This is a genomic window from Pseudomonas sp. IT-P253, from assembly GCF_949768125.1.
GTDB lineage: Bacteria > Pseudomonadota > Gammaproteobacteria > Pseudomonadales > Pseudomonadaceae > Aquipseudomonas.
This window is the reverse complement of sequence record NZ_CATKPT010000011.1, coordinates 399,962-457,632: the sequence shown is the minus strand read 5'-3', so window position 1 is coordinate 457,632 and position 57,671 is coordinate 399,962. Positions and strand designations below refer to the sequence as shown.

The following is a 57,671-nucleotide window of genomic DNA, read 5'->3' as shown; positions in this document are numbered from 1 at the left end:
GACGCCAAAGGATGAAGTGGTGCTGCGTCTGGAAAGCGGCGGCGGCATGGTTCACAGCTACGGCCTGGCGTCGTCGCAATTGGCGCGTATTCGTGACGCTGGCGTGCCATTGACTGTATGCATCGACAAGGTAGCAGCCAGCGGCGGCTATATGATGGCCTGCATCGGCGAGAAGATCATCAGCGCACCGTTCGCGATCCTCGGCTCGATCGGCGTGGTGGCGCAGTTGCCCAACGTCAATCGCCTGCTGAAGAAACACGACATCGATTTCGAAGTCCTGACCGCCGGTGAATACAAACGCACCTTGACGGTGTTTGGCGAAAACACCGAGAAGGGCCGGGAGAAGTTTCAGGAAGACCTGGACATCACCCATCAGTTGTTCAAGAACTTTGTCTCGCGCTACCGGCCGCAACTGGCCATCGACGAAGTGGCCACGGGTGAGATCTGGCTCGGCGTCGCGGCGCTGGAAAAACAGTTGGTGGACGAGCTCAAGACCAGCGATGAGTACCTCGCCGAGCGGGCCAAGAAGTCCGAGCTCTATCACCTGCATTACACCGAACGTAAAAGTCTGCAGGAACGCATCGGCATGGCGGCCAGCAGTTCGGTGGATCGCGTGCTGTTGAGTTGGTGGAGTCGCCTGACTCAGCAACGCTTCTGGTAAGTCTCAAGGCAATATCGTTATAAAAAATGAAACCGCGGTTAATCCCGCGGTTTCATTTTTTTTGCCCTTCAGAGCGGTCTGCGTTCCTTCCGAAAGTGGCGAACTTTCCTAAGGTCACTGTCAATTGCTCCCACGTTGGAGGGGGCTCAAGCTGGGTATGGTGATGCTCTTGAAATGACTGCAATGGAATGCACTATGAATGATAAATCTCGCGACACTACTGCCGGCCCTGATCCTGCTTCGTCTCTGCGAACGCGCGATGAACTGAAAGCCGCCGTAGCTATCGCGCTCCCGCAATCCCCTGGCCAATTTGCCGAACGCTTGATCAAGGAAAAATGGGGGCAGGGCATAGATCCGACCACAGCGCAGTTGGTAACGCTCGATTACGACTACAAGGGGCGCCCTGCACAAAATGGCATCCATCAGGGGCGGGTGGCGAGTTCGATGTCTCTGGTGCAGGCGTTGCTGTCCAACTACCAGACCGTGGGTGACGGGCGCTTCGGTGAAACGGTGTTTGGCATGTACACGCCACCTGACGTCGGGCCGTCCATTCATATTGTGGAGCACGTCGATGATTTGACTGAGCCCGGCAACGACTATCACTACGCCTATGAAGGCATTTATCGCCGGACCGTCCCTCAACGTTACAGGCCAGCCACCCAGATCGCCGTGAGGCCCGCCGATTTCAGGAAGTGGATCTGGGAACTGGACCTTCAAGGCCGGTATCAATCCTATCTCGATCAAGCCTGGCCAGCCGATGAAGTGATCGTCGCAGCCAGTCCCCACGCACTTAAAACGTCGGCCAAGGCAGCCTTTGTCATGGCGGCTTTCTTGCAACGACACGAAAACAGCTTGTCCTCAAAGGGTCTTGAGCTCGCATTGCAAGCGGCAGGACTGCCGGCAGATCAGGCATGGGCAACGCTGACGATCAAACAATTACAGGCGCCTTTGAGGCTACCATCGAAGCTGAAGACGGGACGTCTGAAGCTGTATCGTTACACCTCGAAGGATATCTGGGGCTGGCGTGGTCCTGATGGCGGGATGGTGTTGTACATCCCCGGCAACTCTTCGCCACTGCACGTATTCAGCGATGGCAGGCAACAGCATCAATGGGTGGTGGAACAGGGCAGAAGTGAGGCGTCGAAACAGGCCTTGGCCACCCATTTTGCCGAGGATGATCGCAAGGATGGCACCTTCCATGCCGGTGTGCTGACAGCGTTGGATGGCATCTCGGTTTACCCGAAAGAGCACTGGTTGGCCCCAGAAGCGGGCTTTTTCAACAATGACGGTTTTTGGGACCCCGCCCAATACATCGATTTTGATGACTCGCCGTTGGGCATTGATCCGTTTGCCCAACTGGTACTGACCATGAAGGAGGCTTCGCGGGCCAGTGTCAAAACCATTCGTGACGATGCCCAGGTCAACCGCGATAACTTGAGTGCAGTCGTCGAGCCGGTCGTGCAGTGGATCAACCGTTTCGGTCCATTGGCGTTGTTCGTGCCCGGTGGCGAAGGGTTGTTGGCGCTGGCAGGCATCATCGACGCTGGTTATGGGGTTGATCAGGCCATCAACGGCGAGACCTCGAACGATCGTTCCGCGGGTGTGACACGTACGGTGTTTGGCTTTCTCAATGCGCTGCCACTGGTCGGCGGGGGAGCGGTGGTCAGGGGGGATTCTTTCGAGGTCGCCGCCGTTGCAGAGCGCGTCCGCGAGCCCGACGCCATTCCCGAGGGGGAGGTTGTCAGGCCGGTGCGGAATCAGGGCGTTGCCCCTTTAGCGCCGTTGAGCCGCCTGGAACTTATCCGCGGAATCGGTCCGTCGGTGGCATCGTTCAGCGATGACCTATTGGCGCAGATCGGCAAAGTCAGCGCGATTGATGACGACATGCTGCGCCTGATGCAAACCGGACGCCCACCAACGCCGTTGCTGGCCGATACGATCAGTCGCTTCAAGCTCGATCAGGAACTGGGGCAGGCCGGGCAACCTGAATTGTTCAGCAGCCGTTACGCAGCGTTGCAGGAGTCCGAACACGAATGGGTCCGGCTGTTCCAGCACCAGTATCCGGGACTTCCCAAAAGCGCCATTGAACAAATGCTCGATCGCTACGGCATGGACATCCGCACGACGCCTGACGTTGCCGAAGTGAGGCAAGCGTTCAAACATCTGGACAGCAAGGCTCGTCAGTACCAACAGCAAGTGCGGCTCAATCGTGCCTACGAAGGTTTTTACCTAAGATCGATCGACAATGTCGAGACGGACACGCTGGCCCTGCACGCCCTCAAGACTTTGCCTGGGTGGCCCAAAGACCTTCGAATAGATGTTCTTGACCATTCGCCTGCCGGGCGGGTTCTGGACCGTTGCGGCGTGCTCGATGCCGCTCACTCTCGAAGCATAATCAGGGCAGGCAACCGCTATCAGCAGCAGGGCTTGCAAACGGATTTCTTCGAAGCTGTCCTCGGCATCCTGTCAGAGGAAGAAAGGTCGGCATTACACTTGATGTCTCCTGATCCGGCCAACGAATTGCGGCTCAAGATCGGCGATCTGGCACTGCCACGTTCGCAAACCCTGCTCGGGTTGCAGAGGATGGATAGCGGGCTGACTTTCGAACGTCAGGGCTTGCGCGGTGGAGGTTATCCGTCGACTCCTCAAGGCGAAGCCATGACCCACGAGATGATGAGATTGCAGCTCAAGGATATTTATCCCGACTTCACCGATGCGCAAGCCGATGAAGCACTGCAACGTGTGGGCATTAACGCGCAGGTCTATATCGATGGGTTGAACCAGCAGCGACAGCAACTCACCACCGATTTGAGCAATTGGATGGATCAAGTTGCCGATGATGTCGAGGGCATGGGCCTTCCTTTTCTGGCCGTTGGCGATGCAGCGGCGGCAAATTTTAGCCCGGCAGAAATCGCGGCCCATAACATCCAGCTTCTGATGGATGAAAGGGGGGACGAGCTAGCCTTGAGGACGGAGCTCGCTGAAGAACTGGTCGCCATCTGGCAAAAGCGCGAAGGCTCTCCTCGTACCACGCTGGATATGAATTTTGAGAACTACCATCGATTGCCCACGTTGAATGTCAGGTTCGACGATGTGACCGAGCTATTGATGGGAGGCTTCCATCTGACCGAGCAGGACAGTTTGAACGGGTTTCTCGAGAGCTTTCCAAACCTCGAGATTTTGAATCTGCACAATGTGGATTTACGTCATTTTTTCGTGGGTGGCGACACAGGTCGCTCTTTGCCGCCGGCCATCGGTCAATTGACCCACCTTCGCTCACTGAACCTGCGAGCCACAGAGCTGGTATTCAGTGAAAGCGCTGCTTCACAATTGCGTGACCTGACCCGTTTACAATCGCTGGACTTGAGTGACAATCCGCTGGGAGTGCCGCCGCTGGTGTTGGGCATGAACGATTTGCGTCAGCTCAACCTGAGGAATACACGGATCAGCCGATGCCCAATCGGTATCAGGGAGGAGCCCTATCTCACCACTCTGGATTTACGCGATAACCAGATAACGCGGGTTCCGCCAGCGGTCATCAATCAGGCTGTCGCTGACGACCGCGTGCTGCTATTGGGGAATCCCCTGACGGATGAAGACACGTTACGCCGGCTGGTCACACATCGAGAACAAACGGGTATCAATTTATGGCTTGCGGCGCCCGGCGCGGACTATGGTTCGCCGATGGTCTGGTTAAAAGACTGCGACGCAGTGTTACAACAATCCCGGCAAGCCCTCTGGCAGCGACTGGCAGGCAAACCTTCCGGTACGCGGTTTTTAGCTGTAATAAGCAGGCTGAGTCTGACGGCCGATTTTCAGGTTGGTTATCTGTCGCTTCAGGCGCGAGTCTGGCGACTATTGCACGAGGCCGATGTTTCGGAGGAAATGTGGAGTCGATTGAGTCGCAGCAGTGGGCGATTTGATCATCCGGTGGCAGCGTTTGGGGCGCTGGAGGATCGTGCCAATCTTTAAACCAGGAAGGAAGTAGCCTTGAGCCCGGAAAACCGGGCTCAAGGCTGGACGATCAGCGGCGCCGGAACAGCGGCAGCGGTTCGTCGGTTGCAGCCTGATACGTCACCGAGAAGTCCTTGAGACCTTCCAGGGCTTCGTATGGGTCTTTATCGGCGCGAATGGCAAAAGCGTCGAAACCGCAACGATGCAGGTAGAACAGTTGGTCGCGCAATACATCGCCAATCGCCCGCAGTTCGCCTTTGAAACCATAACGGTCGCGCAGCAGGCGGGCGTTGGAGTAGTTGCGACCGTCGGTGAAGGCCGGGAAGTTCAGGGCAATCACCTTGAACTGATCGACGTCATCACCGATTTCTTCCGCTTCTTCATCGGCGTCCAGCCACACGCCCAAGCCGCCATCGCGGGCCTTGAGCATACGGCTGTGTTCGCGCCACAGCTGCAGCGGGACGATGTAGTCGTCGCAGTTGCTGATCTCGTCGATGTTGAAATCCTTGGGCAACAAGTGCCAGGTTTCATCGACCACTTCGTTGTTCTTAATTATTCGCTGCATAGACGCGCTCCTTGAAGAGGTCGATGCCAATACGCTGATAAGTGTCGATGAAGCGCTCGTCTTCGGTACGTTGTTCGATGTACACGTCGATCAGCTTTTCGATCACGTCAGGCATGGCGTCCTGGGCGAAGGACGGGCCGAGGATTTTGCCCAGGCTGGCGTCGCGACTGGCGCTGCCACCCAGGGAAACCTGGTAGAACTCTTCGCCTTTCTTGTCCACCCCGAGGATGCCGATATGACCGACGTGGTGGTGACCACAGGCGTTCATGCAGCCGGAGATGTTCAGGTCCAGTTCGCCGATGTCGAACAGGTAGTCCAGGTCGTCGAAGCGGCGCTGGATCGATTCGGCGATCGGGATCGACTTGGCGTTGGCCAGGGAGCAGAAATCGCCGCCCGGGCAGCAGATGATGTCGGTCAGCAAGCCAACGTTCGGCGTGGCGAAGCCTTGCTCGCGCAACTCGCCCCACATGGCGAACAATTGGCTCTGCTCAACGTCAGCCAGAATGATGTTCTGCTCGTGAGAGGTGCGCAGCTGACCGAAGCTGTAACGATCGGCCAGGTCGGCAACGGCGTCGAGCTGCTTGTCGGTGATGTCGCCCGGTGCAACACCGGTCGGCTTCAGGGACAGGGTCACGGCCACATAACCCGGCTTTTTGTGGGCCAGGGTATTGCGAGTGCGCCAGCGGGCGAAGCCCGGGTGTTGCTTGTCGAGTTCGGCGAGTTCGGCGGTCTGGTTGTCCAGCGCCTTGTAGTCCGGGTCGACGAAGTGCTTGGCGACACGGTGCACTTCGGCGTCGGTCAGCGTGGTCTGGCCACCGCGAAGGTGTTCCATTTCCGCGTCGACTTTTTGCGCGAAGACTTCAGGCGTCAGGGCTTTGACCAGAATCTTGATCCGCGCCTTGTACTTGTTGTCACGACGGCCATAGCGGTTGTAAACACGCAGGATGGCGTCGAGGTAGCTCAACAGGTCTTGCCACGGCAGGAATTCATTGATGAACGCGCCCACTACCGGCGTACGGCCCAGGCCACCACCCACCAGCACACGGAAACCCAGTTCGCCGGCGGCGTTGTGCACTGGCTCAAGGCCAATGTCATGGACTTCAATGGCGGCACGGTCGGAGGTCGAACCGTTGATGGCGATCTTGAACTTGCGCGGCAGGTAGGCGAATTCCGGGTGGAACGTCGTCCACTGGCGGACAATCTCGCACCATGGGCGCGGATCGACCAGCTCGTCGGCGGCGACGCCGGCAAACTGGTCGGTGGTGACGTTGCGCAGGCAGTTGCCACTGGTCTGGATCGCGTGCATCTGCACGGTGGCCAGTTCAGCGAGAATGTCCGGGATGTCTTCCAGCGCCGGCCAGTTGAACTGGACGTTCTGCCGGGTGCTGATGTGGGCATAACCCTTGTCATAGTCGCGGGCAATCTTGGCCATCATTCGCGCCTGGCGCGAAGTCAGTTGGCCATAAGGCACCGCTACCCGCAACATCGGCGCAAAGCGTTGGATGTAAAGCCCGTTTTGCAGACGCAGGGGGCGGAATTCTTCTTCGCTCAGCTCGCCTGCCAGATAGCGTCGGGTTTGATCACGGAACTGCTTGACGCGGTCCTCGATGATCCGCTGATCGTACTCGTCATATACGTACATATAAGTCCTGTTCTCAGGCTTGGGCCGGTCGGATCCAGCTGCGTTTTTGCCTTGCTGAAGTCTCGATACTGCCTCGGCAATTCTGCGCGCACGGCCGCGCACTCCCAACGGAGCCGGGGCAAGATACCAGTTTGGAGTTATGCGCAAAAGTGATGTTTGAGTATATGCAAAGAACCAAAAAGACTATCGACAACCATTAGTGCTAAACCCTTATTTGTGGTGCGGGCAATCATCGTCTTAACTGTGGTCGAGTCTTTATGCAATCACCGATAAAACCGACAAGAGGCGATGCAATGAGCAATCCATCCAAAGCAACAAAACCCGATAGCACAGTCGATGCTTGGGCGATTCTGTTTCTGATCATTCTGGTCGTGGGGACAGCAGTATTTTGGGTCAGCCATCAATAACCGACCTCGCCCGGGCCCGGTGCCGACGATTGTCGGACAAAAACCGGAATAAACGCCGATTTTCCGGACTTCGCTGGCTATAATGCGCGGCGAACTTTCGGGGGCCTCGGGCAATCAATGTTGAAGTTTTTCTACGGTGTATTACTGGCCCTGGGTATGGTCGTAGGACCTAGTGCCCAAGCAGCGTCGGTGTTGTTCCTGAGTCCGGGAAGCACCAAGGAAACGTTTTGGGTCAGCTATTCCCAGTTCATGCAGGCTGCCGCGAAGAACCTGGGCATGGAGCTGAACATTCAGTATTCCGACCGGGTCCCTGAAACGACCATCAAGCAGGCCCGCGCAGCCCTGCAAGGGCCAAACCGGCCCGATTATCTGGTGTTCGTCAACGAGCAATACATAGCTCCCGAAATTCTGCGCCTGGCCAAAGGCAGCGGTGTGAAGCTGTTCATCGTCAACAACGCCCTGACCCCGGACCAGATGAAGCTGCTGGGTGCACGGCCGGACAAATATCCCGATTGGGTGGGTAGCCTGGTGCCCAATGACGAGGAGGGCGGCTATTTGATGCTCAAGGAGTTGATCCGCCAGCACGGACCGGTGCCCTCCGGTCAGACAATTGAACTGCTGGCTTTTTCCGGTTTGAAAATCACACCGTCCGCGCAGTTGCGTGAGAAGGGCTTGAGGCGGGCCTTGGCCGAGCACCCCGAAGTGCACCTGCGTCAGTTGGTGTACGGCGGCTGGAACCGCCAGCGGGCCTATGAGCAGGCCAAACTGTTGTTCAAGCGCTACCCTCAGACCTCGCTGATCTGGACGGCCAATGACGAAATGGGCTTTGGTGCGATGCAGGCCTTTGTCGAAACAGGTGGCGTACCCGGCAAGGACGCACTGTTTGGCACGATCAATACCTCTCCGGCGGCATTGCAGGCATTGCTGGACCATCGGCTGAGCGTGCTGCTGGGCGGGCATTTCAGTTTGGGTGGTTGGGCGCTGGTGCAGTTGCATGACTACGATCAAGGCGTGGATGTCAGCCAGTACGGCGGCCGGGACCGGCAGGTCCCGTTATTGCGGTTGATTGATCGCGAGCAAGCAAAGCGGTTGCTGGCGATGGGCGCAGCGCAGGATTTTGGCGTGGATTTCCACTCGCTATCGGCCAAGGGCAAGCCCGCGTCGTATCGCTACCCGTTCAGCCTGCAAACGTTGATGCACTGAGTTGCCGTCAAACCCCGGCCAGGTGCAGCACCAGTTTCACGATGCCAAACAGCGTCAGGGCGAACACCGCCGTAAACAGAATCCCCAGAATCACGAAATGACTGGGCTTGCCGTGTGTAAAGTCCCGGGCCCGATTCTTTCCGCTTTGCACGCCAAACGCCGCCGCCATGACACTCTGCAGCATCTGCCAGAAGCTGGGTGGCTTGTTGTCGACCGGGTCGTCCATACATCCCTCGTCACCAATGTGTGAGCTATAAGCATAGACACTCACGCGAAACCCGTGGGAGCGAGCTTGCTCGCGAAGAGGCCCCGCTAGTCAACATGTCAGTCCGCCTTCGCGAGCAAGCTCGCTGCCACAGGGGATCAGGTTGAACCAGGCATGTGTGACCGGTCACAAATCAAATGTGGGAGCGAGCTTGCTCGCGATGAGGCCCTACCAGTCAGCATCAGCTTCGACGGTCAGTCCGCCTTCGCGAGCAAGCTCGCTCCCACAGGGGATCAGGTTGAACCAGGCATGTGTGGCCGGCCACAAATCAAATGTGGGAGCGAGCTTGCTCGCGATGAGGCCCTACCAGTCAACATCAGTTTCGACGGTCAGTCCGCCTTCGCGAGCAGGCTCGCTCCCACAGGGGATCAGGTTGAACCAGGCATGTGTGGCCGGCCACAAATCAAATGTGGGAGCGAGCTTGCTCGCGAAGAGGCCCTACCAGTCGACATCAGCTTCGACTGTGAGTCTGCTATCGCGAGCAAGCTCGCTCCTACAGGGGATCAGGTTGAACCAGGCATGTGTGACCGGCCACAAATCAAATGTGGGAGCGAGCTTGCTCGCGATGAGGCCCTACCAGTCAACATCAGTTTCGACTGTGAGTCCGCTATCGCGAGCAAGCTCGCTCCCACAGGGGATTGCTGTTGGCCACAGCATGGTGGCCAGGAGAGCAACTTAGTTGTCGTAACCCAGGTTCGGCGCCAGCCAGCGCTCGGTCACGCTCAACTCCTGTCCTTTACGCGACGTATAGCTCTGCACCTGATCCTTATCGATCTTGCCCACGGCAAAGTACTGCGCCTGTGGGTGAGCGAAGTACCAGCCGCTGACTGCTGCCGCCGGGAACATCGCGTAGTGCTCGGTAAGGAATACACCGCTGCGCCCGGCGTGCATTTCGCTGGCTTCAGGGTCGAGCAAGGCAAACAGCGTGCCTTTCTCGGTGTGGTCCGGGCACGCCGGGTAACCCGGAGCAGGGCGGATGCCGGTGTATTGCTCTTTGATCAATGCGTCGTTGTCGAGTGTCTCGTCCTTGGCGTAACCCCAGTAGTCTTTACGCACCTGCTGGTGCAGCCACTCGGCGCAGGCCTCGGCCAGACGGTCGGCAAGTGCCTTGACCATGATCGAGTTGTAATCGTCTCCGGCGTCCTGATAGGCCTTGGCCACCTCTTCGGCGCCGATCCCTGCGGTGGTGATGAAACCACCCACGTAGTCGGTCACTTCGCTGTCCTTCGGCGCAACGAAGTCGGCCAGGGAGAAATTCGGTTTGCCGTCGGTCTTGATGATTTGCTGACGCAGGTGATGAAGCTTGGCCAAGGGCTTGCCGTCATCGCCGTAGACTTCAATGTCATCGTCGCGCACCTGATTGGCCGGCCAGAAGCCGAACACGGCACGGGCGCTGATCAGCTTCTCGTCGATCAGCTTGGCGAGCATTTCCTGAGCGTCGGCGTACAACGCGGTAGCGGCTTCACCGACCACTTCATCTTCGAGGATGCGCGGGAACTTGCCGGCAAGGTCCCAGGAGATGAAGAACGGCGTCCAGTCGATGTACTCGGCCAGCACTTTCAGGTCAATGTTATCCAGCACTTTGGAACCGGTGAACGTCGGCTTGACCGGCTCATAGGTGCTCCAGTCGAACTGCGGCTTCTTGGCGATCGCAGCCGGATAGCTCAGGCGTTCGGTGCGGGCGCTACGGTTGGCGGTGCGCTCGCGGACCTCGATGTACTCCAGGCGAGTCTTCTCGACGAACGCCGGTTTCAATTCCTTGGACAGCAACTGGGTCGCCACACCGACAGCGCGGGAGGCGTCGGTCACGTAGATCACCGCGTCATTGCTGTACTTCGGCTCGATCTTCACCGCCGTGTGCGCCTTGGACGTGGTCGCGCCACCGATCATCAACGGCAGGTGGAAATCCTGGCGCTGCATCTCGCGGGCCACGTGGACCATTTCGTCCAGCGACGGTGTGATCAAACCGGACAGGCCGATGATGTCGCACTTCTGCTCTTTGGCCACTTGCAGGATTTTCTCGGCCGGCACCATCACACCGAGGTCAACGATGTCGTAGCCGTTACAGCCGAGCACCACGCCGACGATGTTTTTGCCGATGTCGTGCACGTCACCTTTTACCGTCGCCATGAGGATCTTGCCCTTGGCTTGCGGTTTGTCACCTTTTTCCAGTTCGATGAACGGGATCAAATGGGCCACCGCCTGCTTCATTACGCGGGCGGATTTCACCACTTGCGGCAGGAACATTTTGCCGGCGCCGAACAGGTCGCCAACGATGTTCATGCCGGACATCAGCGGGCCTTCGATCACTTCGATCGGGCGCGCGAACGACTGACGGGATTCTTCAGTGTCTTCCACGATGTGAGTGGTGATGCCTTTGACCAGCGCATGCTCCAGACGCTTGTTGACGTCCCAGTTGCGCCACTCTTCAGTCTCGGCTTCCTTGACGCTGCCATCGCCCTTGTATTTGTCGGCAATGGCGAGGAGGGCATCAGTACCGTGCGGAGTGCGGTTGAGCACCACGTCTTCGACCGCGTCGCGCAGTTCGGCCGGGATCTGGTCATAGATCTCCAGTTGGCCGGCGTTGACGATACCCATGGTCAGGCCATTACGGATCGCATACAGCAGGAACACCGAGTGAATCGCTTCGCGCACCGGGTTGTTGCCACGGAACGAGAACGACACATTGGACACGCCGCCCGAGGTCAGGGCGTACGGCAGCTCGTCGCGGATATAGGCGCACGCGTTGATGAAGTCCACGGCGTAGTTGTTGTGTTCTTCGATGCCGGTGGCCACGGCGAAGATGTTCGGGTCAAAGATGATGTCTTCCGGCGGGAAGCCGACTTCGTTGACCAGAATGTCGTAGGAGCGTTTGCAGATTTCTTTCTTGCGCGCTTCAGTGTCGGCCTGGCCGGCTTCGTCGAAGGCCATCACCACCACGGCGGCGCCATAGCGCTTGCACAGTTTGGCGTGATGAATGAACTGCTCGACGCCTTCTTTCATGCTGATCGAGTTGACGATGCCCTTGCCCTGAATGCACTTCAGGCCGGCTTCGATCACTTCCCACTTGGAGGAGTCGATCATGATCGGCACGCGGGAGATGTCCGGTTCACCGGCAATCAGATTGAGGAAGGTCACCATGGCCTTCTTCGAATCGAGCATCCCTTCGTCCATGTTGATGTCGATCACCTGGGCGCCGGCTTCGACCTGTTGCAGGGCGACTTCCAGGGCTTCGGTGTAATTGTCTTCACGGATCAGTCGGGCGAATTTCGCAGAGCCGGTAATGTTGGTCCGCTCGCCGACGTTAACGAACAGCGAGCTGCGATCGATGGTGAACGGCTCCAGGCCCGACAGGCGGCAAGCCTTCGGGATCACCGGGATTTCACGCGGCGCGTAACCGGCGACGGCTTTGGCGATGGCTTCGATGTGCCCTGGTGTGGTGCCGCAGCATCCACCGACAATATTCAGGAAGCCGCTTTGAGCGAATTCTTCGATGACCTTGGCGGTTTCCGCCGGCAGCTCGTCGTACTCGCCGAATTCGTTCGGCAGGCCGGCGTTCGGGTGCGCGGAGACGTGGGTGCCGGCCTTGTTCGACAGCTCCTCCAGGTACGGACGCAACTCGCGGGCGCCGAGGGCGCAGTTCAGGCCGACCGAAATCGGTTTGGCGTGGGCCACGGAGTTCCAGAAAGCTTCGGTGGTCTGGCCGGAGAGGGTGCGGCCGGAGGCATCGGTGATGGTGCCGGAAATCATGATCGGCAGTTCGATACCCAACGCTTCGAACACGCCTTGCACGGCAAAGATCGCCGCTTTGGCGTTCAGGGTGTCGAAAATGGTTTCGATCAGGATCAGGTCGGCGCCGCCTTCGATCAGGCCTTTGGCGGCCTCGGTGTAGTTTTCCACCAGTTCATCGAAGGTCACGTTGCGATAGCCAGGGTTGTTCACGTCTGGCGACAGCGAACACGTGCGGCTGGTCGGCCCGATCACGCCAGCGACAAAGCGCGGCTTGTCCGGGGTTTCCAGGGTCTTGGCGTCGGCCACCTTGCGTGCGAGCCGTGCACCTTCTACGTTTAACTCATACGCCAGGCCCTGCATGCCGTAGTCGGCCAGGGAAACCTGGGTAGCGTTGAAGGTGTTGGTCTCCAGAATGTCGGCGCCGGCGTCCAGGTAAGCTTTCTCAATGGAGCCGATCACGTCCGGGCGCGTCAGCACCAACAGGTCGTTGTTACCTTTGACGTCGCTTGGCCAGTCGGCAAAGCGTTTGCCTCGATAATCCTGCTCCTCGAGCTTGTAGCTCTGGATCATCGTACCCATGCCGCCATCGAGAATCAGGATGCGCTCTTTGAGGGCGTGCTTGAGAGCTTGAAGGCGAACACTGCGATCGGACATTTGGACTACTCGGAAAGACCATGACGAAGAGCCGGGATGATAGCAAACCTGTGCAGATTTAGAGCATGTCCCGGTTTTGCATGAATATCGCTCATGTTGGTGTGCGTGTCAGACCGGTAGAATCGCGGCGTTTTTTCAGGAATCAGGACCAGGGACATGTCGTATCGCGTCATCACCGGCATTTTAATGCTGCTTTTAAGCTGGGGTGCCGCCGCGCAGGGTCCGGCCATTTCCTATACCCGGGACATCCAGCCGATCTTTACCGATAAGTGCGTGGCCTGCCATGCCTGCAATGACGCCGCCTGTCAGCTCAATCTGGGCAGTGGCGAAGGTGCGGCGCGCGGCGCAACGAAACTCCCGGTCTACGACGGCGCCCGCAGCATAGCCGTTGCACCGACCCGGCTGTTCTATGACGCCTTTGGCAAGCACGCCTGGCAGCAAAAAGGTTTCTATCCCGTGCTCGACGCCCAGGGCAGTCAGGCTGCGTTGATGGCGCGGATGCTGGAGCTGGGCCATAAAACTCCATTGCAACCCAATGCCAAGTTGCCGGAAGAGATTGTCCTGGGCCTGAATCGGGAAAACATGTGTGCCATGCCCGCGCAGTTCGATGGCTACGCCAGCGCCCACCCGAAAGAAGGCATGCCGCTGGCCGTCACAGGACTGACCGATGAGCAGTACCAGACGCTGCAACGCTGGCTGGCGTCCGGTGCGCCAATTGATGAGCAAGGTCTGGTGCCTTCGGCAAGAGAAGCGTTGCAGGTGGTGCAATGGGAAAACCTGCTCAACGCCCCGGGTGCGCGGCAAAGTCTGGTGGGACGCTGGTTGTTCGAGCATTGGTTCCTCGCCCATATCTACTTCAAGGAGGGCGAGCCAGGGCACTTCTTCCAGTGGGTCCGTTCGCGCACGCCGACCGGGCAGCCGATCGACCTGATCAACACCCGTCGCCCGAACGACGATCCGGGCATTCAGGTTTATTACCGTTTGTGGCCGGTGCAAGGGGTGATCGTGCAGAAAACCCACATCACCTACCCGCTGAGTGCGCCGAAGATGGCACGGATAAAAAGCCTTTTCTTTAGCGGCAACTGGCAGGTCAATGCCTTGCCGGGCTATGGGCCGGAACGTCGCGCCAATCCGTTCGCTACATTCGAGGCGATCCCGGCCCAGGCGCGATACCAGTTCATGCTTGATAACGCTGAATACTTCGTGCGCACGTTCATTCGTGGCCCGGTGTGCCGCGGGCAGATCGCCACGGACGTGATTCGTGACAACTTCTGGGCGCTGTTCCAGGCGCCGGAACACGACCTTTACATCACCGACCCGAACTACCGTGGCAAGGCCACGCCGCTGCTGGCGATGCCGGGGCAGAACGACGACGTCGGCAGCATCCTGAGCCTGTGGCACGACTACCGAGATAGACGTAACGAGTACGAAGCGCTGCGCCGCGACAGCTACGCCGATGCACCGGCGCCGAGTTGGTCGACGTTGTGGGCGGGCAACGATAACGCTTTGCTCAGCATTTTCCGGCATTTCGACAGTGCCTCGGTGAACAAGGGGCTGATCGGTGACGTGCCACAGACCCTGTGGCTGTTCGACTTTCCGCTGTTGGAGCGCACGTATTATCAGTTGGTGGTCAACTTCGACGTGTTCGGCAATGTCTCCCATCAGGGGCAGACGCGCCTGTACTTCGACCTGATCCGCAATGGCGCCGAGCAGAACTTCCTGCGCCTGATGCCGGCCGATTCCCGGGACCATTACCTCAATGACTGGTACCAGAGCGGCGGCAAATTCAAGATGTGGCTCGATTACGAGGCCATCGACGACGAAAAACCGACGGCGCTGAAACTGGACGAGAAAGACCCCAAACGCGACTTCGTCCTGCAATTGCTGGCTCGTTACGGCGAACTCAATGCCACGCCTGATCCGATCAACCGCTGCGACGGCGCGTATTGCTCGCGGCCGAACATAGACCCGGATTTGCAACGTGCCGAACAGGCCCTGAGTCGTCTGACGTCGCGCCCGGCGGCGGGCCTTGGCGTCATCGATCAACTGCCTGAAGCGACGATGTTGCGAATCGAGACCGCGAGTGGCAAGCGCGAGGTCTACAGCCTGTTGCGCAACCGCGCGCACAGCAATGTCGCGTTCGTGCTGGGTGAATCGCTGCGCTATCAGCCGGGGCTCGACACACTGACCATTTTTCCGGGCGTGCTCAGCAGCTATCCGAACTTTATGTTCAACATCCCGGCCGACCAGGTGCCGGCGTTCGTCGAAGCGATGGAAAACGCCAAGGACGCCAATCGCTTCGAGAAAATCGTCGAGCGCTGGGGTATTCGCCGCAGTCATCCACAATTCTGGTTTTACTTTCATGACTTGAGCCAGTACGTACACGAAACCAACCCGGTGGAAGAGGGCGTGCTGGACATGAACCGCTACGAGAATCTTTGATTGTTGTCTGGTGTCGGACCCGCAAGCGCCGCCGAACCCTTGTAGGAGCGACAATGGGTTGGGTTCGTCGCCAAGTTACGAATGGGTGGAAAAATGCAGCTATCGGTAGCTTAAAGACAGTATTGACGGCGAATCGGTCTGCCCAGTTGATCCAGCTCTTTCCCGACAAAAATACTAGGACTTTGTGCGGCGCGATGATTGGCGTAAACTGCGCCCAAGCCTGCGAGGAGTTTCCATGACCGCTATTACCATCACCGACGCCGCCCACGATTATCTGGCTGATCTGCTCTCCAAGCAGAACACCCCAGGCATTGGCATCCGCGTCTTTATCACCCAGCCTGGCACCCAGTACGCCGAAACCTGCATTGCTTACTGCAAGCCGGGCGAAGAAAAAGCAGAAGACACGGCGCTGGGGCTGAAAAGCTTCACCGCTTACATCGACTCGTTCAGCGAAGCGTTCCTGGACGATGCGGTCGTCGACTACGCCACTGACCGCATGGGCGGCCAACTGACCATCAAGGCGCCAAACGCCAAAGTACCGATGGTCAACGCCGACAGCCCGGTCAACGAGCGCATCAACTATTATCTGCAAACCGAGATCAACCCGGGGCTCGCCAGCCACGGCGGTCAGGTCAGCCTGATCGATGTGGTCGAGGACGGCATTGCCGTGCTGAAGTTCGGCGGCGGTTGCCAGGGCTGCGGCCAGGCCGATGTCACCCTGCGTGAAGGCATCGAGCGTACGTTGCTCGAGCGTATTCCCGAGCTCAAGGGTGTTCGTGACGTGACTGACCACACGCAGAAAGAAAACGCCTATTACTAAGGTGTTCGCTGCGAAATGAAAAAACGGCACCCGTGAGTGCCGTTTTTTTATGGGTTGAATTCACTGACCTCTTCGCGAGCAGGCTCGCTCCCACAGTTGATCGCATTCCAATGTGGGAGCGAGCCTGCTCGCGAAGAGGGCCTATGGACGATACAAATGCGCATGCCCGGCGCGGTACAGCGACGACTCACTAAAGTGATCGCTGCCCAACACCCGACCCACCAGTATCAACGCCGTACGCCGGAATCCCTTGGCTTTAACCTTCCCGGCAATGTCCTCGATCGTTCCCACCACCCAATCCTGGTCCGGCCACGTCGCCCGGTGAATCACCGCAATCGGGCAATTCGCGCCGTAATGCGGCAGCAATTCAGCCAGGATTTTCTCCAGATGATTCACCCCCAAATGAATCGCCATGGTCGCCCCGTGTTGCGCCAGGCTGCCCAGTTCTTCACCGGCCGGCATCGCGGTTTTGTCGGCGTAGCGGGTCAGGATCACGCTTTGCGAGATGTCCGGCAGTGTCAGTTCTGCGCCCAATAGCGCCGCGCAGGCAGCCGTTGCCGTCACGCCAGGAATGATTTCGAACGGTATATCGAGTTCACGCAGGTAACGAATCTGCTCACCGATTGCGCCGTAAAGACTCGGATCGCCAGAGTGTACCCGCGCCACATCCTGCCCCTTGGCGTGGGCAGTCTTGATCAGTTCGATGATCTGTTCCAGGTGCAATTCGGCACTGTTGACCACCGTTTCGGCCTGATGGCCTTCCAGCACGGCAGTCGGCACCAGGGAGCCGGCGTAGATGATCACCGGGCAGCTGCGAATCAGCCGTTGGCCTTTGACGGTGATCAGCTCCGGGTCGCCGGGGCCTGCGCCAATGAAGTAGACGGTCATCGTCGTTTCCTGTGAGAAAAAGGGGCAGGGCAAGGCTTCAGATGAAGATTGCTCATGATCGAAGGCGAGGATTATCGAGGATTTTACGCAGGCCCGGCCAATGCCAAGGTTGCCTGGGCATATTTTTGTCGCGTAATCAGCAGTTTTACCGGCGCCTGAGCCCGTAGTTCTGCCAGGGCCAGGGCGGCACTTTCCGCCACGCCGTAGCAGCCGGTGCGCTCGAACGCGATCTGCGAGTGGTGGCTGAGTTGAGGTTGATAGCGCGCCAATTGTTCGCTGCTGAAAAACATTATCGGTAACCCCAGCTGCGCGGCCAGTTCGATCAGGCCAGGTTCATCGCGCTTCAGATCGATGCTGGCCAGGGCCTTGATCTGGTGAAGTTCGATTTGATGAGCCTGCAGCGCCTGATCGAGCAGCGCCCGTAGCGTACTGACGGGACAGCCGCGCTGGCAGCCCAGGCCGACCACTAAAGTCGGCGCTACGCGGGTGTCAGTCATGCGTGGTAGTGGCCATCGCTTTTACGGCGGAACAACCAGGCACTGATCAGGCCCAGGGCCAGCCAGAACGCTACGTTGGTCAGCTGCGAAGCGATTTTGAACTGAGACTCCAGGGCTTCTGGGGCCAGCATCGAATGGACTTCCGGTTGCGGCGCACCGATCACATGCGGAACTGCGAGAATCGCCACGCCCAGCACTTTCATCAGCCAGTGACGGCTGAATACGATCAGTGCGATACCGACGGCGGTAGAAGCCGCAGTGCCGATCCACCAGATCTGCCGTTGAGCCAGGTCAGCCGCAGCGGTGCCCGGCAATTCCGGTGGCAGGCCGAGGGTCGGCGCGAGCACGAAGGTTGCGTAACCGGCCAGGCCCCAGAGCAGGCCCTGCGCGGTTTTGGTTGGCGCGCGCAAGGTGTACAGGCCCGCGAGCATCAACGCAAAACCGACCGCGACCACCAGGTTGCCACCGGTGGTGGACAACACGCGCTGCCAGCCGTCTTCCGGCTCCCAGGCTTCGGCGTCATGGGTATGAGCGGCCATGGCACCTTCGGTGTGCTCATGAGCTACAACCGCGGCAGGCTCGGATTTTTCATAGGTTTCCGCCTGAAGAATCAGCGGAGCCACCCAAAAGCTCTGCAGCAATGTCAGTAACAGGGCGGCCAGCAGCCCGGTAAAGCCTGCGGTTTGCGCAATACGCTTGATCATGTCAGCAGGTCTCAATGGCACGGGAAGGCGGAGCTGTGACGGGTATCGTGCGCGGCGTTGTGCACCGCTGCGATGTGCGAGAAACCGGCGAAGTACACAAGGCACGCGCCAAGAATCGACGCACACACGGCGGCGGTCAGGCGTTGGCTCAGGGTTGTGGTGGTGCTGGCGGTGCTGTGGTTGGTGCTGTGGTTGGTGCTGGTGATGGTCGACATGGCGCTTCCCTCTGGTCTGTCGGCAAGTGGAGAGAGCGCATGGAAAACCCCTGCGAGTCGGGCACGCAGAAATTCAAACAGCGCCCGCCCACCGCGGGTTTGTTATTCAGTGAACGTAATCGTCACTTTGTGTTACGGGCCGGTCTCCGGGCTCACGAGGGGCTTTGGCGTCAACCGAAACCTGCAAGAATCACCTTCCCATGCCGAACTGCTGGCACAGTGGATTTGACTCTTCACTCGCTTACCGTTGCGGGGGCAGCACCGGACTGACATGGCTTTAGAGTAAAGCACATGATTCACCGGTTTCCCGTTTCACCCTGTGAAGGGCACCCGTAACAAGGTGCGTAGGAGAGCATGGGTGGGGGATGGGCGTCAATTGGCAAAGGTTCTCAACTCGGCACCGAGGTGGATTCTTCGCGGGCAAGCCTCGCTCCTACGAGGAACGCCGCCGTTCAGTAGGAGCGAGGCTTGCCCGCGAAGGCGTCCTGGCGGTACCACAAGACATTGACCCGCCTCAAGACGATGCGTAGCCTTGCGCTTTCGAGGTTCTTCGGCGGTGCCGAAGCTAAGAAGGGAACGCGGTCGATGCCGCGGCTGCCCCCGCAACTGTGAACGGTGATGTTCGCTGCCACGCCACTGCAAACCCGGTCCAACGGGTTCGCGGGAAGGCGCAGCGAATGCCAGGCCAACGGCCCGGCGCACCGTCAGCCAGGAGACCTGCCTCGACACAGATTCTCACTACAACCGGGCGGGGTGATCCGGTGGCGAACTCTTCAGGCACGCGTGATCGCGTTGCCGGTCGTCGTCCCGTTTGCCCGCCACCTTGCCAAAGGGCATCCGATGAAAACACTGGCCAAACTCCCTGTCACCATCGTTACCGGCTTCCTCGGCTCGGGCAAAACCACCTTGTTGCGGCACATGCTCGACAACGCTCAGGGCCGCCGTATCGCGGTGATCGTCAATGAGTTTGGCGAGTTGGGCATTGACGGCGAAATCCTCAAGCAATGCGCGATCGGTTGCACCGAAGAAGAAGCCAATGGCCGCGTCTACGAATTGGCCAACGGTTGCCTGTGCTGCACCGTCCAGGAAGAATTCTTCCCGGTGATGCGCGAACTGGTTGCCCGTCGCGGCGACCTCGATCACATCCTCATCGAAACCTCGGGCCTGGCCCTGCCAAAGCCGCTGGTTCAAGCCTTCCAGTGGCCGGAAATCCGCAGCGCCTGCACCGTTGATGCGGTCATCACCGTCGTCGATAGCCCTGCGGTGGCGGCGGGTACTTTCGCTGCATTCCCGGACCAGGTCGACGCCCAGCGCAAACTCGATCCGAACCTGGACCACGAGTCGCCACTGCACGAACTGTTTGCCGACCAACTGGCCAGCGCCGACCTGGTGATCCTCAACAAGGCCGACCTGATCAGCGCTGAAGACCTGGCTCGCGTGCGCCTGGAAGTCGCTGAAGAACTGCCGCCTGCGGTGAAAATCATCGAAGCCAGCAGCGGTCGCGTGCCACTGGACGTGTTAATCGGCCTCGGCGCCGGTTCCGAAGAACACATCGACAGCCGTCACAGCCACCACGACCATCACCATGAAGGCGAGGACGATCACGACCACGACGCCTTCGATTCCATTTCGATTGAACTGCCGCAGGCCGACGAAAGCCTGCTGATGGACGTGCTGACTCAACTGGTGGTCAAGCACGGCATCCTGCGGGTCAAAGGCTTCGCCGCCATCCCGAACAAACCGATGCGTCTGCTGATTCAGGGCGTGGGCACGCGTTTCGACAAGCATTTCGATCGTCAGTGGGGCGCCGAAGAAGTGCGCACCACACGTCTGGTACTGATCGGCCAGGCGCTGGACGCCGCTCAACTCGAAGCGCAACTGCGCGTTGCGCTCAGCGTTTAAGCCATGCACCTGCTCAGGACCCAGCCCGGCGGTTTCGTGTCGGATGACAACATTGCCGACCTTGGACAAACCCCCGCCGAGCTGGTGATTCTGTGCAGCGGTGATTCCAGCCTCGCGCTGCTCGCCGAAGCCGCGCAGCAATTGCCCGACGATTACCCGAGCGTGCGCCTGGCAAATCCGATGCAGGTGCAAAATCATGCGTCAGTCGACTTGTATGTCGACGAAGTGCTGCGCCACGCCAAGGTGATTCTGATCTCGTTGCATGGCGGCATCGCCTATTGGCGTTACGGCATTGAGCGGCTGGTGGAATTGTCCCAGCGTGGCGTGCAGTTGATTCTGGTGCCGGGGGATGACCGCCCGGACCCGGAGCTCAGTGACCTGAGCACCGTGGCTGCTTGCGACCGGGACCGGCTCTGGCAGTTTTTGCGTCAGGGCGGCATGAGCAATGCCCTGGATTTTTTCCGCTGCCTGGCCAGTCGTTGGCTGGGTCGCGACTATGCCTGGGCCGAACCACAAACCCTGCCGCGCACCGCGATCTACTACCCGCACAAGAGCCCCGCTGAGTTGAGCGATTGGCAAGCCGACTGGCAGGCCAATCAGCCGGTGGCGGCGGTGCTGTTTTACCGCTCGCACTTGCAGGCGGCAAACACCGGTTTCATCGATATTTTCTGCCAGCGCTTGCAGGCGGCGGGGTTAAACCCGTTGCCCATTGCGGTGGCCAGTTTGAAAGAGCCCGGCTGCCTGACGGTGGTCGAGGACCTGTTGGATGAAGCCTGCGCCTCGGTGATTCTCAATACCACCGGCTTCGCCCAGTCCAGCCCCGAAGCGCCGCATCTGCGGCCGTTTCGCCGCAATATTCCAGTGATTCAGGCGATCTGTGCCCAGGACAATGAGCCCGGTTGGCGCGCCAGCGAACAAGGCCTCGGTCCACGAGACCTGGCGATGCACATCGCACTGCCGGAACTGGATGGGCGGATCATCAGCCGTCCGATCAGTTTCAAGGACCTGGCCTGGCGCAGTGAGCGCAGCCAGTCGGACGTGGTGTGCTACCGAGCGCAACCGGAACGCATGGATTTTGTCGCTGAACTGGCGCGGCGCTGGATCGACCTGGCGCGTGTACCGAACGGCGAAAAGCGCATTGCGCTGATCCTCGCCAATTACCCGACCCGTGACGGGCGCATCGGTAATGGCGTTGGCCTCGACACACCCGCCTCGGCGCTGAATATCTTGCAGGCGCTTCATCAAGCAGGTTATCCGCTACCGGCCGGGTTGCCCGACAGCGGCACCGCGTTGATCCAGCAATTGCTCGGTGGCGTCAGCAACGACCTCGACACCCTTGATCAGCGTCCCTGCCAGCAAAGCCTCGCGCTCGACGATTACAGCCGCATGTTCAATGCCTTGCCCGAGGCCAATCGCCAAGCCGTGCTCGAACGCTGGGGCACCCCGCAAAGCGATCCGATGTTCCGCGGCGGACGGATGATGATTGCTGGTCTGCGCTTTGGCCTGACGTTCGTCGGCATTCAGCCGGCGCGCGGTTATCAGGTTGATCCGAGTGCGGTTTATCACGACCCGGACCTGGTGCCGCCCCACGGGTATCTGGCGTTCTACTTCTGGCTGCGCGACACCTACGGCGCCCACGGTGTGATTCACGTTGGCAAGCACGGCAACCTCGAATGGTTGCCGGGCAAAGGTGTCGGGCTGTCGGAAAATTGCTGGCCGGACGCGCTGCTCGGGCCGCTGCCGAACATTTATCCGTTTATCGTCAACGACCCGGGCGAGGGCGCCCAGGCCAAGCGTCGCACGCAGGCGGTGATCATCGATCACCTGATGCCGCCACTGACCCGCGCCGAAACCTACGGGCCGCTGCGCAACCTCGAACTGCTGGCCGACGAATATTACGAAGCGCAACTGCTCGATCCGCGCCGCGCCCGGGAGTTGCAGCGCGACATCCTGCAGCTGGTGCGCGATACGCACATCGACCGTGAACTGCAGCTGGACGAAAAGCTCGACAGCGATGCCGATGCTGCGATCTGGTTGCCGCGTCTGGACACCTACTTATGTGACTTGAAAGAGTCGCAGATCCGCGATGGCCTGCACATCTTCGGCGAGTCGCCCACCGGGCGTTTGCGCATAGACACGTTGCTGGCCTTGCTGCGTATTCCCCGTGGCGATGGCCGCGGTGCGCAGTCGAGTTTGTTGCGGGCGTTGGCCAAGGCGTTCGAATTGGGCTTTGATCCGCTGGATTGTGCATTGGCCGAGCCCTGGAACGGACCTCGCCCGGATGCTTTGTTGTCGATCAACGACGAGCTCTGGCGCACGGCGGGTGACACCCGCGAACGCCTGGAACTGTTCGCCGCGCAACTGATCTCGCAAACACTGAATGACCCCTGTAGGAGCGAGCTTGCTCGCGATGGAGTGTCAGCCAGATTAATGTCGACTGACACTCCATCGCGAGCAAGCTCGCTCCTACAGGATTTTGTGTGGACCGATGTTAGCGACATCCTCCACCACCTGCGCGAAGTGGTCGCTCCACGTCTGGACGCCTGCGGACCGGCGGAAATGCGCGGCTTGCTTGACGCCCTGAGCGGGCGTTTCGTCCCGGCCGGCCCAAGCGGTGCACCCAGTCGCGGTCGACTGGACGTGCTGCCCACCGGGCGCAACTTCTATTCAGTGGACGTGCGCAATCTGCCAACCACCACCGCATGGCGCATCGGTTTCCAGTCAGCAAACCTGATTCTTGAGCGGCACCTGCAGGACCATGGCGATCACTTGCGTCAGCTCGGCCTGTCGGTGTGGGGCACCGCGACCATGCGCACGGGCGGCGATGACATCGCGCAAGCCATGGCGCTGATGGGCGTGCGCCCGGTCTGGGCCACCGGCAGTCAGCGGGTCGATGATTTCGAAATCTTGCCGTTGAGCGTGCTGGACCGTCCACGCGTGGACGTGACCCTGCGTGTCTCCGGGTTCTTCCGTGATGCCTTTGCCAACTTGATCCGTCTGTTCGATGCCGCCGTGCAAGCGGTTGCTGCATTGGATGAGCCGGATGATTTGAATCCACTGGCCGCCAAGGTGCGTGCGGAGCACGAGGCGTTGATGCTGTCGGGGCTGGATGAAGACGCGGCCAGGCGTCAGGCGGGTTGGCGCATTTTCGGGGCTAAACCCGGTGCTTATGGCGCGGGTGTGCAGGGCGCCATCGACGGTCGCCTGTGGCAAAGCCGCGAAGACCTGGCCGAGGTGTATCTGACCTGGGGCGGCTACGCTTATGGCGGTTCCGATGAAGGCACCGACGCCCGCGAGCAGTTCGCCCAACGCCTGAGCCAGGTGCAAGCCGTGCTGCAAAACCAGGACAACCGCGAGCATGACTTGCTCGACTCCAATGACTATTACCAGTTCCAGGGCGGCATGCTCGCGGCCGTGGAAAGCCTCAGCGGCAAAGTGGCGGCCAGTTACCATGGCGATCACAGTCAGCCGGACTTACCGAAGATTCGTACCTTGAAGGAAGAGCTGAACCGGGTGATCCGTTCCCGGGCGGCCAATCCGAAGTGGATCGACGGAGTGAAGCGACACGGCTATAAAGGCGCGTTTGAATTGGCGGCGACGGTCGACAATTTGTTTGCATTCGACGCCACCACACAGTTGATCGACGATCACCAATACGCGTTGCTGGCCGATGCCTATTTGTTGGATCCGGCGACCCGGGATTTTGTTCGAGAGCATAATCCGCACGCCTTGCGCGACATGACCGAGCGGATGCTGGAAGCGCAGCAACGAGGGATGTGGCAGGAGCCGGGCGAGTACCGTGAGGCGCTGGAGAATTTGTTGCTCGATATAGAAGAAGAGACCTGACGCTTTCCCCTGTGGGAGCGAGCTTGCTCGCGATAGCGATAGTTCACCCAACATCAATATTGACTGACCCGCCGCCTTCGCGAGCAAGCTCGCTCCCACAGAAATGAAGTTGCTGCTGATGGATCACCGACCATGACTGAGTATTGAAGATGACCGACACCCCCCATTTCCCGCTCTCCGCTGTGGTCGGCGCCGATGACCTGAAACTCGCGCTCTGCCTCACTGCCATCGACCCGAAAATCGGCGGCGTGCTGATCGAGGGGCCGCGCGGCATGGCCAAGTCTACGTTGGCCCGCGGCCTGGCAGATCTGCTGGCCAGCGGCCAATTCGTCACCTTGCCACTCGGTGCTACCGAAGAACGCCTGGTCGGCACCCTCGACCTGGACGCCGCCCTGAGCGAAGGCCGCGCACAATTTTCCCCCGGCGTCCTGGCCAAGGCCGACGGGGGTGTGCTCTATGTCGATGAGGTCAATCTGCTGCCCGATCACCTCGTGGACCTGCTGCTCGACGTGGCCGCCAGCGGCACTAACCTGATCGAGCGCGACGGCATTTCCCATCGGCATTCGGCGAAGTTCGTACTGATCGGCACCATGAATCCGGAAGAGGGCGAGTTGCGTCCGCAATTGCTTGACCGTTTCGGCCTGAACGTCGCCCTCAGTGGCCATACTGCGCCGGCCGAGCGTGGCCAGATCATTCGCCGTCGTCTGGATTTCGACAGCGATCCGCAAGGCTTCTGCGCCGATTGGGAGAGCCAGCAGCAGTCGTTGCGCACACGTTGTGAGACGGCGCGCCGCGCACTGGCGAGCATTCCCCTTGACGATGAAGCGCTGGCGCACATCACCGAGCGCTGTTTTGCCGCCGGTGTCGACGGCCTGCGCGCCGATCTGGTCTGGTTGCGCGCTGCCCGTGCCCACGCGGCATGGCGAGGCGTGAATGCAATCGCCGAAGAAGATATCGACGCGGTCGCCGAGTTCGCCTTGCGTCATCGTCGCCGCGAACACTCGCCACCTGCACCGCAACACCACCCATCGCCCTCCCGCCAAGACTCCAGCCCACGCGAAGGCCAGGGCCAATGGGGCGAGATGCCCGCCCAGGCGCTGCCGGTCGGTGCACGACGTGAAGTGCCGAGCTGGCCAAAAAAGCCCTAGGCATTCGCCCTCGATCTGATGCGGGGGCGAATGCCAGACCCCGTGCCGGACGGCTGGACAACGGTAGACAGGGCAAGCGTCACGCGGCGCAAAGTGGATCGGTCAATTGGCCCGGCACCTTGCTTAACGGTCGCCCGCGTCAGCGCGACGATGTGTTGTTCCACCTGCGCACCCGTTCGCCACACGAACTGTGGCTGGTGATCGTCGATGCCTCGGCTTCGACTCGCCGTCATCAGGCGTTGAGCGATGCCAAGGGCCTGCTGGCGCAACTGTTCGACGACGCCTATCGTCAGCGCGCCCGCCTGGCCTTACTGACCGCCAGCGGCCATGCGCCAACGTGGCAGGTGCAGGGATTGAAAGCGTCCGCCGGATTGCGCGACTGGCTCGAGGCGCTGGGCGCCGGCGGCGGTACGCCGTTGCTGGCCGCGCTGGGTGAGGCGGGGGGCTGGCTGGTGAGACGACAGAAGCGTTTTCCAGCGGAAAAGCAGCGGTTGTTGTTGGTCACCGATGGCCGATTGAAGGCGTGGTCAATGTTGCCGGCGCTCGAATGCCCGGGGCTGCTGATTGACATCGAACGCGGCCCGATCCGGCTTGGACGCGCGAAGCAGCTGGCATTGGAACTACAAGCCGATTATCGGCATATCGACGAGCTGGTTTCAGGCTGAATTCTATGCTGCCCTCATCGCGAGCAAGCTCGCTCCCACATTAGCCCGCGTTCTATCAAACATGGAGATCAACTGTGGGAGCGAGCTTGCTCGCGATGAGGGCCGGTCAGTCGAAACCACCATTGAATGTCAGATAGCTAACTCCCCGAACAACCCCGCTTGGGATCTTTGTCAACTCGATCACCTCACTCCCATCGCCTGGCGGTACTGTCGAGTACGCCGGGCGATGTACAACTGATCAAGAATCAACGCCAGCAACGCTGACACCCCGGGCCGGGTTTTGCGCCCACGGCTCAGGCGATGCAGCTGGAACTTCACCACTGCCATACTCGCCAGTGCGGCCAACGGTTTGCGGATCGAGGACATCCAGGTGCGGCCGGAAGGCATCGCCTGCGAGGCGAATACCGAACGGGTGCTGGCGTCACTCAAGCATTAATACATTGAGGTGCGCCAAGCTCTGACGCCGCCCTTTTGTCTTGACGTGGTCTGATCTGCATGCTAGCGGGTGCTATACTTCTTGCAGATTGCATGAAGTGCGCAACGTTCCCCACGGTACAGAGACCGACTGCAAATCTCAGTTGACGGCTGCCGGACAGAGGAGGTCTGTAGCAAACACGAGATGGGAGGTGTGGCATGAATCGACACTATTACATCAGTGACAATCTCAACGATCTTGAAACCGTTGAGTATGAATTGGAAGCCAGCGGCATCAACTCCGAACAAATTCACGTGCTCAGTGAAAAAGTGGCTGATGTAGAACAGCATCACCTTCACGAAGTTAATTCGTTAATGAAACAAGATACTGTTCACTCTGGTGAGATTGGTGCGGTGGTCGGTGTGCCACTCGCGGCGCTGGTCCTTGGTGGCGCCTATTGGATGGGCTGGACCGAATCCGCTGCTGGCTGGGTGCCTTTTATCTTCCTTGCCATTGTTATATTTGGCTTCTGCATCTGGGAGGGTGGATTGTTTGGTATCCAGGTGCCGAACGCTCACTTCCGCAGCTTTAATCAGGTAGTAGAAGAGGGCAAACATATCTTCTTCGTGGATGTTGAACCGGATCAGGAATCGGTTTTGGACCGGGTAATCAAAACTCATCCAAAGCTGACGGTCGCCGGCACGGGAACGGCAGCTCCTCACTGGACAGTGGCCTGGCAACACAAATGGCATCAGTTCAAGCGAGTGATATCGGGCTAGCGCCTGGAGACTCAAGGCCATCCGAAATCTGCTTATTGGCCAAAAAAAATGACCCGGCTGAGGTAGACATAGTCTGCCTCGGTGGCCATCAATCCGACGAGCACCAGTAAACACAAGGGTGGTACCAATATGGCGTAGACCATAGCCAACCGTTCCCAAGCCATATGCATGAAGATGGAGACAATTAAACCTGCCTTCAACAACATGAGCGTGATAATCAGGAACCACCTGAGGTAGCCCTGGAAGTGAAAATAGTCGACAAGATACGACAGCGTACTGAGGACGAATAACAGTCCCCAAATTTTAAGGTACAAACTGATTGGATGTTGCTGACCCTGAGCATGTGCCATTATCCGTGCTCCTCTGACCTACCATAAATAGAAGAAAGCAAAAATAAACACCCACACCAAGTCCACGAAGTGCCAGTAAAGCCCGGCTATCTCGACGATCTGATAGTTTCCGGAGCGCTCATAATTTCCGCGCAATACTTTCATCGCCACAATGCTGAGGTAGATGACGCCGATTGACACGTGCAGTCCGTGGAATCCGGTAATCATGAAAAAACTGGCACCAAATTGCGCCGCTCCCATGGGGTTCCCCCAAGGGCGCACCCCCTCTGCAATGAGTTTGCTCCATTCAAATGCCTGCATGCTGACGAAGGTCAGACCCAGGGCTGCGGTCGCCAGCATCAGGGCCGTGGTTTTCGCCCGATCACGGCGATAGGCGAAATTGACTGCCATGGCCATGGTACCGCTGCTACTGATCAGCACAAAGGTCATGATGGCGATCAGAATAAGCGGGATTTCTCTACCGCCGATCGTCAATGCGAACACTTCACTGGGGTTCGGCCAGGCGGTGGTGATGGTCATGCGTACCGACATGTAGCCGGTTAAAAAACAGGTGAATACAAAAGTATCGCTGAGCAGGAATATCCACATCATCGCCTTGCCCCAAGGGACCTGCCTGAAAGCCTCTCTATCGGAGGACCAGTCGCTGGCGATGCCCTGCCATCCCGGTGCAGGCGGCGAGCTTGGCGGATTGGATGAACTGGACTCGACTGGGGCTTGTGGGTGCGATGCCATGGCTTTTCACCTCAGGCCGCAGAATCTGGCGATGGCTTCATAGGTTGCCGGCGTGCTGGTCAGCAGGGCGAATAGTACGAACCAAAGACCCAGTAAGTAATGCCAATAGAGGGTGCAGAGCTCTACGCTGGCGCTGAGTTGCGGCAACGGCACGTGATGCAGGAATTTAGCGACGGTTCTGCTCCAGGCTATCAGCCCGCCCAGCAGGTGGAACCCATGCAGGCCAGTCAACAGGTAGAAGAAACTGTTGGCCGGATTGCTGGCGACAAAGTAGCCCCAGGCGACAAACTGCTGCCAGACCCAGAGTTGTCCCGCTAGAAAGGCAATTGCAAATACGCCCCCCAATGCAAAGCCTATGACAGTCGCGCCCAGTCGAGCCTGTCGTGCGGCCATACTCGAGCACTGCATTGCAATGCAGCTGAATACCAGAAAAGCCGAATTCAGCCATAGCTGCCGTAGATTGGCTAACGGCGCCAAGGGCTCTGTCAGGGGTAGCCAGTCGGCCATTTGTGAGCGCTCGATGAAGGCGATCACGAAGAGAAAGAATAACGAGCTCACCACAGCCAGAAACAAGCGCAGGCCTATTCTTGCGGTTTGCCTTCTATCGGCACCCTCGTCGGCCTGGATACCCTCAGGATCACGATTCCAACTGCCGCCGGGGTCAGCGCCGTCGGCGTTTCTCAATAGCAGTCTGTTCATGTTTTAACGTCCGCTATCCTGTTTCCGGCACTGAGTTGCCGCATTTGCTCCAGCTCCTCGTCGGAGACCGTTTGCGGAACGAAATCCTGTTCTATCCCCGGCACACTGTAATCATAGGCCCAGCGATGCACGACCGGCAGCTTCGCGCCCCAGTTACCGTGTATCGGCGGGGTGTTTGGCGTTTGCCATTCCAGACTGGCCGCGCCCCAGGGATTACCGCCCGCGGGCTTGCCCTTGAATACACTCCAGGTCAGGTTGAACAGGAACAGCAATTGGGAAACGCCGACGGTTAGTGCGACCACCGTAATGAAGGCATTCAAATCGTGCGCCGACTGCGGGATGAAGGCGTAGTTGTCATAGGCGTAGTAGCGGCGTGGCATGCCCTGGAAACCCAGGTAGTGCATGGGGAAGAAAATGGCGTAGGTGCCCAGAAAGGTAATCCAGAAATGCAGCTTGCCCAGGGTGTCGTTCGTCATGCGCCCGGTTACTTTCGGGAACCAATGATAAATACCGCCGAACACCACCAGTACCGGTGCGACACCCATGACCATATGAAAATGGGCTACGACGAAGTAGGTGTCCGAGAGCGGAATATCCACGATCACATTGCCGAGAAACAATCCGGTCAGACCTCCGACCAGGAAGGTGACGATAAAGGCCAGGGCAAACAGCATCGGCACGGTCAGATGGATGTCTCCCCGCCACAGGGTCAGCACCCAGTTGTAGACTTTCAGTGCGGTGGGCACCGCGATGATCAAGGTGGTGACGGCGAAGAAAAAGCCAAAGGAGGGGTTCATTCCGCTGACATACATATGGTGCGCCCAGACCACAAAGCTGAGTACGCCAATCGCAATAATGGCCCACACCATCATTCGGTAGCCGAAGATATTTTTACGCGCATGCGTGCTGATCAAGTCGGAGACGAGACCAAACGCGGGGAGGGCAACTATGTAGACTTCCGGGTGGCCGAAGAACCAGAACAGGTGCTGGAATAATATTGGGCTGCCACCTTGGTGGTCGAGCTGCTGCCCCAGCGAGATGATCGTCGGCATAAAGAAGCTGGTGCCCAACAGTTTGTCAAACAGCATCATGACCGCACTGACAAACAACGCCGGGAAGGCCAGCAAGGCCATAATCGAGGCCATGAAGATGCCCCATACGGAGAGCGGCATACGAAACAATGTCATGCCGTGCGTGCGCGCCTGCAACACCGTGGTGACGTAGTTCAGCCCGCCCATGGTGGTTGCGACAATAAAAATCGCCAGTGAAACGAGCATCAGCACGATGCCCCACTCGGTCCCCGGTGTTCCCTTGGTAATGGACTGTGGCGGATAGAGCGTCCAGCCCGCACCGGTGGGGCCGCCAGGCACAAAAAAACCGGCGAGCAGCACCAGTACCGCTAGCAGGTAGGTCCAGTAACTCAGCATGTTGACATAGGGGAAGACCATGTCACGGGCGCCCACCATCAGTGGGATCAGATAGTTGCCGAAGCCCCCCAGAAACAGGGCCGTCAGCAGATAAATGACCATGATCATGCCGTGCATGGTCATCGCCTGATAGTAAGTGCTGGCGTCCATGAACCCCAAACTACCGGGGAAGCCTATCTGCAGGCGCATCAAGTCGGACAACACCACGGCGATAATGCCCACGAAGATAGCCGTCAACGAATATTGAATGGCGATGACCTTGTGGTCCTGACTCCAGATATATTTGGTCAGGAAGCTTTTGGGTTCGTGCAGTGCTTCTGTCTCGGCTTGCTCCGCATAGGCCATCACGTCATCCTCCTGCAGAAGTTTCGGTGTGTTTCTGGCTGCTTTACGGCTACTTTCCTGGCTGCGCCTTGCTCGCATCAGCGTCGGCATTCGCTTTGGATTTGATAAAAGCGATCAGTGCGTCCAACTCCTTATCGCTCGGAGCAAAGACCGGCATGACGGGTGCATAGCCCTTGACGATTTTGGCGCTGGGATTCAGAACCGATTCTTTTATATAGCCCTCATCGACCTTTATCTTCGTATCGTCGGCAAGGGTCTCGGTCTTGCCATACAGGCCCTGCCAGCTGGGGCCGATGCCCTTGCTGCCATCGACGCTGTGGCAGGCCAGACAGCCGAGCGACTGGGCCAGCCGCTGTCCCTGCGCCGCCAAGTCGTCACCAGGGCCCGACGCTTCGCTGGCAGAAGATTCGGCACCCAGTGATTTGATCAGGGCGACGAGAGCGCCCAGTTCATCTTCATTGAGAGTATAGGTCACCATGACCGGCGGGTAGCCCTGTACCAGTTTGGCCTTCGGATCGAGGATCGACTCTTTCACGTAGGCCTCATCGACCAGCACGCTGGTGCCATCGACAAGCTGTTCAGTGCGGCCGTACAACCCCTTCCATCCCGGGCCGAGACTGGCGTTGCCATCCTGGCTATGGCAGGCACTGCAGCCGAGGTTTTCGGCCAGCTGGCGGCCTTTTTCCAGCACGCTGTCCCGACTGGGCTTGGCAGCTGTCGCTAATGTCTGCGCAAAACTCGGTTGCCTGCTCAGCCATTGATCGAAGGCGTCCTGTTCTTCCACGATCATATGGCCCCGCATGTTGTAATGACCGACGCCACAATATTCAGCGCAAATGGTTTCATAGTTTCCGGGTTTAGTTGGTGTAAACCAAAAGTACGACACCATTCCTGGCACCATGTCCATCTTGCCGCGCATTTGCGGTACATAGAAATCGTGCACCACATCTTTAGCGCGCAGTAAAACTTTCACGGGGTGATTGAGTGGAAGGTGAACTTCATTGTTCATTATAAGTACATCGTCCTGCCCGGCAGGATCCTTGGGATCAAGGCCGAAGGGATTAGCGGAATCAACAAACTTAATATTCGATCTGCCCAGCTTTCCGTCTTTACCGGCAAAGCGAAAGGACCACTGCCACTGCTGGGCAACCACTTCAAGTTCATAAGCATTTTTGGGTACCCGGACGAAATCACTGTAAACAACCAGGCCAGGCGCCAACATGGCGGCAATACCTACCGAGGTAATGATGATTAACCATAGTTCCAACTTTTTATTTTCTGGCTGGTAGGCCGCCTTGGCACCCACCTTGTGACGATAACGCATCACGGCTACCGCCATAAATACCGTGATGGCGATGAAAAATATTCCGCAAATGATCAGGGTGATGAACAGGGTGGTGTCTATTGATCCCCAGTTGGAAGCTGCCGGTGCCGCATGCCAAGGCGCCAATGCGTTGAACAACACTGATGCAACAACGATTAGAATTAAGATGATTGCCATGGCCATTTTTTTCTTCATCCTATTCTGTTACTTGTTGGTTGTGCAACAAAGCCAGCAATAAGTATAGTGCAAGGACGGAGTGAGCGCTTTTTCTAAAAAGACCGATGCCTGGATAGGCCAACTTCAATATTAAGTTGATTAACTTAAATCCCGATTGCGCCTGTGTAATGTTTAAAAAAACAGAACTAAGGAGGCTGGCCTGCAAGGGCTTCTATCCTCCCCCTGACTCCCTGCCGGGAGGAGAAGGTCCGGTTGCCGGCTATACTTAATTTCTGGTTATGGACGGCTTCTGATTACGGACGGCAGTGATCCGCCAGAAGCAGCCCTGGAAGACGAACCCTGCCCTTGTGCAGCGGTCAAACGGAGGTGACGGCACTGAGCCGGGACGATAGCTACAGAGTTCAGCAATCCACCTTGGAGGCTTCGTCATGAGTGCGCTGACGATCGAGGGCTGGTGCAAACCCAGCGCTGCCCAAAAGTCCACCCCGATGGGGGAAATCCATTTTTACGTCGATGGCCCTTTGCATATGCGTCTGGAGCAAGCCGAAGAACGCCTGCAGAAGACCCACGAGCCCGAGGCCATGGTCGATGTCGATATGGATTCAATGGATTTGATCATGCCAGAGGGATATGGCCCCTTGTCTGACTGCCAAATGCGTGTTTATTTGAGCGCCGAACGCGGGCAGTTCCATCTGGTCGGGCACCGAGCGAGCGATGGCAGTTTGATCTATACCAATGCGGTTTTGATTGATCAACTGCTTGAGTAGTGGCTACGTGATTCTCGGCATCGGTCTTTCTTCATACAAGCTGGACCCATGGCGGACGCTTCCTTCAACTCGGCGGGCGCATTTTTCAGCGCTTCAAGCTTCAACGGTTTTGCACATCGTCGACGATGCGCTTGTGCTGGTTGTCGAGAATCACCTGGCCCCACGGCCGGTAGCGCAGTGAAAAAACCGCGGTTGGATGGCAGCCCTCCGTAGACGCGTCCGGGGTGGCCGGTTCTGCGCGGAACGGCTGACCCTCGGCACTGACTTGACGGTACGCTTCGTACACGATGCCCACCGAGCAGGGCAGTGCGCTGGCGTAGCTGCTTCGAACCAGTGGTGGCAAGCGCCCGGTGCCCGCACCGTCCTGCCACCAGACGTGGACCTTATTCGCCGCCAGCTCGCCCAGCCACTGCGCATTCACCCGAGGCGCGAGCTTGCCGGCACTGAAGGCGCTGACATGCAGCGGCGCATCGAGCTTGCCGGCGAAGTCCTTGAGCTGGCGTTGCAGGGTTGCCCGGCGATCGACCGCCAGGAAATGAACGTCATCCAGCTCCATCGGCAGATACCAGCCGCTGACCGGAAGCATCCAATCCTTGCGCAGAACCTGTTGCTGAGCCAGCGACTGCCCCAGTTGTGCCTGCCAGTAAGTCGCCAGCCCGGCGCTGTCCAGTTCATTGATACGCTGGTAATAGGCCGGGTCCATGGCCAGGCCCAGCACCAGGCTCAGGCCTTGCTCATGAGCCAGTTTCAGACTGTCGGCGAGCCAACCCGTAGGACCGCCGAAGTTCAAGTCGCCGTAGGCGGTCCATTGCACGATCAGTGTGTGCGCGCCGTGTCTGGCGGTGTCTTGCCAGATCCGCTTCCATTGCGTTTGGCTGAGACTGGCATCGACGCTCAACGGCTGATAGAAAATCCGCTCATCCGCGTGGGCCACGGTGCTGGCGAGTAACAGGCACGCCACCCATAGAAGTCGTGTCATCAGAAATTCAACTCCACACCCAACAGCACGCCATTGCCACCTTCATACAGATTGCCGCTCAGGGACTGCTGATACTCGGTACGCACCGTCAGGTGAGCACGGTAGGCATTGTAGATATCATCGTCGAACCACCATTGCCAGCGCAGGCCGATGCCGGTGCGCAGGTCCTGACGCGAGTCATTGTTCGGGTCCTGCGCGGCGAACTCGAGAAAGCCATAAGGCATGAGCGTGTGCGCGCCGTTGAACGGCAGCTTCCAGGTGTGCCCCTGCTGGAACCGCGACAGCCATTGGTGATCGCCGGCCTGGGTCCACCAAGCCGCATCGAGGTACAGAAAACGTTCTTCCCAGTCGCTCTCATCGACGCGCCAGTCGTTGCGAAATCGCCCTTGATCGAGGAAAGATGCGGTGGCGCGCAGCAGGAAATCGGTGGTGGTGTGCCCGTCCTGACGGTGGTCGTCGGCCTGATCGGCGAGCTTTTCGGGGATGAGCATTTGGCCAAGGCTCAGGCCGTGATTGTCCTGTTCATCGAACTGGCTCTGTTTGTAGAGCTCGCCATAGAAGTTGATATTAGCCGTGCCCCAAGGCTTGTAGCGCAGACCGACGCCGGTGCCGATGGATTCGGCGTAGCTCGACCGACTTTGTCCGCCGAGCAACGCCCGACCATAGACCGACAGCGTGCTGCCGGCGCGGCTCGGTTCCTCGCCCAGCGCGTGGTCCCACAGGGCCAGTTGCACGTTCTGCGGCGTCGAGCGGCGTTGGGACCCTGTGCTCTGGTCGGGGCGCAGAAAATCATTGGTCGACACCCCGGCTGGCGACCAAGTGCTGGCCACGGTACGACTGTCGCGACGGGACAAGGTTTCGTGCGCGCGGCGCTGGCGATAACGTCGCGCCTCCAGACTGCCGTCTTCGTCGTCGGCGGCCACCGGGTTTTGCTCCAGATCGATGACCCGGCGCAACTCCTTGCGCGCTTGGGCGCTGTCGGCGACTTCGTCATAACGCACTGCCAGGGTTTCGCCGAGGCGATAGTCTTCCGGGAAAGCCTGGGTGGCGCTTTGCAGATAGGGAATGGCCCTGGCGCGCTCTTGCCGGGTCGCGGCGCCAGCCAGACGCATGCCGTAATCGGCGCGATAACGCGGGTTGTCTGGCTCCAGGCGCACGGCATCGGCGAGCCACGCCGTGCTTTGTTCCAGCGCCCCGGCCTTTTGCGCGGTGACCGACGCGGCATAGAAATGCCCGGCACCCGGCGCCTGTTGCAAGGCCAAGCGTTGACGCTGCAAGGCGAGCGCGTGATCACCCCGAGTGTCGGCAATCGCCGCACCCAAGGCCCACTCATTGGCGCCACGGCTGCGGCTTTGCTGCCAGTAATGTTCGGCGGCCTGAGTGTCGCCCAATGTCAGGGCACTACGGCTCGCGGTAAGTCGGGCGTTATCGCTCAGCTCGGCATCTGGAACGCTGCGCCAGATCGCCAGCGCACCGCAAGCGTCACCGGCCGCTTCCAAGGCATACGCTAATGGCAGGCGACTGCTGCGGTCACCGAGTTCTTCCGCCGTTTGGTAATACACGACCGCTTCACCGGGCCGCTCCGGCATGGCGCAACGACCGAGGGCGCGATAATCGTCGGCGATTTGAGGACGTGCGCCAATGGCTTGCTGCACCACCTCACACTGACCGTTCTCGGCCAATTGCGCGAGTAACTGGCCGCGGGTGGCGGGATCGACGCGGGTCAGCAGCGACACGATGCGTTGCTGCTGCGCCGGGGTCGGCGTCGAGGAGGCATACAGCCCCGCGAGTCGTTGCAGCAGGGCGGTGGGCAGTTTGCCGTCGTGGCGGTTGTAGGCGTTTTCCAGCAGCTGTTGCACGTGCTCGCGCTGGCCGGCATTCAACCCCAGATACGTCGCCTGATTGAGCGAAGCGAGGTCACCGGTTTGCTGGTAATGCCGTTCCCACAGCGTCGCCGCTTCGGCAGGGCGCCCCAAGGCTTGTACCCGTTCGGCCCGGCGCTTTACCACATCGGCGGTCTGTGGCTGGCTGGCGAGCCAGGTCAATACTTTGTCGCTCTGGCCCTCTGCCTGCCAGATGTCCAGCAGACGCGCCTGACGACGGCTATCCCAAGGCTCCGGCAGGCGCGTGGTTTGTAGCAAATCCGTGGCGTGCAGGCGTTGGACCAGGATCAGCCAGGCCTGCGGATCGTCATCGGCCCGGCAGCCACGCAATTGCCTGAGCGCCGCTTGCGGATCGCGTCGCGACAGCCATTCGGCGGTCTCAAGACACGGGCGCTGCAACTCATCACTCAAGCGTTGAACCGTTGCGGTGTCGACGGTTTGCCGCGCCAGTTCCCATAGCCGTTGCCGTTGCGCGGGATCGGCGAGGTCGCTGGTCGGCAGTGAATGAATCCAGCGTTCGGCCTGCTCGGTATGGCCCATGGCAATTGCCCGGTCGATCATCGCCAGACGGGTCTTGTGCGCCGCTTCAGGGCTAGGTGCTTGTTGCAGCAATTGCTGCAAAGGTTTTTCGTCAAGGCGTTGTACATACGCGTTGGCCAGCCGCTGCCAGCCTTCGGCGTCCAATTGCTGGCTGGCGGCCAAGGGCGCCAGTTGCTCGATGGTGCCGTTCCAGTCATGCAACTGCTCGGACCAATTGGAGAGCGCCAGGTGCAGAATTTTGTCGTCACCTTTAGGCACCAATTGCGCCAGCCAGGCGTGCGCTCGGCCGGCGCCGCCGAACTTGGCCAGGCTAAGGCTGTAGGCCTGCCACAGACGCACGCGCTGGGGGAGGTTGCTGGTGGCCATCCACTGTTCCACCTGCCCGCTGCCGGGAGGGTCCTGTTCGATCCAGGTCAAGCGCAGGTTGAGCAGGGCCTCGCTGTTTTGCGGGTTATCCGGCAGCGCTTGCACGGCGTCCTTGTAACGCCGTTGCTTGGCCAGCGCTTCCACCAGCAGCGCCCGTGCTTCATCGTTTTTCGGCACCTTGGTCAGCAGGTGACGCATCAGCCGTTCGACTTCGGCCCAGTTGCCTTTTTTCGCTTCGCGATAGCTGCGGTCCATGTAGGGGAAGCTGCGAAATTGTTCAAAGTCGGTCAACGGCTCGGCCTGTGCCCATGTGCCAGCAATCAGGCTCAGCAGCAGGCTGCCGACCAGCAGAGCACGACGATTGGCCGGCTTCATTCGACCTCCCGGGCAATGCTGTACGCGGCGTGCTGTTCGCTGGCCTGTTCAACCAGGGCCTGTTCGAGTACCTCCTGGGTGATCATGCCGCGGGAGATCAGGTGTTGACCCAATGACATGTGTTCGACATCGAAGTCGATCAAGGCCTGATTGAACAGGCTGGGAGGGACCATGCCGCGCACTTGCAGAAGATTGCCCAGCAGCACCTGATGATGACCGACACGTTCGAGCAAGGCTTCATCGTCCTGATGACGCTCAAGCACTTCAAGCATGTGATGCACGTCCGCATTTTGCCGGGGGCTGGCGTACCAGTAGCGAATGCCCAGTGTGACCCGGCCCTGAGGCGCCAGACGGCAGCGCACCGGGCGCTTCAATTGTCGGCTGATGGCGCCCAGCGACACCTGGCTGACCGGCCCTTCGGAGGCCAGCACCAGCGTGTCGCCTTCTTCGGCCACTGGCAGCACGCCGTAGTGCGACGCGACCTTGCGCGGCACGAGGCCGATCTGGCGCTTATCGAGTTTGAACGGGTTGAGTGGTGCCCATTCCATGTCCAGTTGCTCGGCCAGGGTTTCCACCAGTTGCGTGCTATTGATATGTTCGCGCAGCAGCAGTTCGTGGCCCAGGCGACGTCGCACAGGGTTGGTGATTGCCGCTTCCAGTTGCTCTTCGGTGAGCAGGCCTTTTTCTACCAGTCGATGGCCCAATGGGGTGCGATACGCCTTGGTCAGGGCCGGGAATTCATGGGTGGTTTTGTCCCAGGCCACGCGGCGTGAATCACCCATTTTCATGACCTGTCGCAGCGCCCGCACATTGGCGAAAAAATTGACGAAGTTGCTCCACATCATGCGCGGTGCCGACAGCAAGCCTTCCCCCAAGCCGTAATAGCGGGTGACGAACCAGCCGCGCTGGAACAGTCGATTGAGCAGCATCAAACCGTTGAGCCATAGCAGAATCGAGAGCAGCGGGCTGTCGGAGAGGATCGACGGATAGCGCCAGGCATTCGGCGAAATCACCGTCACCAGCCACATCGCCAGCAGCACCAGGAACAGCAAGTTGACCAGGAAACTCAGCAGGTAAGTGATCAAGCCACGACGGTCACGCCACAGGAAGTAGTTGAGCAGGGCATGGGGGCTCCAGCCGAGGTTCTTGGTGCCCTGAAAGACAATGCCGACGATCCAGCGGGACTTCTGGCGGATGGCGTGCAGCAAGTCCCGGGGGAAATGTTCGCGAACGCAGATCACTTGGGAAAATGCGCGGTTCATGCCGAACACCCAAGGCTGGTCGAGCGCCAGTTTCGGGTCGGTCACCGAGTAGCGGGCGAAGATGCACTTCATGCCTTTTTGCTTGAGACGGAAACCGATGTCGTAGTCCTCGGTCAGGCTCTGTACGTCGAAGGCAATGCCGTCGCCGTCTTCGAGCAAGGCGCTGATGGCCTTGCGGCTGAAGCAGGTGCCGACGCCGGCGCTGGGTACCTGACCGGTCAGGGCTTCGCGCACGATAACGTCTTTGCCGTGGTTCTCGGCGAACTCGTCGACGTAATGACCGGCGGTGAAACCTTTCCATTCCGGCGCGTAGGGGTAAACCGGAATCTGGATCAAGTCCTTGCTTGGCAGCAGGTAGTTATAGAGCCGCAGCTCCATCGGCGAAATTACATCCTCGGCATCGTGCAGGATGAACCCGGCAAACTGGATTTTCGCTTCGCTTTCGAAACGCAGGATCGCGTCGATGACGTTGTTCAGACAGTCAGCCTTGCTCGTGGGGCCGGGGCGGGCGCACACCACTTTGTGCACGTTGGGGAAGTGCCGACAGACCGCTTCGACGTCGGCCTGGGTCTCGGCGTCGTTGGGGTAGGTACCGACGAAAATCTGATAGTTCTCGTAGTCGAGGGTCGAGGCGGCCAGGCGCGCCATTTCACCGACCACACCGACTTCATTCCAGGCCGGAACCATGATCGCCAGTGGTTTTTCGGCGATGGCGTAGAGCCGTTCCTCATCGGCGCGCTTGAATTTTTCGTAGATCCGCCAGCGTCGGATCAGCTTGCGGCTCCAGTACACGACGTCGATGAACAGGTCATCGAGCCCGAGCACGAACATCAACAGCGCCAAGGTCATCGCGAGGTATTTAAGACCGAACAGCACATAGGCAAAAAAATCGACAAAATCCAGGTTCATACTGCGCTGCCCGCCGCGGAACGTTTGCTTAACCAGGCGCAGAGGCGGGTGGCAATGCGTTCGCTGGCGTGGCCGTCGCCGTAGGGGCTATGGACCCGGCTCATGTGTTTGAAGTGCGCCGGGTCATCGAGCAACTGACTGGACTCCTTGACGATGCGCTCGGTGTTGGTGCCCACCAGCAGCACGGTTCCGGCCTCAAGCACGGACGGCCGCTCGGTCACGTTGCGCAGTACCAGAACCGGTTTGCCGATGGCTGGCGCTTCCTCCTGGACACCACCTGAATCGGTGAGGATGAACTGCGCACGGCCCATCAGCCAGACGAAATGCTGATAGTCCTGCGGCGCCACCAGGTAAATGTTCGGCTTGTCCGACAGCACGCCATACACCGCTTTCTGGACGTGCGGATTCAGGTGCACCGGGTAGACAAATTGCACGTCGGGGTAGCGCAGCGCAAGGTTGGCGAGGGCCAGGCAGATATTGCGAAAACCGCCGCCAAAACTCTCCCGTCGATGACCGGTAATCAGCACCATCCGCCGATTGTCATCAAGCACGGCCAGCGGAGAGTCGGGGGCCGGGTGCCAGTGAATGTCCTGCTGATGCGTGCGCATCCACAGCAGCGCGTCGATCACGGTGTTGCCGGTGACTTCGATACTGGCCTTGGGCACGCCTTCGCGCAGCAGATTGGCTTCACCTTTGGTGGTCGGCGTGAAATGCAAGTCGGCGATGACGCCGGTCAAGCGTCGATTGGCTTCTTCCGGCCAGGGCGAGCGCAGGTTGCCGGTGCGCAGACCGGCCTCGACGTGACCGATGGGCAAATGGCGATTAAAGGCCGCGAGGGCCGCGATGAAGCTGGTGGTGGTATCACCGTGGACCAGCACGATGTCGGGTTTGATCCGTTCGTAGGCTTTGTCGAGATGAATCAGCAGTTGTTCGGAGAGGCTGTTGAGCGTCTGGCCCTGAGTCATCACTTGCAGGTCCTGGTCAACCGACAGCTCAAAGGCATCCAGCACTTGTTTGAGCATTTCCCGGTGCTGGCCGGTGGAGCAGATATTCAACTCGATACCCGGCCAATGACGCAGAACCCGAGCCAGTGGCGCCATCTTGATAGCCTCCGGTCGCGTACCGAAAACCATCATGACCTGGTAAGACATGAGCCCTCCTGAAACAGCACACGCATTGGGCGCATGGCAATTGAGACTGCTTATCACCTGAGTATTGAATAAAGCAGTCGATGTCGGGATTGTCCAATGTCGTATCGGGCTGCATTGATGTCGATAAATTGCGGGGCAGCGGGGCCATACCAGCCAGGTAAGCGGCCGCGCAATCCGTAGCAGCTGGCGAAGCCTGCTGCTAAAAGTGTGTAGCGTGCTTTGCTTCAATGTGAATTGCGACATCACAATTGTGGTGCAAGTACCCGTGCGCTGTAGCCAACAGTAGCGTTCGTCAGGTGTGCGATTCGTAACGCCCATTTTGTGTTTTCGCGCATCCCTCTGATTCAAAACACTTTTCAATCTCCCCTGCATTCCCTCCGCTTCCTGTGGCACACTTTCTGCTGTCTATTCCGTTGTTACATACCTAGTTCCGGTATAGCGGAATAAACATCATCCTGGAGTGCTTGCCATGCATCACCGACCTTCCTTGTTCAAAGCGTGTGTTTTTCTTTTCGCAGCGTCGGCCGCTGCCGTGGGTATGGCCCAGGCGGCGGACAGTAAGCTCGATAGCGTGCTGGCCCGTGGGAAATTGATTGTGGGCACGGGCAGTACCAATGCGCCGTGGCACTTCCAGGGGGCGGATGGCAAGTTGCAGGGTTTTGATATCGACATCGGGCGGATGATCGCCAAGGGGTTGTTCAATGATCCGGGCAAAGTCGAATTCGTGGTGCAGTCGTCCGATGCGCGGATTCCCAACCTGCTGACCGACAAGGTCGACATCAGTTGCCAGTTCATTACCGTGACCGCCAGCCGTGCACAGCAAGTGGCGTTCACGCTGCCTTACTACCGCGAAGGTGTCGGCCTGTTGCTGCCGGCGAACAGCAAGTACAAGGAAATCGAAGACCTGAAGGCCGCCAACGACAGCGTCACGGTGGCGGTGCTGCAGAACGTGTACGCCGAAGAACTGGTGCATCAAGCCTTGCCCAAGGCCAAGGTCGATCAGTACGACAGCGTTGACCTGATGTACCAGGCCGTGAACTCCGGCCGTGCCGACGCCGCAGCCACCGATCAGTCCTCGGTGAAATACCTGATGGTGCAGAACCCTGGCCGTTACCGCAGCCCGGTCTACGCCTGGAGCCCGCAGACTTATGCGTGCGCCGTCAAACGTGGCGATCAGGACTGGCTGAACTTCGTTAACACCACCCTGCATGAAGCCATGACCGGCGTTGAGTTCCCGACTTACGCGGCCTCCTTCAAGCAGTGGTTCGGTGTCGAGCTGCCAACCCCGGCCATCGGTTTCCCCGTCGAATTCAAATGATCCCGTGAGAGCGGGGCGGTTCCGATCGCCCTGTTCAAGGTACTGTTGACCATGAACTATCAGTTGAACTTTGCCGCCGTGTGGCGCGATTTCGACACCTTGCTGGCGGGGCTCGGTCTGGGCCTCGAACTGGCGCTGGTGTCGATCGCCATCGGCTGCGTGATCGGCCTGATGATGGCGTTTGCTTTGCTGTCAAAGCATCGCGCATTGCGGGTACTGGCGTCGGTGTATGTGACGGTGATCCGCAACACGCCGATTCTGGTGTTGATTCTGTTGATTTACTTTGCGTTGCCGAGCGTGGGTATTCGACTGGACAAGATCCCGTCGTTCATCATCACCCTGTCGCTGTATGCCGGGGCTTACCTGACCGAAGTGTTCCGTGGCGGGTTGTTGAGCATTCCCAAGGGACTGCGTGAGGCCGGCTTGGCCATCGGCCTGGGCGAGTGGCAGGTCAAGGCCTACATCACGGTGCCGGTGATGCTGCGCAATGTACTGCCGGCCTTGTCGAACAACTTCATTTCGCTGTTCAAGGACACCTCGCTGGCGGCCGCGATTGCCGTGCCGGAGCTGACCTATTACGCGCGCAAGATCAATGTCGAGAGCTACCGGGTGATTGAGACCTGGCTGGTGACCACAGCGCTCTATGTTGCGGCCTGTTACCTCATTGCCATGATGCTGCGTTACCTCGAACAGCGTCTGGCGATCCGCCGTTAGGAGGCCCCATGTACGAATCCCCTGGTTGGTTACACGAGTTATGGGTGGCGCGGGAAGTCTTGTGGCAAGGCTTTCTGACCAGTGTGCAGGTCTCGGCCCTGGCAATTTTGCTGGGCACGATGGTTGGCATTGTCGCTGGTCTGGTGCTGACCTACGGCAATGTCTGGATGCGCACGCCGTTTCGCTTTTACGTCGACCTGATTCGCGGTACGCCGGTATTTGTATTGGTACTCGCCTGCTTCTATATGGCGCCTGCATTGGGCTGGCAGATCAGCGCGTTTCAGGCCGGTGCCTTGGGACTGACGCTGTTTTGCGGTTCCCACGTCGCAGAGATCGTGCGTGGCGCGTTGCAAGCGTTGCCCAGTGGACAAATGGAAGCGAGCAAGGCGATTGGCCTGACGTTTTATCAGTCCCTCGGTTACGTGTTGTTGCCCCAGGCACTGCGGCAGATTTTGCCGACCTGGGTCAACTCGTCCACCGAGATCGTGAAGGCGTCGACACTGTTGTCGGTGATCGGGGTGGCGGAAATGCTGCTCAGCACCCAGCAGATCATCGCCCGGACGTTCATGACCCTGGAGTTTTACCTGTTCGCCGGATTTCTGTTTTTCGTCATCAACTACGGCATCGAATTACTCGGCCGGCACATTGAAAAGCGGGTGGCCTTGCCATGACTCAAGCTCAACTCTCAAATGCAAAAGACGCCAACGCACAAAATGGTCAGGCCCTGCTGGACATTCGCGGCTTGCACAAGCAGTACGGCAAGCTCGAAGTGCTCAAAGGCGTCGACCTGACGATGCAGCGCGGTAACGTCGTCACGCTGATCGGCTCCAGCGGTTCGGGCAAGACCACGCTGCTGCGCTGCGTGAACATGCTCGAAGAATTTCAGGGCGGGCAGATCATGCTCGATGGCGAGTCCATCGGTTATGACGAGGTCAACGGCAAGCGTGTGCGTCATGCGGAAAAAGTCATCGCCCGGCATCGCGCGATGACGGGCATGGCGTTCCAACAGTTCAACCTGTTCCCGCACCTCACCGCGTTGCAGAACGTCACGCTGGGTCTGTTGAAGGTCAAAAAACTGCACAAGGACGAGGCGGTTGCACTCGCTGAAAAATGGCTGGAGCGGGTCGGCTTGCTGGAGCGACGCAATCACTACCCCGGTCAGTTGTCCGGTGGTCAGCAGCAGCGCGTGGCGATCGCCCGGGCGATTGCAATGAACCCGAGCCTGATGCTGTTTGACGAAGTCACCTCGGCCCTGGATCCGGAACTGGTCGGCGAAGTGCTGAGCGTGATCAAGGGGCTGGCCGAAGACGGCATGACCATGCTGCTGGTGACCCACGAAATGCGATTTGCGTTCGAGGTCTCGGACAAGATCGTTTTCATGAATCAAGGGCGGATCGAAGAGCAGGGGCCTCCGAAGGAGCTGTTCGAACGCCCGCAATCGCCGCGTCTGACGGAATTTCTCAAGAACACGCGTTTTTAATTATCCACTTTCAAATCAGGAGAAACACTCATGAGCATCACTCGTTACGGCACCGGTAGCACCGCCGGTGGCGGCCAGCCGCGTCCTTTCGCCCGCGCCGTTGAAGCCGATGGCTGGCTGCACGTGTCCGGCCAGGTGCCGGCGGTGGATGGCGAGATCATTGCAGGCGGCATCGTCGAGCAGACTCACCAGACCATGAAAAACCTGATCGCCATTCTTGAAGAGGCCGGTTATGACCTCAAAGACGTGGTCCGCGCCGGTGTGTGGCTGGAAGATCCACGGGACTTCTGGAGCTTCAACAAGGTGTTTTCCGAGTACTTCAGCCCTGAGCACGCACCGGCCCGGGCCTGTGTGCAGGCAAACATGATGGTCGACTGCAAGGTTGAGATCGACTGCATCGCCTACAAGAAAAAGGCTTGATATTTACGGTGAATTCTTCGCGGGCAAGCCTCGCTCCTACAGGGAATCATCGTCTGTAGGAGCGAGGCTTGCCCGCGAAGGCGGCCTAACAGTCACCGCAGCACTCTGGTTAAACTCCCGACGAATTTTATGGGAAGCACTGACATGACCGAAGACACCATCAAGCGCCGGGCCCGCGGTCTGGACCGGGCGTTCGATATCCTCGATTTCCTCAAGGAGATCGGCCAGCCGCTGCGCCCGAATGAAATCGCCAGCGGTATCGGCAGCCCGAAATCCACAGTCTACGAACTGGTGGCGTCCTTGCTGGAGCGGCGGATTCTGGAGGCCGTGGGCAAGGACGGTCACGTCTACCTTGGCCGTCAGCTGTACTTCCTCGGGCAGGCGCATCTACGCCATTTCGACCTGACTCGCGAGGCCGATCTCGCCTTGCAGGATATCGTCAGCCAGACCCATGAAACCGCGCAGATGTGCCTGCTCAACGGGCGCAAATACACCGTGGCGCTGATGAAAGAGGGTGAACGGCATTTCCGCATTTCTTCGGACATCGGCGAGAACGCACCCATCCCCTGGACCGCTTCCGGGCGCCTGCTGCTGGCGCACCTGAGCGACCAGGAAATCGTCGAACTGATCGACCATGACGACTTCATCCTGCCCGGCGGCCAACGCTTGCCGGTGGATCAGTTCCTCAAGGAAATTCGTCAGGCCGGTATCGATGGGTTCTTCTCTTTCGATAGCGTCGCCGACACCTTTACCCATTGCTTCGCCGCCCCGGTCAAAGACCCGCACGGCGTGGCCATTGCGACCCTGTGCATTGTCGCCCCACGGGACGATGCCAAGACCCATTACAACGACTACCGTCGGGTGCTGATCGACAACGCCAACAGCCTGGCCCGTCGCATCAACGAATAACAGCGGCCGCTCGCGACCGCGAAAATGTGAGGAGTTCGACCATGTCTTCTGCCCTAAATACTGCTGCCGTGGAGAAGGGCTTTGCCCAGACCGGCGCCAACCTGGTACGCGATGTCAGCCTGCCGGCGCTGGTGCTGCACCGCGAAGCCCTGGAACACAACATTCGCTGGATGCAGGCCTTTGTCAGCAACAGCGGTGCCGAACTCGCGCCCCACGGCAAAACCAGCATGACGCCTGCGCTGTTTCGCCGCCAGCTCGACGCCGGGGCATGGGGCATCACCCTGGCCAGCGCCACGCAAACCCGTGCGGCGTATGCCCATGGCGTGCGTCGGGTGCTGATGGCCAACCAATTGGTCGGTACGCCAAACATGGCGCTGATCGCCGATCTGCTGGCAGACCCGACGTTCGACTTCCATTGCATGGTCGATCACCCGGACAACGTCGCTGACCTGGGGGCGTATTTCGCTTCTCGCGGCGTGCGGCTGAACGTGATGATCGAGTATGGCGTGGTCGGCGGTCGTTGCGGTTGCCGGACTGAAGAAGAAGTGGTCGCACTGGCCAAGGCCATCGCCGCCCAACCTGCGTTGGCGCTGACCGGCATCGAAGGCTATGAAGGCGTGATCCACGGTGATCATGCGGTCACGGGCATCCGCGAATTCGCCGCGTCATTGGTGCGCCTGGCCGTGCAGTTGCAGGACAGCGGCGCCTTCGCCATTCCCAAGCCGATCATTACCGCCTCGGGCTCGGCCTGGTATGACCTGATCGCCGAATCCTTCGAAGCACAGAACGCCGGCGGGCGTTTCCTCAGCGTGCTGCGCCCCGGCAGTTATGTGGCGCACGACCATGGCATCTACAAAGAAGCGCAATGCTGTGTGCTCGACCGTCGCAGCGGCCTGCACGAAGGTTTGCGCCCGGCGCTGGAAGTCTGGGCCCATGTGCAGTCATTGCCGGAGCCAGGGTTTGCAGTGATCGCCCTGGGTAAACGCGACGTGGCCTACGACGCCGGTTTGCCGGTGCCGCTGCTGCGTTACAAGGCCGGTGTGGTGCCGGCGAAGGGCGATGACGTCAGCGCCTGCACAGTCACGGCGGTAATGGACCAGCATGCGTTCATGACGGTGGCGCCAGGGGTTGAATTGCGAGTTGGCGATATCATTTCATTCGGTACTTCGCACCCGTGCCTGACGTTCGACAAGTGGCGGACGGGGTGTCTGGTGGATGAACAGCTGAATGTCATCGAAACCATGGAAACCTGTTTTTAGGTTTGAGACCGAGGTGCGGCTTTCGCGGGCAAGCCTCGCTCCTACAAGAGCGGGCACCGTCCCCGTAGGAGCGAGGCTTGCCCGCGAAGGCGACCTGCGAGACAACAAAGAAACCCCAGAGACCCCCACACCATGAACACCATCAGCACACTCGGCCCGAACACTCCGCGCATCGCCCTGATCGGCGAATGCATGATCGAGTTGCAGCGACGCGCCGACGGCAGTCTGCAACAGAGCTTCGGTGGCGATACCCTGAACACGGCGGTCTACCTGTCCCGGGAGCTGGGCGCGGGCGGCACGGTGGATTACGTCACCGCCCTGGGCGATGACAGTTTCAGTGATGCCATGTGCCAGAGCTGGGCCGATGAAAACATCGGGCTGGGCATGGTTCAGCGTTTACCCGGCCGATTGCCCGGTTTGTATTGCATCCAGACCGACGCCGCCGGCGAGCGGCGTTTTCTTTACTGGCGCAATGAAGCCGCCGTCCGTGATTGCTTCACCACCCCGGCTGCCGCTCCGATCCTGCAAGCACTGCCGGATTACGACGTGCTGTATTTCAGCGGTATCACCTTGGCCGTGCTCGGTGTACAGGGGCGGGAAAAGTTGCTGGAAACCTTGATCGAAGCCCGGCAACGGGATGCGCGGATCGTGTTCGACAACAATTACCGGCCGCGTTTGTGGGCCTCGATCGAAGAGGCTCGAGCGGCTTATCGCAGTGTTCTGCCTTACGTCGACCTGGCGTTACTGACTGTCGATGACGAACAGGCGTTGTTCCATTTCTCCGATTGCGACGCAATATTTGCCGCTTACGAGCAGATTGGCACGCCTGAAGTGGTGCTCAAGCGCGGCGCAGAGGCGTGTTTGATTCGCTGTGATGGCGAGTCGTTTGAAGTGCCGGCGCAGGTGGTCGAACGGGTGGTAGACACCACGGCGGCGGGGGATTCATTCAGTGCCGCGTATTTGGCCAGCCGCCTGAAAGGGGGCAGCCCGGTCGAGGCGGCGCAGGCTGGGCATTGGCTGGCGAGTCGAGTGATTCAGGTGCCGGGGGCGCTGATCCCGAGATAAGCGGTGAATGGCCGCTGGCTGCACCATCGGTTCGCGAGCAAGCTCCCACAGTTGACCGCATCTAAATGTGGGAGCGAGCTTGCTCGCGATGGGGCCCAAAAGCCAACCCCATCAATCCCGGTAAAACACCTGCACCAGGTGATACCCGAACTTGCTCTTGATCGGCCCATGCACGACCCGTAGCGGCTTTTTGAAAATGACCGCGTCAATCACCCCCACCATCTGACCTGGCCGTACTTCACCCAGGTCGCCGCCGCGCTTGCCGGACGGGCAGGTCGAGTATTTCTTGGCCAGTACATCGAACGCTTCGCCCTTGGCGATGCGTTGTTTGAGCTGCTCGGCTTCTTCCGAGGTTTTCACCAGAATATGGCGGGCTTGAGCTTTCATTGGGGCAGATACCTTGCAACGGTGGTGACAGCGGGGCGCGCGATTATGCCTTAACTCAGTCCGGTTGGCCGATCATCGTGCGAATCTTGTTGGCCAACAGGTCGATGGAAAAGGGTTTAGCCACCATGTCCATGCCTTCCTCGAGGAAACCCTGGCGTTCGGTGGCTTTCTCCGCGTAACCGGTCATGAACAGCACTTTGAGTTCGGGGCGGTGCTGACGAGCGATTTCCGCCAGTTGTCGACCGTTCATCCCCGGTAGCCCGACATCGGTCACCAACAGATCGACCCGTAGATCAGACTCCAGCAGGGGCAGGGCGGTCTTCGCGTCTTCGGCTTCATGGGCGTGATAACCCAGCTCATTGAGCAAGTCGAGCACCAGCATGCGCACTGCCGGATCGTCTTCCACCAACACCACCGTTTCACCGGCAATCGCTGCCGGCGGTTCACCAGTGACCGGAATCAGGATATTTTCCGGCTCCACGGCGTACAGCCTTGGCAGGTACAAACGAACGCTGGTGCCCTGGCCGGGCAGGCTGAACAGGCTTACGTGGCCACCCGATTGCTGGGCGAACCCGTAAATCATTGACAACCCGAGGCCGGTGCCCTGGCCGATGGGTTTGGTGGTGAAAAACGGGTCGAACGCCTTGGACAGCACCGACGGCGTCATGCCGGAGCCGTTGTCGCTGACGGCAATCATCAGGTAATCCCCGGCCTTGACCGGTTCCAGCGTGGAAATGTCACTGCTGTCGAGGTACATATTGGCGGTTTCGATCAGCAACTCGCCGCCATCGGGCATAGCGTCCCGCGCGTTGATCACCAGGTTGAGCAGTGCGTTTTCCAGTTGGCTGACGTCGGTGCTGACTGGCCAGACTTCATCGGCCAGTTGCAGTTTGAGTTCGATATGTTCGCCCTTGGTGCGGCTGAGCAAATCTTCCAGTGAATGGATCAGCTTATTGACGTTCAGCGGTTTTCGATCCAGCGACTGACGCCGGGAGAACGCCAGCAGGCGGTGGGTCAACGCGGCGGCGCGATTGGCCGAGGACACGGCGGCTTCGGCGAAACGGCCAATCTCGGCGGCACGCCCGTCGGCGATGTAGCGCTGCATCAAATCAAGGCTGCCGATGATTCCAGTGAGCATGTTGTTGAAGTCATGGGCGATGCCCCCGGTGAGCTGTCCGACCGCTTCCATTTTCTGTGCATGCCGCAAGGCCTCTTCGGCGCGCTCGCGTTCGAACATCTCGTTTTGCAGTTTTTCGTTGGCTTCGGCCAACTGCCGGGTTCGGGCGGCGACCCGTTCCTCCAGGGTTTCATTGAGATTGCGCAGGGCTTCTTCAGTCTGTTTGCGCTCGGTTTCATCGATCACAAAGATGTAGAAACCATTCACCGCCCCATCCGGGCCGTGGCGCGGCAGGAAGTTCATCAGTGCCTGGCGGGTGCTGCCATCGCGGTGCGGGGTGCTGACGCTGAAAGAGCAAGCCTTGCCGGCCAGCGCCTCGGCGATGTGTTCGGCGCGCAAGGCATAGGCTTCCTCGCCCAGCACTTCAAGAATGGTGCGCCCATAAAGCTCCTGGGGCGTCAGGCCATACCAGTCCAGGTACGCGGAATTGTTCAGGCGAAAGCGTTCCTCGCGGTCCACGTAGCTGATCAGGATTGGCATGGCGTTGATGATCAGCTGCAGCTCGGTCTGGCTCTGGCGCAGGGCTTGCTCGGTGTTTTTGCGCTCGGTCAGGTCAAGCGCGGCACCAAGAAACCGGATCGGCCGGCCATGGTGGTCCTTGTAGCAACGACCCCGGGCAAACACCCAGCGCAGTTCGCCGTCGGGCTGCAGCAGGCGATATTCTTCAGCGTATTCGCTGCCATGGGCGATCGAGTGCTTGATGCCGCGGGCGACCATGGCGCGGTCTTCCGGGTGCACGGCCTGGAGGTAGGCGCTGATGGGCAGCTGGCTGGCGAGCAGCGGGTCGATCCCGTGCAACTGGGCGAAGCGGGCGTCGGCAATGAAGCGGTCTTCGCCAATGTCCCAGTCCCAGGTGCCGACGGCATCGGTGGCGGCGAGAGCGAGTTGCAGTCGCTCCTCGGTTTCGTGCTGGGCCTTGAGGCTGGCCGCCGAGCGCTGTTCAAGTTCGAGGGCAATACGTCGGCGCTCGTTGGTTTCAATCGCCGTGACCAGAATTCCGGCGACCTCGGCGCTTTCATCGCGGATCGGGCTGTAAGTCAGGTCCAGCCAGAAGTCGGAATCACGACCGTCGCGCTGCAAGGTAAAGCGCTGTTCGCTGTAAGTTCGCACCTGGCCTTGTAGGACGGCGCTGTAAATCGGGTCGGTAAAGTCTTTGAGTTCTGGCCAGATCTGGTGTGTCGGTTGTCCGAAAGCGTGCGGATGCTTGCTGCCGGCGAGGAGGGCGAAGCCGTCGTTGTAGATTTGCGTGAGCGCTGGCCCCCACAGCAACAGCATCGGCATCGGCGAATGAATCACGATGTCCACGGCGGTTCGCAGGCTCTGCGGCCAGGTACTGGCAGCGCCCAGGGGCGTGCATGTCCAGTCCAGTCTGGCAATCAAGGCCTGGGCATCGCTGCCGATCGGTGTTGCGCTCATCTAAATGTCCTGCCTAAGTCGGTGTAGCGGCATCTACTATCCTTGGCGGGTAGTAGATGCTGGATGACCCGCGTCGGGTCTTTTTTCATTGAATGCTTCGCGGGTGCTTTTTGCCATGGAAATCGATGCACTGTTGAAACTGTTGGCCAGCCAGAATGGCTCCGATCTCTACCTGTCCACCGGCGCGCCACCCAGCGCGCGGTTCGACGGTGTCCTTAAATCGTTGGCGGACCCGCCGTTCAATCCGGGGGAAATTGCGGCCATTGCTGCGTCCATCATGGACGCCGAACAGCGCCTGGAGCTCGACCGGGAGCTGGAAATGAACCTGGCCATCTCGCTGCCAGGGATCGGGCGCTTCCGGGTCAATATCTTCAAGCAGCGCAATGATGTATCGATCGTGGCGCGCAACATCAAACTCGACATTCCGCGTTTCGAAGACCTCAAGTTGCCGCTGGTGCTGCTCGACACGATCATGCTCAAACAAGGCCTGATGCTGTTTGTCGGCACCACCGATTCGGGCAAGTCTACCTCGCTGGCGGCGTTGATCGATTACCGTAACCGCCACAGCAGTGGCCATATCATCACCATCGAGGACCCGGTCGAGTACATCCACCGCCACAAGAAGTCGATCATCAACCAGCGGGAAGTCGGCGTCGATACCCGCAGTTTTCATGCGGCCTTGAAAAACACCCTGCGCCAGGCACCGGACGTGGTGCTGATCGGTGAAATCCGCGACCGCGAGACCATGGAGCACGCGCTGGCGTTTGCCGATACCGGCCATCTGGTGATTTCCACCCTGCATGCTCATAACGCCCATCAGGCGCTGGACCGGATTATCAATTTCTTCCCTGAAGAGCGCCGGTCGCAACTGCTGCATGACTTGGGCAACAACCTCAAAGCATTCGTTTCCCAGCGATTGGTGCGCACCCGCGATGGTCAGCGCCGGGCAGCGGTTGAAGTGATGCTGGGGACACCGACCATCGGCGATCTGATCCGGCGCAACGGGTTCGACGAGCTCAAGGGGATCATGGAAAAGTCTGCGGAACTGGGGATGCAGACATTTGACTGTGCGCTTTATACGCTGGTCGTCGAAGGTTCGATCACCGAGGAAGAAGCGTTGAAGCATGCGGACTCGGTGAACAATTTGAGGTTGCGGCTCAAATTGCACATCGAAGCATCACCGGGCGTCCATTCCCCTCCAGGCGAATGGGGCCTGATGGACTGACACAACCCAAAACTGTGGGAGCGAGCCTGCTCGCGAAGGCGTTGTGTCAGTCAATAATGATGTTGCCTGACTCACCGCCTTCGCGAGCAGGCTCGCTCCCACAGGAGATTTACGGCGTCAATCATTGAGCTCGGGGCGATTGCGGAATTGCTCCAGCGCTTCGGGGTTGGCCAATGCATCGGTGTTTTTCACCGGTTGGCCATGCACCACGTTCCTCACCGCCAGCTCGACCACCTTGCCGCTGATTGTCCGGGGAATGTCCGTCACCGCGACAATCTTAGCCGGCACGTGCCGAGGCGTGGTGTTGGCACGAATGACCTGACGAATCTGCTGCTCCAGCGCCGCGTCCAGTGCCACACCGTCGCGCAAGCGCACGAACAGCACCACCCGCACGTCATCCTGCCAGTGCTGACCGATGGCGACGCTGTCGATGACCTGCGGGACTTTCTCGACCTGACGGTAGATTTCCGCTGTGCCGATTCGTACGCCGCCGGGGTTGAGCACGGCGTCCGAGCGTCCGTGGATCATCATCCCGCCATGAGGCAATTGCTCGGCGTAATCGCCCTGGGCCCAGACACCGGGGAACTGCGTGAAATAGGAGGCGCGCAGTTTTTCTCCGGTGGGGTCGTTCCACAAGCCGACGGGCATCGCCGGAAAGTGCCGGGTGCAGACCAGTTCGCCTTTCTCACCGATGACCGGTTGACCGTCGTCGTTCCAGACTTCGATCGCCATGCCCAGGCTTTTGCCTTGTATCTCGCCACGGCGTACCGGTTGCAGCGGATTGCCGTTCACAAAGCAGGAAACGATATCGGTACCGCCGGACATCGAGGCCAGGCACAGGTTGGTCTTGAAGTCGCGGTAGACGTAGTCGTAGCTCTGCGGCGACAGCGCGGAGCCGGTGCAGAGCAGCGTTTTCAGGCTGCTCAGCGCATGGCTTTGCCGCGGGTTCACGCCGTTGCTTTCCAGGGTTGCCAGGTACTTGGGGCTGGTGCCGAACACGCTGATGCGTTCGTCGTCGATCAAGTCGATCAGGCGCTCCGGATCGGGATGGAACGGCGAACCGTCGTACAGCACCACGGCGCTGTTCACGGCCAGGGCCGACACCAGCCAGTTCCACATCATCCAGCCGCACGTGGTGTAGTAGAACAATCGGTCGCCGGCTCCGAGATCACAGTGCAGCCCGTGTTCCTTGACGTGTTGCAGCAGCACGCCGCCGGTGCTGTGAATGATGCATTTCGGCACGCCAGTGGTGCCGCTGGAATAGAGGATGTACAGCGGATGCGCGAAGGGGACGGCAACGAAATCCGGCTCGCCGCCCGGGCTGTAGAAGTCTTCCCACAGCGCCACTTCGGCTTCGGTGTGGAAGTCTTCGATACGCGCCTGGGGCCGCGCATAAGGCACGACGATCAACTGCACTAATGAGGGCAATCGTTCGAGGATTTCATTGACCTTGGCACTCTGGTCAATTTCTTTGCCGGCGTAGCGGTAGCCGGCGCAGGTGATCAGCACCTTCGGCTCAATCTGGCCGAAGCGGTCGATCACGCCTTGAGTGCCGAAATCCGGCGAAGAACAAGACCAGATCGCGCCCAGGCTGGTGGTGGCGAGCATGGCCACGAGTGTTTGCCAGGTGTTCGGCATGCACGCGGCCACGCGGTCGCCGACGACGACGCCAGCGGCGATCAAGCTGTTCTGAAAACCGGCGACATGCTCCGCCAGTTCGCCCCAGGTCAACTGTTCGCGCTGGCCGTTCTCGCCAACTGCCACCACCGCCACGGCATCGTCACGGCGGCGCAGCAAATGTTCGGCGAAGTTCAGGGTGGCGCCGGGAAACCATTGGGCGCTGGGCATTTTCTCGCCTTCCACCAGCACAGCGTCCGGTTGATCGTGAAAGCGAATGTCAAAGAAATCGACGATGGCCTGCCAGAATGCAATCCGCTGATCGATGGACCATTGATGCAGGGCCGGGTAGTCGTCGACGTGGAGGTGGTGCCGCTGATTGATGAAGCGCCGAAAGGCCTCCATGCGGGTCTTGCCGATGCGCTCGGCGCTGGGTTGCCAGAGAATGTCGGACATGGCTTGCCTCTTCTTGTATCTGCAGATCCATTCGCGGGCAAGCCACGCTCCCACAGGTTTCGGCGTTAACCACAAACCTGTGGGAGCGTGGCTTGCCCGCGAAGAACGATAACGCGGTCTGGTGGCGTGCTACTGCGCCAACCACCCACCATCAATATTCCACGCCGCGCCACGCACCTGGCTACCGGCCTCACTGCACAAAAACAGCACCAGCTCGCCCAATTGCGGCGGCGTCACGAACTCCAGCGAAGGCTGCTTCTCGGCCAGCAAATCATGCTGCGCCTGCTGCGGGTCGATTCCGCTCGCGGCGCGGTCATCGATCTGCTTTTGCACCAGCGGGGTCAGCACCCAGCCCGGGCAGATCGCATTGCAGGTGACGTGGGTGGTGGCCGTTTCCAGCGCCACAACCTTGGTCAAACCTATCACCCCATGCTTGGCCGCTACATAGGCAGCCTTACCCACCGACCCCACCTGGCCATGCACCGAGGCGATATTGATGATCCGGCCCCAATTCTTCGCACGCATGCGCGGCAGGCAGAGGCGGGTGCTGTGAAACACCGACGACAAGTTGATCGCGATGATCGAGTCCCAGCGCTCTACGGGAAAATCCTCCACTGAAGCAACGTGCTGGATGCCGGCGTTATTGACCAGAATGTCGATGCCGCCGAACTCACGTTCGGCGTAAGCAATCATCTCGGCGATCTGCACCGGGTTGCTGACGTCGGCCGGGTGATGACCCACCCTGCCGCCAAACTGCTGGACCTGCGCGATGACTGCGCCGGCATCGCCGAAACCGTTGAGGACCACGTTAGCGCCAGCCTTGGCCAGGCTGAGGGCGATGCCCAGGCCAATGCCGCTGGTGGAACCGGTAACCAGTGCAGTCTTGCCCGATAGAGTCGTCATGAATACCTCACACAATGCCAGTGGCGTAGAAAGTGCCGATCACTACGAAGACCGCCAGGGTCTTGATGATCGTAATACAGAAAATGTCTTTATAGGCCTCACGGTGGGTCAGGCCGGTGACCGCCAGCAACGTGATCACCGCGCCGTTGTGCGGCAGGGTGTCCATGCCACCACTGGCCATGGCGGCGACCCGGTGCAGCACTTCCAGCGGAATATTGGCGGCGTGGGCCGCGCTGATAAAACTCTCGGACATCGCCGCCAGCGCAATGCTCATGCCGCCCGACGCGGAACCGGTGATGCCGGCCAGCAAGGTGACGGTAATCGCTTCGTTGACCAGCGGGTTGGGGATGCTTTTGAGCCAGTCGGCCAGCACCAGGAAACCCGGCAAGGAGGCGATCACCGCACCGAAACCGTATTCCGAGGCGGTGTTCATCGCCGCGAGCAGCGCGCCACTGACCGCACTTTTACTGCCTTCGGCCAGTTTGCTGCGAATCGCCTGGAAGCCGAACACCAGTACCATGATGATACCGACCAGCAAGGCCGCCTGAACCGCCCAAATGGCCGTCAGTTTGGCGATTTCGGTGGTCACCGGCGCGGCCATGCCCGGCAGTGCAAGGGTGTGGGTCTTGCCGTACCACTGGGGAATCCACTGGGTGAACAACAGGTTCATGATGCCGACCGCCAGTAGCGGCGACAGCGCGATCCAGGGGTTCGGCAGCTTGATGTCGGCCGCGGTTTCCGGCTCATTGCGCAACTCGCTGCCGTAGCCTTCACCCGAGCGCAGGGCCTTGTTGCGTTGGCGTTGCAGAAACAGCATGCCGGCGCAGAACACGAAAATCGCGCCAATCACACCCAGCCACGGTGCAGCCCAGGCGGTGGTGTTGAAGAAGGTGCTGGGGATGATGTTCTGAATCTGCGGTGTGCCGGGCAGGGCGTCCATGGTGAAGGAGAACGCGCCGAGGGCAATGGTCGCCGGGATCAGGCGTTTGGGTATGTTGCTCTGACGGAACATTTCAGCGGCAAACGGGTAGACCGCAAACACCACCACAAACAACGACACGCCGCCGTAAGTGAGCAGCGCGCAGACCAGCACGATCACCAGCATGGCCTGGCGAGTGCCCAGCAGGCCAATCGCCGCCGCGACGATGGAGCGCGAGAAACCCGACAGTTCGATCAGCTTGCCGAACACGGCACCGAGCAGGAACACCGGGAAATACAATTTGATGAAGCCGACCATCTTCTCCATGAACACCCCGGTGAAGGCTGGGGCGACGGCGGACGGGTCGGTGAGAAGGACAGCGCCTAGGGCGGCAATCGGGGCGAAGAGAATAACGCTGTAGCCACGGTAGGCCGCGAGCATCAGCAGCGCGAGGGCTGCCAAGGCAATGATCACACTCATGGTGTGTCTCCTGGATTGTTATTTTTTTAGGGTGGAACGTTGCGGTGGAGGGCCTTAGCGAGTTTCGTGCCATGCGTTCAAGTTATTGAAAACTAAGAATATATTGCAATGTTTGAGTGGATTTGAGGATCGATGTCTTGAATTTGAGACTTATGTTGTTGATACCGGCCTCATCGCGAGCAAGCTCGCTCCCACATTTGATCGGGTTCTACCAAGTAACTCGGTCAAATGTGGGAGCGAGCCTGCTCGCGATGATCTGTCTATGTATGGAGATTTATGTCTCACTACAGAGACTCGACAATCCCCAACGCCACCATCTTCTTGTACAACGTTGACCGCCCCAACCCCAGCCGCGCCGCCGCGTCGATCACCTTCCCCTTGCATTGCACAAGGGTAGTTTCAATTAACTGGCGGTCAAATCGCTCCCGAGCCTGGCTAAAGGTTTCATGGGCAACCACATCGATGGCCACCGGTGCGTCACGCTCCACCAGGGTAATTGTCCCAATGGCCGCCTGGATATCCGCTGCATTCAGCATCAATTCATCACTGAGCAACGCCGCACGTTCCAGCACATTGCGCAATTCTCGAATATTGCCCGGCCAGGCATGTTGCCCCAGCAATGCCAGTGCTTCGCGGTTCAGTTCATGCTGGCTGCGCAGTTCCTCAAGAATCGCTTCACTCAGGGCCGGCAAGTCATCGAGGCGATCACGCAACGGCGGCACGTTGATGGGCAGCACATTCAAGCGGTAATACAAGTCGGCGCGAAATTCGCCGCGTTTGATCGCCGCTTCCAGGTCAGTGGACGTCGCCGCGATCACCCGCACATCACTCTGAATGACTTCGTTGGAGCCCACCGGCTCGAATTCCTTTTCCTGCAACACCCGCAGCAGCTTGCTTTGCAACGGTAACGGCATGTCGCCGATTTCATCGAGAAACAGCGTACCGCCCTGGGCGATCTGCAACTTGCCAGCCCGGCCTTTGCGATCGGCACCGGTAAAGGCCCCGGGGGCGGTGCCGAAGAATTCCGCTTCCAGCAGCGACTCGGGAATCGCCGCGCTGTTGATGCTGACAAACGCTTTGTGCGCCCGTGGCGAAGCGCCGTGTATCGCCTGCGCCAGCAATTCCTTGCCGGTGCCGGTTTCACCGAGCAGCAACACTGGAGACTCGGCGCTGGCACTGCGCCGGGCGCGGCGTTTGACTTCCAGGCTGGCGGCGCTGGTGCCAATGAAATGGGCG

The 57,671-nt window shown here is 59.4% G+C and carries 43 protein-coding genes, 1 pseudogene and 2 riboswitches (2 of these 46 running past the window's edge); of the genes and pseudogenes, 20 read left to right on the top strand and 24 right to left on the bottom strand.

Annotated features, from left to right (window positions below; translation table 11 throughout):
* On the top strand, positions 1 to 661 hold the 3' portion of the coding sequence (sohB, locus tag ACM6IR_RS07900) for a protease SohB (RefSeq protein WP_414907174.1). 362 nt of this gene lie to the left of the window's left edge; 661 of the gene's 1,023 nt are visible here — the last part of the coding sequence; its start codon lies off the left edge, out of view; it ends in the stop codon at positions 659 to 661.
* Between the two features lie 195 nt (positions 662 to 856).
* Entirely contained in the window at positions 857 to 4,633 is a 3,777-nt protein-coding gene (locus ACM6IR_RS07895; RefSeq protein ID WP_414907173.1) for a dermonecrotic toxin domain-containing protein, read from the top strand.
* A gap of 52 nt (positions 4,634 to 4,685) precedes the next feature.
* Here the strand turns inward: ACM6IR_RS07895 and ACM6IR_RS07890 are convergent, their stop codons facing one another.
* Together ACM6IR_RS07890 and ACM6IR_RS07885 are read right to left on the bottom strand one after the other, a co-directional pair.
* On the bottom strand, positions 4,686 to 5,180 hold the full coding sequence (locus ACM6IR_RS07890) for a DUF934 domain-containing protein (RefSeq protein ID WP_414907172.1): 495 nt from the start codon (positions 5,178 to 5,180) through the stop codon (positions 4,686 to 4,688).
* Positions 5,164 to 6,822: a nitrite/sulfite reductase gene (locus ACM6IR_RS07885; RefSeq protein WP_414907171.1), complete on the bottom strand. Its 1,659-nt coding sequence runs from the start codon at positions 6,820 to 6,822 to the stop codon at positions 5,164 to 5,166. The genes ACM6IR_RS07890 and ACM6IR_RS07885 overlap by 17 nt, the downstream gene beginning before the upstream one ends.
* A gap of 524 nt (positions 6,823 to 7,346) precedes the next feature.
* Between ACM6IR_RS07885 and ACM6IR_RS07880 the strand changes: the two genes are divergently transcribed.
* On the top strand, positions 7,347 to 8,432 hold the full coding sequence (locus ACM6IR_RS07880) for an ABC transporter substrate-binding protein (RefSeq protein WP_414907170.1): 1,086 nt from the start codon (positions 7,347 to 7,349) through the stop codon (positions 8,430 to 8,432).
* A gap of 7 nt (positions 8,433 to 8,439) precedes the next feature.
* Here ACM6IR_RS07880 and ACM6IR_RS07875 read toward each other — a convergent pair whose 3' ends face one another.
* Positions 8,440 to 8,658: a DUF2970 domain-containing protein gene (locus tag ACM6IR_RS07875; protein ID WP_414907169.1), complete on the bottom strand. Its 219-nt coding sequence runs from the start codon at positions 8,656 to 8,658 to the stop codon at positions 8,440 to 8,442.
* A gap of 714 nt (positions 8,659 to 9,372) precedes the next feature.
* The gene (gene metH / locus ACM6IR_RS07870) at positions 9,373 to 13,083 is read right to left on the bottom strand and encodes a methionine synthase (RefSeq protein WP_414907168.1); all 3,711 of its coding nucleotides are present in this window, start codon (positions 13,081 to 13,083) and stop codon (positions 9,373 to 9,375) included.
* 156 nt (positions 13,084 to 13,239) lie between these two features.
* On the opposite strand from metH, the gene ACM6IR_RS07865 reads away from it, so the two are divergent.
* The gene (locus tag ACM6IR_RS07865) at positions 13,240 to 15,525 is read left to right on the top strand and encodes a fatty acid cis/trans isomerase (protein WP_414907167.1); all 2,286 of its coding nucleotides are present in this window, start codon (positions 13,240 to 13,242) and stop codon (positions 15,523 to 15,525) included.
* A 235-nt stretch (positions 15,526 to 15,760) separates the two neighbouring features.
* On the top strand, positions 15,761 to 16,345 hold the full coding sequence (gene nfuA, locus ACM6IR_RS07860) for a Fe-S biogenesis protein NfuA (protein ID WP_414907166.1): 585 nt from the start codon (positions 15,761 to 15,763) through the stop codon (positions 16,343 to 16,345).
* Between the two features lie 141 nt (positions 16,346 to 16,486).
* Here nfuA and cobM read toward each other — a convergent pair whose 3' ends face one another.
* The 4 genes from cobM to ACM6IR_RS07840 form a co-directional block, all read right to left on the bottom strand.
* Positions 16,487 to 17,233, bottom strand: a complete 747-nt coding sequence (gene cobM / locus ACM6IR_RS07855; RefSeq protein WP_414907165.1) for a precorrin-4 C(11)-methyltransferase — start codon at positions 17,231 to 17,233, stop codon at positions 16,487 to 16,489.
* An 83-nt stretch (positions 17,234 to 17,316) separates the two neighbouring features.
* Positions 17,317 to 17,730, bottom strand: a complete 414-nt coding sequence (locus ACM6IR_RS07850) for a cobalamin biosynthesis protein (protein WP_414907164.1) — start codon at positions 17,728 to 17,730, stop codon at positions 17,317 to 17,319.
* Positions 17,727 to 18,434, bottom strand: a complete 708-nt coding sequence (locus tag ACM6IR_RS07845; protein WP_414907163.1) for a CbtA family protein — start codon at positions 18,432 to 18,434, stop codon at positions 17,727 to 17,729. The genes ACM6IR_RS07850 and ACM6IR_RS07845 overlap by 4 nt, the downstream gene beginning before the upstream one ends.
* A gap of 11 nt (positions 18,435 to 18,445) precedes the next feature.
* On the bottom strand, positions 18,446 to 18,649 hold the full coding sequence (locus ACM6IR_RS07840) for a CbtB domain-containing protein (RefSeq protein ID WP_414907162.1): 204 nt from the start codon (positions 18,647 to 18,649) through the stop codon (positions 18,446 to 18,448).
* Between the two features lie 119 nt (positions 18,650 to 18,768).
* Positions 18,769 to 18,998: riboswitch (cobalamin riboswitch) on the bottom strand.
* A gap of 177 nt (positions 18,999 to 19,175) precedes the next feature.
* Positions 19,176 to 19,389, top strand: a riboswitch (cobalamin riboswitch).
* Between the two features lie 100 nt (positions 19,390 to 19,489).
* Here ACM6IR_RS07840 and cobW point away from each other — a divergent pair.
* The 4 genes from cobW (at position 19,490) to ACM6IR_RS07820 (ending at position 26,210) form a co-directional block, all read left to right on the top strand.
* Entirely contained in the window at positions 19,490 to 20,551 is a 1,062-nt protein-coding gene (gene cobW / locus ACM6IR_RS07835; protein WP_414907161.1) for a cobalamin biosynthesis protein CobW, read from the top strand.
* A gap of 3 nt (positions 20,552 to 20,554) precedes the next feature.
* A complete protein-coding gene (gene cobN / locus ACM6IR_RS07830; RefSeq protein ID WP_414907160.1) occupies positions 20,555 to 24,397 on the top strand; it encodes a cobaltochelatase subunit CobN in 3,843 nt (1,280 codons plus the stop codon).
* A gap of 149 nt (positions 24,398 to 24,546) precedes the next feature.
* The gene (locus ACM6IR_RS07825; RefSeq protein WP_414907159.1) at positions 24,547 to 25,545 is read left to right on the top strand and encodes an ATP-binding protein; all 999 of its coding nucleotides are present in this window, start codon (positions 24,547 to 24,549) and stop codon (positions 25,543 to 25,545) included.
* A 119-nt stretch (positions 25,546 to 25,664) separates the two neighbouring features.
* Positions 25,665 to 26,210, top strand: a complete 546-nt coding sequence (locus tag ACM6IR_RS07820; protein WP_414907158.1) for a vWA domain-containing protein — start codon at positions 25,665 to 25,667, stop codon at positions 26,208 to 26,210.
* Between the two features lie 180 nt (positions 26,211 to 26,390).
* Here ACM6IR_RS07820 and ACM6IR_RS07815 read toward each other — a convergent pair.
* Positions 26,391 to 26,564: pseudogene (locus tag ACM6IR_RS07815) on the bottom strand (2,4-dienoyl-CoA reductase); the annotation flags it as partial.
* Between the two features lie 279 nt (positions 26,565 to 26,843).
* On the opposite strand from ACM6IR_RS07815, the gene ACM6IR_RS07810 reads away from it, so the two are divergent.
* Positions 26,844 to 27,404 carry a magnesium transporter gene (locus ACM6IR_RS07810; protein WP_414907157.1) on the top strand — a complete coding sequence of 187 codons (561 nt, stop codon included), beginning with the start codon at positions 26,844 to 26,846 and terminating at the stop codon, positions 27,402 to 27,404.
* A 32-nt stretch (positions 27,405 to 27,436) separates the two neighbouring features.
* Here the strand turns inward: ACM6IR_RS07810 and ACM6IR_RS07805 are convergent, their stop codons facing one another.
* The 5 genes from ACM6IR_RS07805 to ACM6IR_RS07785 are packed head-to-tail and all read right to left on the bottom strand — an operon-like array spanning position 27,437 to position 32,464.
* On the bottom strand, positions 27,437 to 27,754 hold the full coding sequence (locus tag ACM6IR_RS07805; RefSeq protein WP_414907156.1) for a cytochrome C oxidase subunit IV family protein: 318 nt from the start codon (positions 27,752 to 27,754) through the stop codon (positions 27,437 to 27,439).
* An 18-nt stretch (positions 27,755 to 27,772) separates the two neighbouring features.
* Complete coding sequence (locus ACM6IR_RS07800; protein WP_414907155.1) at positions 27,773 to 28,486, bottom strand: heme-copper oxidase subunit III family protein; 714 nt, start codon at positions 28,484 to 28,486, stop codon at positions 27,773 to 27,775.
* Positions 28,487 to 28,492: 6 nt separating this feature from the next.
* A complete protein-coding gene (locus ACM6IR_RS07795) occupies positions 28,493 to 29,185 on the bottom strand; it encodes a cytochrome c oxidase subunit 3 (RefSeq protein WP_414907154.1) in 693 nt (230 codons plus the stop codon).
* Positions 29,182 to 30,957: a cytochrome c oxidase subunit I gene (gene ctaD, locus ACM6IR_RS07790; protein ID WP_414907303.1), complete on the bottom strand. Its 1,776-nt coding sequence runs from the start codon at positions 30,955 to 30,957 to the stop codon at positions 29,182 to 29,184. The genes ACM6IR_RS07795 and ctaD overlap by 4 nt, the downstream gene beginning before the upstream one ends.
* A 49-nt stretch (positions 30,958 to 31,006) precedes the next feature.
* A complete protein-coding gene (locus ACM6IR_RS07785; RefSeq protein WP_414907153.1) occupies positions 31,007 to 32,464 on the bottom strand; it encodes a c-type cytochrome in 1,458 nt (485 codons plus the stop codon).
* A gap of 422 nt (positions 32,465 to 32,886) precedes the next feature.
* On the opposite strand from ACM6IR_RS07785, the gene ACM6IR_RS07780 reads away from it, so the two are divergent.
* Positions 32,887 to 33,225, top strand: coding sequence for a hypothetical protein (locus tag ACM6IR_RS07780; RefSeq protein ID WP_414907152.1), 339 nt, complete (start codon positions 32,887 to 32,889; stop codon positions 33,223 to 33,225).
* A 100-nt stretch (positions 33,226 to 33,325) separates the two neighbouring features.
* On the opposite strand, the gene ACM6IR_RS07775 is transcribed toward ACM6IR_RS07780, so the two are convergent.
* From ACM6IR_RS07775 to wecB, 4 genes are read right to left on the bottom strand one after another with little or no spacing between them, the layout of a single operon-like run.
* The gene (locus ACM6IR_RS07775; RefSeq protein ID WP_414907151.1) at positions 33,326 to 34,204 is read right to left on the bottom strand and encodes a DUF4434 family protein; all 879 of its coding nucleotides are present in this window, start codon (positions 34,202 to 34,204) and stop codon (positions 33,326 to 33,328) included.
* Positions 34,204 to 37,368 (bottom strand): NfrA family protein, encoded by a 3,165-nt coding sequence (locus ACM6IR_RS07770; protein ID WP_414907150.1) that lies wholly within the window; start codon positions 37,366 to 37,368, stop codon positions 34,204 to 34,206. The genes ACM6IR_RS07775 and ACM6IR_RS07770 overlap by 1 nt, the downstream gene beginning before the upstream one ends.
* Complete coding sequence (nrfB, locus tag ACM6IR_RS07765) at positions 37,365 to 39,539, bottom strand: cyclic di-3',5'-guanylate-activated glycosyltransferase NrfB (protein ID WP_414907149.1); 2,175 nt, start codon at positions 39,537 to 39,539, stop codon at positions 37,365 to 37,367. Before nrfB ends, ACM6IR_RS07770 begins: the two co-directional genes overlap by 4 nt.
* A complete protein-coding gene (wecB, locus tag ACM6IR_RS07760) occupies positions 39,536 to 40,690 on the bottom strand; it encodes a non-hydrolyzing UDP-N-acetylglucosamine 2-epimerase (RefSeq protein ID WP_414907148.1) in 1,155 nt (384 codons plus the stop codon). The genes nrfB and wecB overlap by 4 nt, the downstream gene beginning before the upstream one ends.
* Before the next feature lie 469 nt (positions 40,691 to 41,159).
* Between wecB and ACM6IR_RS07755 the strand changes: the two genes are divergently transcribed.
* The 8 genes from ACM6IR_RS07755 (at position 41,160) to ACM6IR_RS07720 (ending at position 47,855) form a co-directional block, all read left to right on the top strand.
* Positions 41,160 to 42,008 (top strand): transporter substrate-binding domain-containing protein, encoded by an 849-nt coding sequence (locus ACM6IR_RS07755; RefSeq protein ID WP_414907147.1) that lies wholly within the window; start codon positions 41,160 to 41,162, stop codon positions 42,006 to 42,008.
* 51 nt (positions 42,009 to 42,059) lie between these two features.
* Positions 42,060 to 42,722, top strand: coding sequence for an amino acid ABC transporter permease (locus tag ACM6IR_RS07750; protein ID WP_414907146.1), 663 nt, complete (start codon positions 42,060 to 42,062; stop codon positions 42,720 to 42,722).
* Positions 42,723 to 42,730: 8 nt separating this feature from the next.
* Positions 42,731 to 43,393, top strand: a complete 663-nt coding sequence (locus ACM6IR_RS07745; protein ID WP_414907145.1) for an amino acid ABC transporter permease — start codon at positions 42,731 to 42,733, stop codon at positions 43,391 to 43,393.
* The gene (locus tag ACM6IR_RS07740) at positions 43,390 to 44,202 is read left to right on the top strand and encodes an amino acid ABC transporter ATP-binding protein (RefSeq protein WP_414907144.1); all 813 of its coding nucleotides are present in this window, start codon (positions 43,390 to 43,392) and stop codon (positions 44,200 to 44,202) included. The genes ACM6IR_RS07745 and ACM6IR_RS07740 overlap by 4 nt, the downstream gene beginning before the upstream one ends.
* A gap of 30 nt (positions 44,203 to 44,232) precedes the next feature.
* Positions 44,233 to 44,622, top strand: a complete 390-nt coding sequence (locus ACM6IR_RS07735; protein WP_414907143.1) for a RidA family protein — start codon at positions 44,233 to 44,235, stop codon at positions 44,620 to 44,622.
* 144 nt (positions 44,623 to 44,766) lie between these two features.
* The gene (locus ACM6IR_RS07730; RefSeq protein ID WP_414907142.1) at positions 44,767 to 45,531 is read left to right on the top strand and encodes an IclR family transcriptional regulator; all 765 of its coding nucleotides are present in this window, start codon (positions 44,767 to 44,769) and stop codon (positions 45,529 to 45,531) included.
* 41 nt (positions 45,532 to 45,572) lie between these two features.
* Complete coding sequence (locus tag ACM6IR_RS07725; protein WP_414907141.1) at positions 45,573 to 46,790, top strand: amino acid deaminase; 1,218 nt, start codon at positions 45,573 to 45,575, stop codon at positions 46,788 to 46,790.
* Positions 46,791 to 46,922: 132 nt separating this feature from the next.
* A complete protein-coding gene (locus ACM6IR_RS07720; protein ID WP_414907140.1) occupies positions 46,923 to 47,855 on the top strand; it encodes a sugar kinase in 933 nt (310 codons plus the stop codon).
* Between the two features lie 111 nt (positions 47,856 to 47,966).
* On the opposite strand, the gene ACM6IR_RS07715 is transcribed toward ACM6IR_RS07720, so the two are convergent.
* Entirely contained in the window at positions 47,967 to 48,242 is a 276-nt protein-coding gene (locus ACM6IR_RS07715; RefSeq protein WP_007898282.1) for a peptidylprolyl isomerase, read from the bottom strand.
* A 55-nt stretch (positions 48,243 to 48,297) separates the two neighbouring features.
* On the bottom strand, positions 48,298 to 50,835 hold the full coding sequence (locus tag ACM6IR_RS07710; RefSeq protein WP_414907139.1) for a PAS domain S-box protein: 2,538 nt from the start codon (positions 50,833 to 50,835) through the stop codon (positions 48,298 to 48,300).
* A 115-nt stretch (positions 50,836 to 50,950) separates the two neighbouring features.
* On the opposite strand from ACM6IR_RS07710, the gene ACM6IR_RS07705 reads away from it, so the two are divergent.
* On the top strand, positions 50,951 to 52,060 hold the full coding sequence (locus ACM6IR_RS07705; RefSeq protein WP_414907138.1) for a PilT/PilU family type 4a pilus ATPase: 1,110 nt from the start codon (positions 50,951 to 50,953) through the stop codon (positions 52,058 to 52,060).
* Positions 52,061 to 52,177: 117 nt separating this feature from the next.
* Here the strand turns inward: ACM6IR_RS07705 and ACM6IR_RS07700 are convergent, their stop codons facing one another.
* From ACM6IR_RS07700 to ACM6IR_RS07685, 4 genes are all read right to left on the bottom strand, one after another.
* A complete protein-coding gene (locus ACM6IR_RS07700; RefSeq protein ID WP_414907137.1) occupies positions 52,178 to 54,133 on the bottom strand; it encodes an acetoacetate--CoA ligase in 1,956 nt (651 codons plus the stop codon).
* A gap of 129 nt (positions 54,134 to 54,262) precedes the next feature.
* Positions 54,263 to 55,036 carry a 3-hydroxybutyrate dehydrogenase gene (gene hbdH / locus ACM6IR_RS07695; protein ID WP_414907136.1) on the bottom strand — a complete coding sequence of 258 codons (774 nt, stop codon included), beginning with the start codon at positions 55,034 to 55,036 and terminating at the stop codon, positions 54,263 to 54,265.
* A gap of 7 nt (positions 55,037 to 55,043) precedes the next feature.
* Entirely contained in the window at positions 55,044 to 56,435 is a 1,392-nt protein-coding gene (locus ACM6IR_RS07690; RefSeq protein ID WP_414907135.1) for a GntP family permease, read from the bottom strand.
* Between the two features lie 284 nt (positions 56,436 to 56,719).
* Positions 56,720 to 57,671, bottom strand: the 3' portion of a protein-coding gene (locus ACM6IR_RS07685; protein WP_414907134.1) for a sigma-54 interaction domain-containing protein. It continues 464 nt past the right edge of the window; only the last 952 of its 1,416 coding nucleotides appear in the window; the start codon falls outside the window, past its right edge; it ends in the stop codon at positions 56,720 to 56,722.

What these genes read in the sequence shown, in the direction of transcription:
- cobW (WP_414907161.1), top strand. Translation starts at nt 19,490, where the DNA reads ATGAAAACACTGGCCAAACTCCCTGTCACCATCGTTACCGGCTTCCTC.
- ACM6IR_RS07850 (WP_414907164.1), bottom strand. Translation starts at nt 17,730, where the DNA reads ATGACTGACACCCGCGTAGCGCCGACTTTAGTGGTCGGCCTGGGCTGC.
- ACM6IR_RS07735 (WP_414907143.1), top strand. Translation starts at nt 44,233, where the DNA reads ATGAGCATCACTCGTTACGGCACCGGTAGCACCGCCGGTGGCGGCCAG.
- ACM6IR_RS07745 (WP_414907145.1), top strand. Translation starts at nt 42,731, where the DNA reads ATGTACGAATCCCCTGGTTGGTTACACGAGTTATGGGTGGCGCGGGAA.
- ACM6IR_RS07720 (WP_414907140.1), top strand. Translation starts at nt 46,923, where the DNA reads ATGAACACCATCAGCACACTCGGCCCGAACACTCCGCGCATCGCCCTG.
- ACM6IR_RS07715 (WP_007898282.1), bottom strand. Translation starts at nt 48,242, where the DNA reads ATGAAAGCTCAAGCCCGCCATATTCTGGTGAAAACCTCGGAAGAAGCC.
- ACM6IR_RS07725 (WP_414907141.1), top strand. Translation starts at nt 45,573, where the DNA reads ATGTCTTCTGCCCTAAATACTGCTGCCGTGGAGAAGGGCTTTGCCCAG.
- ACM6IR_RS07885 (WP_414907171.1), bottom strand. Translation starts at nt 6,822, where the DNA reads ATGTACGTATATGACGAGTACGATCAGCGGATCATCGAGGACCGCGTC.
- cobM (WP_414907165.1), bottom strand. Translation starts at nt 17,233, where the DNA reads ATGACCGTCTACTTCATTGGCGCAGGCCCCGGCGACCCGGAGCTGATC.
- ACM6IR_RS07875 (WP_414907169.1), bottom strand. Translation starts at nt 8,658, where the DNA reads ATGGACGACCCGGTCGACAACAAGCCACCCAGCTTCTGGCAGATGCTG.
- ACM6IR_RS07890 (WP_414907172.1), bottom strand. Translation starts at nt 5,180, where the DNA reads ATGCAGCGAATAATTAAGAACAACGAAGTGGTCGATGAAACCTGGCAC.
- metH (WP_414907168.1), bottom strand. Translation starts at nt 13,083, where the DNA reads ATGTCCGATCGCAGTGTTCGCCTTCAAGCTCTCAAGCACGCCCTCAAA.
- cobN (WP_414907160.1), top strand. Translation starts at nt 20,555, where the DNA reads ATGCACCTGCTCAGGACCCAGCCCGGCGGTTTCGTGTCGGATGACAAC.
- nfuA (WP_414907166.1), top strand. Translation starts at nt 15,761, where the DNA reads ATGACCGCTATTACCATCACCGACGCCGCCCACGATTATCTGGCTGAT.
- ACM6IR_RS07895 (WP_414907173.1), top strand. Translation starts at nt 857, where the DNA reads ATGAATGATAAATCTCGCGACACTACTGCCGGCCCTGATCCTGCTTCG.
- ACM6IR_RS07750 (WP_414907146.1), top strand. Translation starts at nt 42,060, where the DNA reads ATGAACTATCAGTTGAACTTTGCCGCCGTGTGGCGCGATTTCGACACC.
- ACM6IR_RS07780 (WP_414907152.1), top strand. Translation starts at nt 32,887, where the DNA reads ATGAGTGCGCTGACGATCGAGGGCTGGTGCAAACCCAGCGCTGCCCAA.
- hbdH (WP_414907136.1), bottom strand. Translation starts at nt 55,036, where the DNA reads ATGACGACTCTATCGGGCAAGACTGCACTGGTTACCGGTTCCACCAGC.
- ACM6IR_RS07800 (WP_414907155.1), bottom strand. Translation starts at nt 28,486, where the DNA reads ATGGCATCGCACCCACAAGCCCCAGTCGAGTCCAGTTCATCCAATCCG.
- ACM6IR_RS07705 (WP_414907138.1), top strand. Translation starts at nt 50,951, where the DNA reads ATGGAAATCGATGCACTGTTGAAACTGTTGGCCAGCCAGAATGGCTCC.
- ACM6IR_RS07770 (WP_414907150.1), bottom strand. Translation starts at nt 37,368, where the DNA reads ATGAAGCCGGCCAATCGTCGTGCTCTGCTGGTCGGCAGCCTGCTGCTG.
- ACM6IR_RS07810 (WP_414907157.1), top strand. Translation starts at nt 26,844, where the DNA reads ATGAATCGACACTATTACATCAGTGACAATCTCAACGATCTTGAAACC.
- ACM6IR_RS07825 (WP_414907159.1), top strand. Translation starts at nt 24,547, where the DNA reads ATGACCGACACCCCCCATTTCCCGCTCTCCGCTGTGGTCGGCGCCGAT.
- ACM6IR_RS07785 (WP_414907153.1), bottom strand. Translation starts at nt 32,464, where the DNA reads ATGGCCATGGCAATCATCTTAATTCTAATCGTTGTTGCATCAGTGTTG.
- ACM6IR_RS07740 (WP_414907144.1), top strand. Translation starts at nt 43,390, where the DNA reads ATGACTCAAGCTCAACTCTCAAATGCAAAAGACGCCAACGCACAAAAT.
- ACM6IR_RS07840 (WP_414907162.1), bottom strand. Translation starts at nt 18,649, where the DNA reads ATGTCGACCATCACCAGCACCAACCACAGCACCAACCACAGCACCGCC.
- ACM6IR_RS07805 (WP_414907156.1), bottom strand. Translation starts at nt 27,754, where the DNA reads ATGGCACATGCTCAGGGTCAGCAACATCCAATCAGTTTGTACCTTAAA.
- ACM6IR_RS07795 (WP_414907154.1), bottom strand. Translation starts at nt 29,185, where the DNA reads ATGAACAGACTGCTATTGAGAAACGCCGACGGCGCTGACCCCGGCGGC.
- wecB (WP_414907148.1), bottom strand. Translation starts at nt 40,690, where the DNA reads ATGTCTTACCAGGTCATGATGGTTTTCGGTACGCGACCGGAGGCTATC.
- ACM6IR_RS07730 (WP_414907142.1), top strand. Translation starts at nt 44,767, where the DNA reads ATGACCGAAGACACCATCAAGCGCCGGGCCCGCGGTCTGGACCGGGCG.
- ACM6IR_RS07710 (WP_414907139.1), bottom strand. Translation starts at nt 50,835, where the DNA reads ATGAGCGCAACACCGATCGGCAGCGATGCCCAGGCCTTGATTGCCAGA.
- ACM6IR_RS07690 (WP_414907135.1), bottom strand. Translation starts at nt 56,435, where the DNA reads ATGAGTGTGATCATTGCCTTGGCAGCCCTCGCGCTGCTGATGCTCGCG.
- ACM6IR_RS07865 (WP_414907167.1), top strand. Translation starts at nt 13,240, where the DNA reads ATGTCGTATCGCGTCATCACCGGCATTTTAATGCTGCTTTTAAGCTGG.
- ACM6IR_RS07700 (WP_414907137.1), bottom strand. Translation starts at nt 54,133, where the DNA reads ATGTCCGACATTCTCTGGCAACCCAGCGCCGAGCGCATCGGCAAGACC.
- ACM6IR_RS07845 (WP_414907163.1), bottom strand. Translation starts at nt 18,434, where the DNA reads ATGATCAAGCGTATTGCGCAAACCGCAGGCTTTACCGGGCTGCTGGCC.
- nrfB (WP_414907149.1), bottom strand. Translation starts at nt 39,539, where the DNA reads ATGAACCTGGATTTTGTCGATTTTTTTGCCTATGTGCTGTTCGGTCTT.
- ACM6IR_RS07775 (WP_414907151.1), bottom strand. Translation starts at nt 34,204, where the DNA reads ATGACACGACTTCTATGGGTGGCGTGCCTGTTACTCGCCAGCACCGTG.
- ACM6IR_RS07880 (WP_414907170.1), top strand. Translation starts at nt 7,347, where the DNA reads ATGTTGAAGTTTTTCTACGGTGTATTACTGGCCCTGGGTATGGTCGTA.
- ACM6IR_RS07755 (WP_414907147.1), top strand. Translation starts at nt 41,160, where the DNA reads ATGCATCACCGACCTTCCTTGTTCAAAGCGTGTGTTTTTCTTTTCGCA.
- ctaD (WP_414907303.1), bottom strand. Translation starts at nt 30,957, where the DNA reads ATGGCCTATGCGGAGCAAGCCGAGACAGAAGCACTGCACGAACCCAAA.